Raw genomic sequence first — 57,671 nt, 5'->3', positions numbered from 1 at the left:
TCTACCCGGCGTTCACCGACCACGACAAGACCTCCGCCCTCACCCACTTCAAGGACATGCCGGTGCTCGTGCTCGCCGGGATCGGCGATCTCGTCACGCCCAGCGAGCACAGCGAGGCCATCGCCGACCTGCTGCCGGACGCCGAGCTGGTGCTCGTGCCGGACGCCGGGCACCTGGTCATGCTGGAACACCCGGAAGTGGTAACGGACCGCCTCGCCGACCTGCTCACCCGCGCGGGTGCCGTGCCCGCAGGGGCTACCGTAAGTGGCTATGGAAGCACCAGCAGCACCGCACAACGCGGCTGAGCCCCTCTCCGTAGCGATCACCGTCAACTCCCCCGAGCAGATGCGGGAGTTGGGACGCCGCCTCGCCAAGCTGCTGCGCGCGGGCGACCTCGTGATGCTCACGGGTGAGCTGGGCGCCGGCAAGACGACACTGACCCGGGGACTGGGTGAGGGGCTCGGGGTCCGCGGGGCGGTCACCTCGCCGACCTTCGTGATCGCCCGGGTGCATCCGTCGCTGGGGGGCGGGCCGCCGCTCGTGCACGTCGACGCGTATCGCCTGGGCGGCGGGCTCGACGACATGGAGGATCTCGACCTCGACGTCTCGCTGCCCGAGTCCGTGATCGTCGTGGAGTGGGGCGAGGGCAAGGTCGAGGAGCTGACGGATGACCGGTTGGCGGTTGTGATCCACCGGGCCGTCGGAGACACCACGGATGAAGTACGGCACGTCACCGTCACCGGGCTCGGTGCGCGGTGGGCCGCCGTCGAACTGGGTGTGCTCGGGGCCTGACCGGGCGGTGCGGGTCGTGCGAGTGGTGTGGGTTCCGACAAGGTGTCGGCAAGATGTTGCGTTCGGGGACTCGCGCGTGGTCACATGGTATCCAGTTCGTAGTTAGGTCTACCTAACTACGTCTGCCCCCGGCTCCCAGGAGGCGTCCATGTCGGCTTCAGAGAACCAGCGCGAGCAGGCGCGGCCGTATGCCTTTGCCGGGGTGTCCATGCGGGAGTTGCTGGCGGCGGGGGTTGCGGCGAGGGCTGTTTCTACGCCCCCTCCGGCGCCGGAGGCTCCGCCGGTTGAGTCGCGTAAAGCTGCGTAGTCGTTCGGCTGCGGGTCGGTGGGGGCTGGGCGCGCAGTTCCCCGCGCCCCTTTGGGGGCGCGCTGCCCTACCCCAGTTGACTGCTCAGCGGATCACCACGATCGACTGGCCGATCGTCGCGAACTCCCACATTGCCGCGCCGTCCTCGATCGACTCGCGGATGCCGCCCGACTTCGTCGTGGGGTCGGGTTTGTTCGTCGCCCCGCTGACCGCCGCGCTGAAGCCGATGGCGACTCCGTTCGCGTTGGTGAAGCGGACGACGTGCTGGATGGGGGTGCCGTCGGTGCCGGTGATCGCGTTCGAGCGGGAGGTGACCGGAAAGGTGCCCGTGGGCGGGTCCACCGTGCCGGGGGTGACCTTGAACGTGCGGTTGACCTTGTTGTTCTCGGCGACCAGCCACACCCGGTCGTCGTCCACCGAGTACACGACCCGCTCACCCCTGCCGGACCCGGCGGGCAGCGCGGCGGGGTTCTTCTTGTCGCGCGGTGCCTTCGAGGCGGCGACCGCCGCGGGTGAGGCGCTCGCGCGGGCCGTGTTCCCCAGCCCGGCCGGGACGCTCGCCGACGCCTGATAGGCGAGGAAACCGACCGTGGCGACGGCCGCCACGGTGAGCCCGGCCACGATTCCCGAGCTGCTGCCGGCCATCAGCGCCCACCTCCGCGTCTCATACGTCTACGTCCTGTGACGGTGCCCCGTACGGTCCCGTACGTCCGGTAAGTCCGGTGACCCTAGGTGACCGTAGCAGCCGGGACCGGGCCGACCGGGGCGGCCGTGCTCGCGGCGCCGGAGCCGTAGGCTGTTTGCGTGCTCTTGCTCGCTCTGGATACCGCCACCCCCGCTGTCACCGTCGCCCTGCACGACGGCGAGGCCGTCATCGCCTCGTCGAGTCAGGTGGACGCGCGACGCCACGGTGAGCTGCTGCTCCCGGCCGTCGACCATGTGCTCGCCGACGCGGGGCTCACGCTCGACGCCGTCACGGGAATCGTCGTGGGCATCGGCCCCGGCCCCTACACCGGGCTGCGCGTCGGGCTGATGACCGCCGACACCTTCGGGCTCGCGCTCGGCGTGCCCGTGCACGGTGTGTGCACCCTGGACGGCCTCGCCTACACCGCCGACCTCGACGGCCCCTTCGTCGTGGCCACCGACGCGCGGCGCAAGGAGGTCTACTGGGCGCGCTACGCCGACTCCCGTACGAGGGTGACCGACCCGGCGGTCGACCGGCCCGCCGACATCGCCGACCAGGTGGCCGGGCTGCCCGCCGTCGGCGCGGGCGCGCTGCTCTACCCCGACACCTTCCCCAGCGCGCACGAGCCGGAGCACGTGTCCGCCGCCGCGCTCGCCTCGCTGGCCGCGGAGAGACTCGCGGCGGGCGTCGAACTCCCCGCGCCCCGGCCGCTGTACCTGCGCCGCCCCGACGCCCAGGTGCCCAAGAACTACAAGGTGGTCACCCCCAAGTGACCGAATCCCTGAGCCCTCGGCTGCGCGAGATGCGCTGGTGGGACATCGATCCCGTGCTGGAACTGGAGAAGGACCTCTTCCCCGAGGACGCCTGGTCCCGGGGCATGTTCTGGTCCGAACTGGCGCATGCGCGGGGGGCGGAGGCGACCCGGCGGTACCTCGTGGCCGAGGTGGACGGTGAGGAGACCGACAGCGGCGTCCGGGTCATCGGCTACGCGGGCCTCGCCACCACCGGCGACCAAGCCGACATCCAGACCATCGCCGTCGCCCGCGACCACTGGGGCACCGGACTCGGCTCCACCCTGCTGACCGAACTCCTCACCGCGGCAAGCGAGTTCGAGTGCGCCGAGGTCATGCTCGAATGCCGCGTCGACAACGTTCGCGCGCAGAAGCTGTACGAGCGCTTCGGCTTCGCCCCGATCGGTTTCCGGCGCGGTTACTACCAGCCGGGCAACGTCGACGCCCTGGTGATGCGCCTGACCGACCCGTCAACTTCCGTACAAGGAACCGAGATCAATGGCTGACTCACGCGACGAGCCTCTCGTCCTGGGCATCGAGACCTCCTGCGACGAGACCGGCGTCGGCATCGTCCGCGGCACCACCCTCCTGGCGGACGCGGTCGCGTCCAGCGTCGACGAGCACGCCCGCTTCGGCGGGGTCGTACCGGAAGTGGCGTCCCGCGCCCACCTGGAGGCGATGGTCCCGACGATCCAGCGCGCGCTGAAGGACGCGGGGGTGAGCGCGCGGGACCTCGACGGCATCGCGGTCACGGCCGGGCCCGGCCTCGCCGGCGCGCTGTTGGTCGGTGTCTCGGCGGCGAAGGCGTACGCCTACGCGCTCGGCAAGCCGCTCTACGGCGTGAACCACCTCGCCTCCCACATCTGTGTGGACCAGCTGGAACACGGCCCGCTGCCGGAACCGACGATGGCGCTGCTCGTGTCCGGCGGTCACTCCTCCCTCCTCCTCTCCTCGGACATCACCTCGGACGTACGGCCGCTGGGCGCGACGATCGACGACGCGGCGGGCGAGGCCTTCGACAAGATCGCCCGCGTCCTGAACCTCGGCTTCCCGGGCGGGCCGGTCATCGACCGGTACGCGAAGGAGGGCGACCCCACCGCGATCACCTTCCCGCGCGGACTGACCGGGCCGCGCGACCCGGCGTACGACTTCTCCTTCTCCGGGCTGAAGACGTCCGTGGCCCGCTGGATCGAGGCGAAGCGGGCGGCGGGGGAGGACGTGCCGGTGCGCGATGTGTCGGCGTCCTTCCAGGAGGCCGTCGTCGACGTCCTGACCCGCAAGGCCGTGCGGGCCTGCAAGGACGAGGGCGTCGACCATCTGATGATCGGCGGCGGTGTCGCCGCGAACTCCCGCCTGCGGGCCCTGGCGGCGGAGCGTTGCGAGGCGGCCGGTATCCGCCTCCGCGTCCCGCGCCCGAAGCTGTGCACGGACAACGGCGCGATGGTCGCCGCCCTGGGCGCGGAGATGGTGGCGCGGAACCGGGTCCCCTCGGACTGGGATCTCTCGGCGGACTCGTCCCTGCCGGTGACGGACCCGCATGTGCCAGGTCACTCCCACGATCACGTGCACGAGGTCAGCAAGGAGAACCTGTACTCGTGACGACGGTCGTGTTGATGTGGGAGGCGCGGGCGGTCCCGGGGCGGGGGGCCGAACTCCTCGCCTGGGCGCGGGCCCAGACCCTCCCGGCCGAGCCGTTGCGCCGGGAGTTCCTGCGCGCGCCTCAGGACCGGGTTCTCGTCATCACGTGGTGGGACGCGGAGTACGATGCCGAACTGCCTGAACTTCCTGAGCCTGGTGGGGAGTTGGTGGCTCGGGCGGTGCATCGGTGGCGGTTCGAGTCGGTGGACGAGTAGCAGCGGCTCTGCTGAAGTAGGGTCACGGCCACAGACCCTCGGGAGGCTCTTCTTGAAGCGTGTGGTCCTGTCCTTCGGTCTCATGGCCGTGGCCATGACGATCACGTCCCTCCTCACCGATCACGCGTTGCCGCCGCTGCTGGAGGTCGTGACGTTCCTGGTCATGGCGTTCGCGCTGCTCGGCGTGGGGACACTGATACAGGCGAGTCGGCGTAAGGCCAGGAGGTAGCGCCTGAGGACGGCTGGGGGCGTCACTCACCGAGGCCGACCTCGCACCGCAACCGCCGCTCCGCCCCCACCGCCCGCACGGGACCCGTCAGCGTCAGCCGCGTCGTGTGCCGCACGTCCGCGCTCGAAGCCCCCAACCTCAGTTCCAGTACGCCCGGTTCGACCACCCGGCGTCCCGAGCGGTTCGTGAACGCCGACAGGTCCGCGTGGAAGTGGAAGGTCACGCGGGACGCCTCGCCGGGGGTCAACTCCAGTCGCTGGTAAGCGATCAGGCGGACGTCCGGGCGGGTCACCGAGGCCACCGGGTCGTGCAGGTACAGCTGGACGACCTCCGTGCCGGTGCGGTCGCCGGTGTTGCGGACGGTGAGGGTCAGGTCGTAGGAGCCGTCCGTGGTGATCTCCGGGTCCGGCCGCGACTCCGCCGCCTCCCACGCGAAGCTCGTGTACGAGCGGCCGTGGCCGAAGGGGTACAGCGGGGTCGGGTCCAGGCTGCTGACCTCGTCGGCCAGGCCCAGCGGGGGTTGGAGGTAGGTCCACGGTTGGCCGCCGGGGGCGTGCGGGACGCTCACCGGGAGGCGGCCGGACGGGTTCACTCGGCCGGAGAGGACTCCCGTCACCGCCGGGCCGCCCTCCTCGCCCGGGAAGAACGCCTGGACCACCGCGCCCAGTCGGCCGTGCCAACGGCCCAGCGCGTAAGGGCGGCCGGTCAGCAGGACCAGGACCACCGGGACGCCCGTCGAGACCAGTGCGTCCAGCAAGTCGGCTTGTACGCCGGGCAGTTGGAGGTCAGCCACATCGCAGCCCTCGCCCGACGTGCCGCGTCCGAACAGGCCCGCCCGGTCACCGAGTACCGCCACGCACACGTCCGCCTCCGCCGCCCGCGCCACCGCCTCCTCGAAACCGGAGGTGTCCGGGTCCGAGACGTCGCACCCCTCCGCGAACGTCACCTTGGCGTCCGGGAGTTCGGCCCGCAGGGACTCCAACAGCGTGGGGATCTCGATGCCCATCGGCACCTCGGGGTGGTGCGTGCCCACGTGGGACGGGAAGGAGTAGCAGCCGAGCATCGCCAGCGCGTCCGCCGCCCTCGGGCCCACCACCGCGATCCGCGCGTCCGGCGTCAGCGGCAGCAGTCCGTCCGGGTTGTCCAGCAACACCACTGATTTCTCGGCCAGTTGGCGGGCCAGGGCTCGGTTCGCCGTCGAGTCCAGGTCGATCCGCCCGGTCGGCTCCGGAGACCAGTCCTCGTCCAGGAGTCCCAACTCGGCCTTCTGCAACAGCACTCGACGCGCCGCCCGGTCGACCAGCGACTCCGGGATCTCACCCGCCCGCACCGCCTCCACCAGCGGTTTGCCGTAGCACTTCAGCGTCGGAAGCTCTACGTCGATGCCCGCCTCCAGCGCCGCCTGCGCAGCCTGTGCCGGGCTGCCCGCCACCCGGTGGAGCGTCTCCAGGAAGCCGATGCCGAAGTAGTCGGCGACGACTGTTCCCGTGAACCCCCAGTCCTCGCGCAGGAGTTGGGTCAGCAGCGCGGGGTCCGCCGACGCCGGGACGCCGTCCGTCTCGTTGTACGCCGCCATCACCGAGCGTGCGCCGCCCTCCCGCAGCGCCATCTCGAACGGCGGCAGGGTCACGTCCGCGAACTCCCGTACCCCGGCCCGCACCGGGGCCAGGTTCCGCGCGCCCACCGAGGACGCGTACCCGGCGAAGTGCTTCAGCGTCGCGATGATCCCGGCCGACTCCAGGCCCCGGACATAGGCCGTACCGATCGTGCCGACCAGGTACGGGTCCTCGCCGATCGTCTCCTCCACCCGGCCCCAGCGCGGATCACGTACGACGTCCAGGACCGGGGCGAGGCCCTGGTGGACGCCGGCCGCGCGCAGGTCGGCGCCGATGTGCCGGGCCATCTCCTCGACCAGCTCCGGGTCGAAGCTGGCGCCCCAGGCCAGCGGCACCGGGTACGCCGTCGCACCCCACGCCGTGAAGCCCGCCAGGCACTCCTCGTGGGCGACCGCCGGGATGCCGAAGCGGCCCGCCGCCGCGATCCTGCGCTGCGCGCGGGACAGCGCCTGCGCGCCCAACTCCGGGTCCACCGGCGCCGTACCGAAGGAACGGGTGAGCTGGCCCAGCCCCCGGGTGATCAGCTCGTCCCAGTCGTAGTCGGAGGTCATCTCGCGCTGGAGCGGGGCGACTCCGTCGCCGTCCGTCGCGGCGCCCACCCAGACGCCGTAGAGCTGGGCGGTCTTCTCCTCCAGGGTCATCCGGGCGAGCAGGTCGTCGACGCGGGCGGCGGCGGGCAGGGCGGGGTCGCGCCAGGGGGCGGTGGTCATGAAACTCCTGTCGGAAAAGGTGAGTTGACGGAGCAGCTCACTTGCCGCCCACGCCCATCAGGCCGCCGACCAGGGCGCGCCGGGCCACCAGGTAGACGGCGAAGATCGGGATGCCGGAGAGGACGACCGAGGCGAGCAGGGCCGGGATGTTCACGCCGAACTGGCTGACGTAGTTGAAGAGTCCGAGGGTGAGGACCCTCGGTCCGTCGGACTGGGTGAAGATCAGCGGGAAGAGGAAGCCGTTCCAGGCCTGGAGCGCCGCGTAGACCACGACCGTGCTGATACCGCCCTTGGTCATCGGGATGACCAGCTGGAACAGCATCCGTGTCGCCGACGCGCCGTCGAGCGCCATCGCCTCGTACAGGTCCTCCGAGATGTCCCGCAGCGTGCCGGTCAGGATCAGCACGGAGACCGGCATCGCGAACGCCGCCGTCGGGAGGATGACCGCCAACAGGCTGTCGTACAGGTCGAGTTTGGCGATCATCAGGTAGAGGGGGACCACTACCGCTTGCGCCGGGATCGCCACCCCGAGCAGGAACAGGCGGAAGGCCGCGCTCGACCAGACCGTGCGGGTGCGTACGGCCACGTAGGCCAGTGGGACGCACAGGACCAGGACGATTCCTACGACCGCCGCCGCCACCAGTGCCGTGTTGGCGAGGAAGTGGCCGAAGCCGTTGTGCAGGACGGTGTTGTAGTTGGCGAAGGTCGGATCGGTGGGCGGCTTCAGGGCGTTGTTGCCCAGGGCCTTGTCCTGGCGGGTGAGTGAGGCCGAGATCATCGCGTAGATCGGGACGATGACGACCGCGAGCCAGAGGAGGGAGCCGAGGCCTGCTACGGGGTTGGGGCGCCTGCTCCAGTGGCGGCGCCTGCGGATGCGCGGGGGTTCCACCGGCTCCTCCGCCGCCTGCGCCGGACGCGGCAACGTGTCGTGTGACACTCCGTCACATCCCTTCGCGGGTACTGCGCATGGCGCCGAAACCGGTGAGCCTGACGAGAACGAGGGAGAGCGCGGTGGCGATGACGACCAGGAAGGTCGCTATCGCGCTCGCGTAGCCGAAGTCGTAGCTCTTGAAGCCGGCTTCGTACATCAGGTACGGCAGGATCGCCGTGTCCGTGCCGGGGCCGCCCTGGGTGAGGATCAGGACGGTCTCGAAGTAGGTGAGCGAGCCGACGATCATCAGCACGCTGGAGGTCGTCGCCGTGTTGCGGAGTTGAGGCAACGTGATCGAGAAGAACTGCCGGTAGCGGCCGGCGCCGTCAATTGCCGCCGCCTGGTAGAGCACTTCGGGGATCTGACGTGCCCCGCCCTGGTAGATCAGCGTGTGGAAGGGGATGAACTGCCAGCCCCCGACGAACACGATCGCGAGGAACGCCCCGCTCGTCGAGCCCAGCGTGTCCTGGTGGATGACGCCGAAGTTCGGGTCGAGGAGTGCGTAGAAGAGCAATGCGATGGCGGTCGAGGAGAGCAGGAACGGCACGAAGAAGATCGCGGAGAGGACGGCCCGGTTGCGCTGGCGCCCGGCCGCCCAAACGCCGAGCAGGAGAGACACGACCGTCTGGAACGCCCAGCTGGTCACTGTCAACAGGACGGTGACGGTGAGGGATTGGGTGAGTCGATCGTCGTGCAGCAACTTCTGCCAGTTGGCGAGGCCGACCGGTTTCGGATCACCGAGCCCGTTCCACTTGGTGAAGGAGAGGTACACGGCCAGCACCATGGGGGCGACGGCGAAGAAGACGAAGAAGAGAACCCCGGGCACAGCCCACACGACGTGAGGCGAATTCCGGTTCACTGATGACTTCCGCTGAACTGGAGCGCCCCGAAAGGGGCGCGGGGAACTGCGCGACCAGCCACTACGAACCGGCACCCGACGAACCACCCCACCCGCGGAGCGCTCGCTCACTTCAACCCCTTGAGCGCCGACACGAACTGCGCCGGCGAACTCTTCCCCACGAACAGCTTGTTGATCTCGGTCAGCATCGGCGTAGACACATCCGGGTCCACCGCCTGATCCCAGCTCAACGTGAACGCGGGTGCCTGCTGCACGAGTTGGTACTGGAATTTGGCGAACTCCGGGTTGGGCGAGGAGTTCAGCAACTTCTCCGCGTTCGACGTAGTCGGAATGTCCCCGTTGGCCACCAGATCCTTCGCGTACGCCTCCGACGCACAGTCCCGGAGGAACGCGATCGCCGCGTCCTTGTTACCCGTACGGGCGTTCACGGACCAGTAGTTGGTGGGGTTCCCGACCACGTTACGGATATCGCCGGCGCCACCTTCGTACTTCGGAAACGCGAACCACCCGAGGTTCTTCTTGGCGAAGTCGGGAAACTTCCCGAGCTGCGTCGAGTACTCCCACGAGCCCATCAGATGCATCGCCGCCTTGCCCTTGGCGAAGACCGCGGGCGCCCCACCGTTGACGTACGACACAGAGCTGAACCCCTTGCCGAACGCGCCGTCGTCGATGAGCTGCTTGACCGTCTCGGCGGCCTTGAGGACGGCCGGGTCGCCCCAGCCGGACGCGTCGCCGTTCTTGATCTTGTCGAAGACCCCGGGACCGCCGATGCGGTCGACCAGGTACTCCAGCCACATCAGCTCGGGCCAGATGTCGGCGCCGCCGAGCGCGAACGGGGTGATGTTCGCGGCCTTCAGCTTCTTGTTGAGGTCGAGCAACCCGGCCCAGGTGGTGGGCGGTTGGAGCTTGTGCGCGGCGAAGACCGACTTGTTGTAGAAGAGGATCACCGGCTGCATGCCGCGCATCGGTATGCCGTAGTTCTTGCCCTTGAGCGCGCCCGCCGCGAGCACCGAGGGCAGGAAGCCGTCCTTGAGGACCGGGTCGCTCTTGATGGTGTCGGTGAGGTCGACCAGTTGGTCCGCCTCCTGGTACGCCTTGATCGAGCCGCCGCCCCAGTTGAAGAAGACGTCCGGCGCGTTCGGGGAGCCCATCGCCGTGCGCAGCTTGGCCGGGTAGTCCGTGCCGGGCACCTTCTCCAGCTTGATCTTGCCCTTGGCCTTCTTGGCCGCCGCCGACGCGTTGAACCGGGTGACGGCCTTGACCTGCACCTTCGTCGCGTCGTCGCCGTAGACGAAGGCGGTGACCGTGCTGCTGCCGCCGGTGTTGTCACTGGAGCCGCAGGCCGTGAGCCCGGTGGTGAGCAGGGTGGTGGCACCGGCGCCGAGCACCCAGCGCCTGCTGAACGTACGCCCGCCGTTGGACGTGTTGGGCTCCATGGACAGCACCTCTCGTGCGAATGTTTCGAGCCGTTCTACGAATGTTCCGGGAACCTAAGACGCGCGAGGGGGTTCGTCAAGAGGTCGCGCAGGGATACGATCGCCGCCATGACAGCCCCGGATTCCGCCGAAACCCAGACAGCGGGTCGGCCGACCCAGACCGCCACGCTCGCCGAGATCGCCCGCGAGGCCGGAGTGTCGGCTCCGACTGTTTCGAAGGTCCTCAACGGCCGCGCCGACGTCGCCCCCGCGACCCGCACCCGCGTCGAGGACCTGCTGCGCGTCTACGGCTACCGGCGCCGCCGCGCCGAGGCGACCCGCTCCCCGCTGATCGACCTGGTCTTCCACGAGCTGGAGAGCGCCTGGGCGATGGAGGTCATCCGGGGCGTGGAGAACGTGGCGCGCGACTCCGGGCTGAGCGTGGTGCTCAGCGAGAGCGCGGGGCGGCTGACACCGGGCCGGACCTGGGCCGACCAGGTCGCCGCCCGCCGCCCGCACGGCGTGATCCTCGTCCTCTCCGGGCTCGACGAGTCCCAGCGGGCGCTGCTCACCAGCCGTTCCATCCCGTTCGTGGTGATGGACCCGGCCGGCGACCCGGGCGCCGACGTGCCCTCCATCGGCGCCACCAACTGGCAGGGCGGGCTCGCCGCCACCCGGCACCTGGTCGAGCTGGGCCACACCCGGATCGGCGCCATCAGCGGACCGTCCCGAATGATGTGCAGCCGCGCCCGCGTCGACGGATACCGGGCCGCGCTGGAGACGGCCGGGGTACCGGTCGACCCCTCGCTGATCACCACCGGCGACTTCCACCACGAGGCCGGTTACCGGCTCGGGCTCGAACTGCTGCGCCGCCCGGACCGGCCCACCGCCGTCTTCGCCGGCAACGACCTCCAGGCACTCGGTCTGTACGAGGCCGCGCGTGAACTCGGGCTGCGCATCCCGGAGGACCTGAGCGTGGTCGGCTTCGACGATCTGCCGGTGGCGCGCTGGGTGGGCCCGCCGCTGACGACCGTACGACAGCCCCTGACCGAGATGGCCGAGGCGGCGGCGAAGCTGGTGCTCGACCTCGGGCGCGAGCAGGAGTCCTCGGCGGCACGGCGGGTGGAGCTGGCGACGAGCCTCGTGGTGCGGAGCAGTACGGCACCGCCGGCTTCGGGGAAGTGACGTGCGCGGTACGGCGGCGCCGACATCCCTGGTTCCGTGATGTGCGCGGCCGGAAGGCGACGCGGCGGTGACGTGCGTGGCCGGAAGATGACGTATTGACGAGTGGGGTGAGTCGCCCCACACTCCTCCGAAGCCAATCGGTTGCACAACCGAAACTTTCGGAGGCACCCGCATGAGATCTCTGAGAACCGGCTTGTCCCTGGCGGCTCTGTTCACCGGCGCCGTCATGCTCTTCGCGGCACCCGCCGCGCACGCCGCCGACACCCCGCTGCGCGACCTCGCCGCCGCGAAGGGCAAAGTCATCGGCACCGCGGTCACCGGCTCCAAACTCACCGGCACGTACGGCGACATCGCCGGCGCCCAGTTCAGCTCGCTCACCCCCGGCAACGCCATGAAGTGGGGGACCGTCGAGCCGACCCAGGGCAGCTTCAACTGGTCGGAGGCGGACCAGATCGTCGCCTTCGCGCAGGCCCACAACCAGCAGGTGCGCGGCCACACCCTGGTCTGGCACAGCCAGAACCCGAGCTGGCTGACGAACGGCACGTGGACGTCGGCCCAGCTGAGCAGCCTGCTGCAGAACCACATCAGTACCGAAGTCGGCCGCTACAAGGGCGAGATCACCGCCTGGGACGTGGTGAACGAGCCCTTCAACGAGGACGGCACCTACCGCTCGACGCTCTGGTACAACGGCCTCGGCGCCAACTACATGGCGCAGGCGCTGACTTGGGCGCACGCGGCCGACCCGGCCGCCAAGCTGTACATCAACGACTACAACGTCGAGGGTGTCAACGCGAAGTCCACCGCCCTCTACAACCTGGTCAAGTCCCTGAAGGCGGCGGGCGTCCCGATCGACGGGGTCGGCCTCCAGGCCCACCTCATCCTCGGCCAGGTCCCGGCCACCCTCCAGCAGAACATCCAGCGCTTCGCCGACCTGGGCGTGGACGTGGCGATCACCGAACTCGACGTACGGATGGCACTCCCGGCGGACAGCACGAAACTCGCCCAGCAGAAGGCCGACTTCAAGAGCGTCATGGCCGCCTGCGTAGCGGTGACACGCTGCGTGAACGTCACCGTCTGGGGCTTCACCGACTCCGACTCGTGGGTGCCGAGCACCTTCCCGGGCTACGGGGTGGCGACGCCGTACGACGAGAACTACGCGCCGAAACCGGCGTACTACGGCATCTCGGAGGCGCTCGGCGGCACGACCACGACCCCGCCGCCGACGAACGGGGCGTGCTCGGCGGCGTACGGCGTGACGAGCCAGTGGAACGCCGGGTTCACGGGGCAGGTGACGATCGCCTGTTCCGGGGCCTCGCTGTCGTCCTGGAAGGCGAGTTGGACGTACGGCGCCGGCCAGCAGCTCACCCAGGCCTGGAACGCGACCTGCACCCAGTCGGGCACGGCCGTGAGTTGTGCGAACGCGACCTACAACGGGACTGTCCCGGACGGGGGTTCGGTGACGTTCGGGTTCAACGCGTCCTGGAGCGGAAGCAACCCCGTGCCGGTGGTGACTCTGGGATGAGGGAGGCGCTGGGAGGGGCGAGGGGAGCGCGGGGGAGTGAAGCGGGGCTGAGAAGCGTGAAATTTTCCATAGAAAACCGTCTCAGGACGCCTCCCCTAACTTTCTCCTAATAATTCGGACTTACGTTCCTCCCCGTGACGGACAAAGAGAACGTTGACGAGGACAGACGCGTGGGCCGGCGATCACGAGTGCTGAAGATCGCCGGCCTCACTCTGGCCGGCGCCCTCGTCCTGGGCGTCGCCACGGCCGGCTGGGCCTACTGGCACCTCAACAGCAACATCAAGAGCGTCGACATCGACAGCGCGCTCGGCGCCAACCGCCCCGCGAAGGCGGTGACCACACCGTCCGCCGCCGCGTCCGCGTCCGCCGCCCCCGTGCCGACCGGCTCCCTGAACATCCTGGTCCTCGGCTCGGACTCGCGCAGCGGCAAGGAGAACCAGGCACTCGGCGGCGGCAGCAGCTCCGGCGCCCGCTCCGACACGGCGATGGTCGTCCACCTCGACGCGGGCCGTACGAAGGCCACGATCGTCAGCATCCCGCGCGACACCCTCGTCACGCGCCCGTCCTGCCCGCTGTCGTCGGGGGGTTCGACGTCGGTGGCGTACAGCGCGATGTTCAACACCGCGTACTCGGTGGGCGGGCCGGTCTGCGCGGTCAAGACGGTCGAGTCGATCACGGACGTCCGCATGGACCACTACATAGAGATCGACTTCGCGGGCTTCGCGAAGCTGGTCAACGCGCTCGGCGGCGTCACGGTCACCACGACCCAGGACATCAACGACGACGACAGCCACCTGCACCTCAAGAAGGGCACCCACCACCTCAACGGCACGCAGGCCCTGGCCCTCGCCCGCACCCGCCACGGCATAGGCGACGGCAGCGACCTCGGCCGAATAGGCCTCCAACAGATGCTGGTGAAGGCCCTGTTGACCCAGATCGCCTCCCACGACCTCCTCACCGACCCCACCAAGCTCTACGAGGTCACCGACGCGGTCACCGACAGCCTCACCACCGACACCGGCCTCGACTCCCTGAGCGAACTCATCAGCCTCGGCCAGAGCCTGAAGGGCCTGTCGGCGGACGCGGTGACGACGGTGACGATGCCGAACGTCACGGCACCGTCCGATCCGAACCGGGTGGTGGCGAAGGAGCCGGCGGCGAGTGATCTGTGGGAGTCGCTGCGCTGACCTACGGGATCGCTGCGCTGACCTGCGGAAACAGGCGGGCAAAAGAATCTTCGGGGAATTCCGGCGAGTGTGTCGATCCGGGCGCCCGTCGTTCGACGCATGGTTGAAAGGCCGGGAAGGACCCGGCCCGAGTCCCACCCGAGGAGTCACCATGCCCCGCTACCTCTCCCTCGTACAGATCGACGAGAAGACCGCCCCCTCCGAGGGCCCCAGCCCCGAGCTGATGCAGCGCATGGGCGAGCTGATCGAGGAGATCACCAAGGCCGGCGTGATGCTCGACACCGCGGGCCTCACCCCGACCGCGCAGGGCGCCCGCGTGCACTGGGAGGGCGGCAAGATCTCCGTGACCGACGGCCCCTTCACCGAGTCCAAGGAGGTCGTCGGCGGCTACGCGCTCATGCAGTGCAAGGACATGGCCGAGGCGATCGAGTGGACGAAGCGGTTCCTGAAGGTGCACGAGGAGTTCTGGACCGTGACGTGCGAGGTGCGGGAGATCGCGGAGGGCTGAGGGTTCCCCGGCCTGCCGACCTTCCTTGGCCTCCCGGCCTTCCTTGGTCTGAGGCCGTCAGGGGTGTTGCATGGTGGGCTGTGACCTCGGAATCGCAGCCCACCCCCGACCCGCACGGCAGCGCCACGGACCCGCGCGGCACCATCGAGACCGTCTTCCGCATCGAGTCCCCCCGCATCATCGCCGCCGTGGCACGCACAGTCCGCGACGTCGGTATCGCCGAGGAACTCGCGCAGGACGCGCTGGTCGCCGCGTTGGAGCAGTGGCCGAGGGACGGTGTGCCCGACAACCCGGGCGCCTGGCTCATGGCCACCGCCAGGCACCGCGCCGTCGACCTGATCCGGCGCCGGGAGAACTACGCCCGCAAGCTCCAGGAGATCGGCCGCACCCTGGAGACGACGGCCCCGCCCGAGGAACCCTCCGCCCCCGACGACATCGACGACGACCTCCTGCGCCTGGTCTTCACCACCTGCCACCCGGTCCTCTCCGCCGAGGCCCGCACCGCCCTCACCCTGCGCCTCCTCGGTGGCCTGACCACCCCCGAGATCGCCCGCGCCTTCCTCGCCCCCGAGCCGACGATCGCCCAGCGCATCGTCCGCGCCAAACGCACCCTGGCCACCAAGAACGTCGCCTTCGAGGTCCCCTACGGCCCCGACCGCGAGGCCCGCCTCGGCTCCGTCCTGGACGTCATCTACCTCATCTTCAACGAGGGTTACGCGGCGACGGCGGGCGACGACTGGCTCCGCCCGAGCCTCTGCGAGGACGCGCTCCGCCTGGCCCGTCTCCTGGCCGGCCTGATGCCGAAGGAACCCGAAGTGCACGCCCTGGCCTCCCTGTTGGAGTTCCAGGCCTCGCGCTCGGCCGCCCGCACCGCCCCGAACGGCGACCCCGTCCTCCTCAAGGACCAGAACCGCCGCCGCTGGAACCGCCTGCTCATCGCCCGCGGCATCACCGCCCTGGGCCGCGCGGACACCACGTCCACCGGCGCCCCCGGCCCCTACGCCCTCCAGGCCGCCATCGCCGCCTGCCACGCCCACGCGTACACCTACGACGAGACCGACTGGCGGACGATCGCGACCCTGTACGGCCTCCTCGCCGTCCGATCCCCTTCTCCAGTGGTCGAGTTGAACCGCGCGGTGGCCGTCTCGATGGCGGAGGGCCCGGCCCCGGCACTGGCCATCGTCGACACCCTCGCCACCGAACCCGCCCTGCGCGACTACCACTTGCTCCCGAGTGTCCGCGGCGACCTGCTCCTCCGCCTGGGCCGTACGACGGAGGCGAAGGCTGAGTTCGTACGAGCGGCTTCGCTGGCCCGCAACGAACGCGAACGCCAACTCCTGCTGCACCGGGCGGCGGAGGCGTCGTAGCCCGGTCATGGCGCGGTCGTAGCGCAAAGGGGGTCCATGGACAGGTGCCTGGTGCCGGAATTCGACGGGGCGTCACATGGCCGGGGAACTCGGGGGAGAAGATCCGGCTCCAGTTCGACGCGGACCTGCGGTTGAGGGAGCAGGAGTGGACGGATGATCTCCTACGCCTACGGCCTCGCCTATGCGGCAAGCCTTCGCGCCCGAGTCCATGTCCTCCCCGACCACACCATCGAGCCCCTCCCCTGGCGGAGAGTTCAGACAGGCCGCCCGATCAACATAGTTGGCGCCCCCGCCACCCGAGTGAGGAACACCGTCGCCGAGTTGGGCCCCTGAGGCTTCACCTTCCGCCGCAGCTCCTCCGGTTCGACGGCCGACCCCCGTTTCTTCACGGTGAGTACGCCCACCTCCCGCTCCCGCAACAGCGCCTTCAACTTCTTGACGCCGAAGGGGAGTTGATCAGTGATCTCATAGGCGGAGGCGTACGGAGTCGGCCGTAGCTCGTCCGCTGTCACATAGGCGATGGTCTCGTCGACGAGTCCGCCCCCGACCTCCTCCGCCACCTCGGCGACGAGATGGGCGCGGATGACGGCGCCGTCGGGTTCGTACAAGTACCGCCCCACGGGACGGACTTCAGGGTCCGGCAGCCCGCGCCCGTGCAGAACTCGCGGACCCGGCAGGAGAGTTGCCCGCACCGCCCCCGGCCGCACTCCTGTCCCGAACCACAGCACAGCCTCCTTCACGTCACCCCCGTCCGAGATCCACTCCGCCTCGGCCGCCGCCGGGATCGCCTCGTGCGGTACCCCGGGTGCGATCTTCAGCGCGGCGAGCGGGGCCGTCGTAGCGGCGCCGACGGCCCAGGACAACGGCGGCGAGTACGCCTCGGGATCGAAGATGCGCCCCCGCCCGCCCCGCCGCGCGGGATCGACGAACACGGCGTCGTACGCGGACGTGTCCACCTCCGTCACATCCGCTTCCCGTACCTCGATCAGGTCGGTCAGTCCCAGCGCCTCCGCGTTGGCCCGTGCGACAGCGACCGTCAGCGGATCGCGGTCCACGGCCAGTACCCGCACCCCCGCCCGCGCCAGCGCGATCGCGTCGCCGCCGATTCCGCAGCAGAGGTCGGCGACGGAGGTCACGCCCAGGTCCAGCAGCCGGCCGGCGCGGTACGTGGCGACGCTCGCCCGGGTCGACTGTTCGAAGCCGTTCGGGGTGAAGAACATCCGGTCGGCGTCCTCGGGCGTGAATTTCGCCGCCGCCGCACGTTGCCGCAGCCGGGTCTGGCCGAGGGCCGCCGAGACGAGGTCGGCGGGGTGTTCGCGGCGCAGGCGGGTGGCGACGGCGAGTTCCTTGGCCGGGTCGGTGCCGCGGACCTCGTCGAGGAGGGCGCGGCCCTCGGGGGTGAGCAGGGCGGCGAAGGCGAGTACGGGGTCGTTCACCGGGTCATTGTGGGCCAGTCGGTGGACGGTGTGCCTCCGGTGGCGGTGTCTTGGAGGTGTCGGCACGGGATCGTGGCCGGGGCCTGAAAGGATCCGACCCCATGCGAGTAGTCGTACAAAATGACATCAATCGGGCGTACGGGAATCGGGGGATCCGGGGTCGGAGGACGGGCGCCCGTGGCGCGCTCGCCGCCCTGGCCCTCGCCGCCCTCGTCTCCGGCTGCACCCAGCCCGGCTCGGGCGCGGCCGTCCACCCGGCGCAGGGCGCGCAGCCGCTGCACGCGCCCCCGGCCCGCGCGCTGGACTCCTACGCGACCAAGTTGCGCGCCGCGTACGCCGCCCGGGTCGCCGCCGCGAAGCGCTGGGGGCTGGCGAAGGTGCCGCTCACGGCGCCGCCGGCCCCGGCGCCCAAGCCGGAGATCACCGCGCGCAAGGGCTTCGAGGTGGACGACCAGGAGGAGCTGAACCTCCCGCCGGTCTTCACGACGATCCCCACGAAACAGAAGATCGTCTTCCTCACCATCGACGACGGCGAGAACAAGGACCCTGCGTTCCTGCGGATGATGAGCGACCTGAAGCTCCCGTACACGGCCTTCCTCAGCAACTACCTGGTGAAGGACGACTACGGCTACTTCCGGAAGATGCAGGCCCAGGGGCACACGGTCAACAACCACACCCTCACGCACCCGTACCTGCCGGGGCTGTCCTACGCCGAGCAGAAGCGCGAGATCTGCGGCATGCAGGACATCATGAAGAAGCAGTTCGGCAAGGCCCCGACGGTCTTCCGGCCGCCGTACGGGAACTACAACCACGACACCCTCGTCGCCGCGAAGTCCTGTGGCATCAAGTACGCCCCGATCTGGGACGAGGAGGTGTACGTCGACCACTGGGAGTACCGCGAGGACGACCGGTCCCTGCACCCCGGCGACATCGTCCTGACGCACTTCCGGGGCCGTGCGGACTGGAAGGGCACGATGGTCGACGACATGCGCCGCTTCCTGGGCAAGGTCACGGCCGAGGGCTATGCGGTGGCCCGCCTGGAGGACTACCTGTGAGGCGGGCGGGCCGTCTGCGGGTACCGGTGGCCGTCGCCCTGGCGGCCGCCCTCCTCACCGGTTGCGCCCAGTCCGTCGACCCCATCGAACGGCTCGGCAAGAAGGCCGCCCAACGCGTCCACTCGCACGGCCCGTCCCACGAACAGCCGTACCGCCACTGGGGTTTGACGGCCCCGCTGGCCCCCGCCCCGAAACCGGCCCCCCGTCCCGCCGCCCGCTCGGCGGGTCCGGGCCTCCCACCCGTCGTGGACCACGTCCGCACCCGCGACAAGGTCGTCTTCCTGACCTACGACGACGCGGGTGCGCGCCGCGACCCCAGGTTCGCCGACATGGTCCGCGAACTACGGCTCCCGGTCACCATGTTCCGAACGGCACCGGAGCACGGCCACTTCACCGGCCTGCCCTACGCCGCCCAGCGCACCGAGATCTGCGGCCACCGGCCCCGCCCCAGGTCCCGTCTGCTCCGGCCCCCCTACGGCACGTACGACACGACGACCCTCCGGGCCGCCGCCGACTGCGGAGTCTCCGCCCTGGTCCTGTGGCGAGCCTCCACGACGACCGGCCCGCTGACCTATGCCCACGGCGACCACCACCTCGCCCCGGGCGACATCGTCCGCGTCGGTCCGACCCCGGCCGACAGCACGGCACGGCTGCTGCGCGGCATCCAGGGGCGGGGCCTGACGGTGGGCCGCTTGGAGGACTACCTCTAGCCCAACGCCTTCGGGGTGACTTCAAAATTCTGGTTCAGCGCCGCGGGCATTGGCACTCCGCTTGACCGAGTGCTAATCGCAGTCATAGTCTCAGACCTGGCACTCCCCCCTGGAGAGTGCCAATAGCGACGGGCAGGTCCGGCACCCGCGACGACGGATCGACCTGGTCGCCACCTCAGACAGTTAACCCCGTGAGATCTCCGAAGGGGGAGGTCGGATCGTGACGACCACCAGCTCCAAGGTTGCCATCAAGCCGCTTGAGGACCGCATTGTGGTCCAGCCGCTCGACGCCGAGCAGACCACGGCCTCTGGCCTGGTCATCCCGGACACGGCCAAGGAGAAGCCCCAGGAGGGCGTCGTCCTGGCCGTGGGCCCGGGTCGCTTCGAGAACGGCGAGCGCCTGCCGCTCGACGTCAAGACCGGCGACATCGTGCTGTACAGCAAGTACGGCGGCACCGAAGTGAAGTACAGCGGCGAGGAATACCTCGTCCTCTCGGCCCGCGACGTGCTCGCGATCATCGAGAAGTAATTCGCTTCAAGCACCATCTGAAGCACATTCTGTTTTGAGCTGCGCCCCTGGCCCCCGCGACCTTATGAAGCCGGGCGTCAGGGGCGTAGTTCGTTTCACCCACGTTTTCCGAGAGGGCTGAACCGCTCCCATGGCGAAGATCCTGAAGTTCGACGAGGACGCCCGTCGCGCCCTCGAGCGCGGCGTCAACAAGCTTGCCGACACGGTCAAGGTGACGATCGGCCCCAAGGGCCGCAACGTCGTCATCGACAAGAAGTTCGGCGCCCCCACCATCACCAACGACGGCGTCACCATCGCCCGCGAGGTCGAGCTCGACGACCCGTACGAGAACCTCGGTGCCCAGCTGGTGAAGGAGGTGGCGACCAAGACCAACGACATCGCGGGTGACGGCACCACCACCGCCACCGTGCTCGCCCAGGCGCTCGTACGCGAGGGCCTGCGCAACGTTGCCGCGGGTGCCTCCCCGGCCGCCCTGAAGAAGGGCATCGACGCCGCCGTCAAGGCCATCTCCGACGAGCTGCTCGCCACCGCGCGGCCGATCGACGACAAGGCCGACATCGCCGCCGTGGCCGGTCTGTCCGCGCAGGACAGCCAGGTCGGCGAGCTCATCGCCGAGGCGATGGACAAGGTCGGCAAGGACGGTGTCATCACCGTCGAGGAGTCCAACACCTTCGGTCTGGAGCTGGACTTCACCGAGGGCATGGCCTTCGACAAGGGCTACCTGTCGCCGTACTTCGTGACGGACCAGGAGCGGATGGAAGCGGTCCTCGAGGACCCGTACATCCTCATCCACCAGGGCAAGATCAGCTCCATCCAGGACATGCTGCCGCTGCTGGAGAAGGTCATCCAGGCCAACGCCTCCAAGCCGCTGCTGATCATCGCCGAGGACGTCGAGGGCGAGGCCCTGTCGACCCTGGTCGTGAACAAGATCCGCGGCACGTTCAACGCGGTCGCGGTCAAGGCCCCCGGCTTCGGCGACCGCCGCAAGGCGATGCTCGGCGACCTCGCCACCCTCACCGGTGCTCAGGTCATCGCCGAGGAGGTCGGCCTCAAGCTCGACCAGGTCGGCCTGGACGTGCTCGGCTCCGCCCGCCGCGTGACGGTCACCAAGGACGACACGACCGTCGTCGACGGTGCCGGCGACTCCTCCGAGGTCGCGGGCCGCGTCAACCAGATCAAGGCCGAGATCGAGAACACCGACTCCGACTGGGACCGCGAGAAGCTCCAGGAGCGCCTCGCGAAGCTGGCCGGCGGCGTGTGCGTGATCAAGGTCGGCGCCGCCACCGAGGTGGAGCTGAAGGAGAAGAAGCACCGTCTGGAGGACGCCATCTCCGCGACCCGCGCCGCGGTCGAGGAGGGCATCGTCTCCGGTGGTGGCTCCGCTCTGGTGCACGCCGCCAAGGTCCTTGAGGGCAACCTCGACAAGACCGGCGACGAGGCCACCGGTGTCGCGGTCGTGCGCCGCGCGGTCGTCGAGCCGCTGCGCTGGATCGCGGAGAACGCCGGCCTGGAGGGCTACGTCATCACCGCCAAGGTCGCCGAGCTCGAGCAGGGCCAGGGCTTCAACGCCGCGACCGGCGAGTACGGCGACCTGGTCAAGGCCGGCGTCATCGACCCGGTCAAGGTCACCCGCTCCGCCCTGGAGAACGCCGCCTCCATCGCCTCCCTGCTCCTCACGACCGAGACCCTGGTCGTCGAGAAGAAGGAAGAGGAGGAGCCGGCCGCCGGTGGTCACGGCCACGGGCACTCCCACTGACGCAGGTCGGTGAACCACCCGTAGTACACCGAAGGCCCGGCATCCCTCAGGGGGCGCCGGGCCTTCGCGTCGCCGTCTCTTCCGTCACCGAGGCGGCTGCCGTCACCTTCGTCACCGGGGCCGCCGTCATCGAGGCGGCTGCCGTCACTGCGGCCCGTACTTCCGCCCGGTCTTCGAGGTGACCCCGCCCAGCACCGCCTGCGGAGTGATCTTCACCAGACCCATCAGCGCCTTGTAGCGCGGGTCCGGGATCGACAGCGTCTTGCCGCGCGCCAGATCCGCGAGCGCCGCCGCGACCAGCTTGTCCGCGTCGAGCCACATCCAGTTCGGGATGTTGTCCGTGCCCATCCCGGCCCGCTCGTGGAACTCGGTCCGCACGAACCCGGGCGCCAGCGCCATCAGCCGTACGCCACTGCCGGCCAGGTCCTTGGCCGCGCCCTGCGTGAACTGCACCACCCACGCCTTCGACGCGCCGTACGTCCCGCGCGGCACGAAGGCCGCCACCGACGCCACGTTGACCACACCGCCGCGCCCGCGCTCCCGCATCGCCTCGGCCGCCGCGCTGGTCAGCCGCAGCACCGCCTCGCAGTGCACCTTGAGCATCTTCAGCTCGTCGGCCATCGACACGTCGAGGTAGCGGCCCTTGTTGCCGAAGCCCGCGTTGTTGACCAGCAGGTCGACGGGGTTCTTGCGGTCGGCGACGCGGGCGGCCACCGCCTCGATGCCCTCGTCCGTGGCCAGGTCGGCGGTCAGCACCTCCGCCTCGATACCGTGCCGGTCGTGCAGTTCGGTCGCCTGCTCCCCGAGCCGCTCGGTGTTCCGCGCCACCAGCACGAGGTTGTGTCCGTCCGCCGCGAGCCGCCGCGCGAACGCGGCACCGATCCCCGCGGTCGATCCCGTAATCAATGCCGTTGTCATGGCGCAAGATTAGTGACCCGGAGCGAGCCGGTCCGATCTCTGCACAGGCCCTCCCGATCCGTGACGAACACGTGTCGAACAACGTGTCGAACGGCCCGTGACGGCGGGTCAGCCCGGGTACTCCGCGACATATTTCCGGGCCTGCGCCAGCGCCTCCGGATGCAGTGCCTCACCCGCCGGAAGCAGCCGCGGCAGCAGCTCCCGCTCGGTCGTCACCGCCCGGAACTGCAGGGCCACCGTCACGTCGTGGTCGGGCCGGTGCACGATCTCGATCGCGTCGCCCGCCCGGATCTCGCCGGGCTCTATGACCCGCAGATAGGCCCCCGGCGCACCCTTCACGGTGAACCGCTTCACCCACCCCCGCTCGCCCAGATGGTCCTGGAAAGTGCGACACGGAATACGCCCGCAGGTGACCTCCAGCACCACCTCGGAACCGATCCGCCAGCGCTCGCCGATCCGCGCGCCGGACACGTCGAGCCCCAGGGTCGTCAGGTTCTCCCCGAAGGAGCCGCTGGCCAGCGGGCGCCCCAACTCCCGCTCCCAGCCGTCGAGATCCTCGCGCGCGACCGCGTACACCGCCTGGTCGTCGCCGCCGTGGTGCCGCCGATGACACACCGCGTCCCCGGCGAGCCCGCTCCCGGCGACCCCCTTCGGCCCGGGCGCGCTCACCCGCACCGGCGTGTCGGTCGGCCGCTTGTCGATGCCCGTCACACCCTCGGGCTGCTCCGTGTACGGCACGGCCGTGGCCCGGCCCAGATTCAGCGACAGAAGCTTCATGACGGCACGGTAGACGAGAGCGCCCCAAAGGCGTGGCGCATTATTCGTCGCCGTACCCAAGAAGCGCTTATGCTCGCCGCATGATCGAGGCCCGACATCTCCGTGTGCTGCGCGCCGTCGCCGCCACCGGCTCCTTTTCGGCGGCCGGGCGTGAACTGGGCTGCACCCAGCCCGCGGTCAGCCAGCAGATGAAGGCCCTGGAGACCTCGGTAGGCACCCCGCTCCTCATCCGCACCGGCCGCGAGATGCGCCTGACCCAGGCGGGCGAGGCTCTGGTCCGGCACGGCGCCGGCATCCTCGCCGGCCTGACGGCGGCGGAGGAGGAGGTCGCCGCGATCGCGGGCCTGCGCGCCGGCCGGGTCCGCCTGGTCTCCTTCCCCAGCGGCAGCTCGACGCTCGTCCCCACCGCACTGGCCGCCCTGCGCGCCGCCCACCCCGGCACCCGCGTCTTTCTGGAGGAGGCCGAGCCGCCGAACTCCGTAGAACTGCTCCGCGAGGGCGACTGCGACGTGGCGCTCGCCTTCCGCTACGAGGCCGCGACGGGCGCCGAGGACTGGTCCGACCTGGTGGTACGCCCTCTGCTCAGCGACCGCCTGGTCGCCCTGGTCCCGGAAAAACACCGCCTCGCGCGCGCGGAGTCCGTGGCCATCGGCGAACTCGCCGGGGACCCCTGGATCGCCGGCTGCCCGCGCTGCCGAGGCCAGTTGGTCGAGGTGTGCGAGAGCGCCGGCTTCACCCCGCGCATCGACTTCGCGACCGACGACTATCCGGCGGTCGTCGGCCTGGTGAGTGCGGGGCTGGGCGTCGCCGTCCTGCCCCAGCTCGCCATCGAGTCCGTACGGCCCAGGGGTGCGCGGACGGTGGCGCTGGAGCCGGCGGTGCGGCGGGAGATCGTCGCGCTCACCCTGCCCGACCTGGCGCAGGTGCCGGCTGTGGCGGCGACCCTCGGCCAGTTGGAGCGCGCTGCCACGGCGGGACGCTCGGGGCGCGAAAAGTAAGGGGCACGCGTGCGCGTGCCCGTCCTTGCAGAAACGTTCCTTCAGTTGTTCGAAACGGAGTCCCCGCCGGCCGCCGAGGCCGACACGAGCCGATTGCGGGCCCGCCCCATCAGTTCTTCGCGCTCGTCCTCGGTCAGGCCGCCCCAGACGCCGTACGGCTCGCGCACCGCCAGCGCGTGCGCCGCGCACTGTGCGCGGACCGGGCACCTCATGCAGACCTCTTTGGCCGAGTTCTCACGAGCGCTTCGTGCCGCACCGCGCTCGCCCTCGGGATGAAAGAAGAGCGAGCTGTCGACCCCTCGGCAGGCAGCCAGGAGCTGCCAGTCCCACAGGTCCGCGTTCGGTCCGGGAAGGCGGGAGAAATCTGCCATTGCGTGACCCCTTGTAGCCGTTATGGGCGGATACGGTGTCCACGACCGTACAACTACGATCTAAGGAGATGAAAATATGACTCATTGCGAATCTAGCCTCAGACACCAGCAAAAGGGAAGAAATAGGGCTGAATGGGGCACCGGTTGTGATGAAAGCTTGTGGGTCGGTCGCGCACGCCTCCTCCGTGTCCGCACCCTCACGTAGAGTGCCGAAGATGGCACACGGCCCCGTAACTCTTTCGAGTGACCGTCGTTGAGAGTGCGAGGCGGTTGAAAACACAAGTGCTCGGGCAAGCGTCCGAGACGGTCGACCGCACAGGTGACGATTTCGTACCAGCCTGGAGGCTCAAGGTGACGCGCATCAGTTGCGGAGGGCGGCCATGACATCCGTCCTCGTCTGTGACGACTCCCCGCTTGCCCGAGAGGCGCTCCGCCGCGCGGTCGCGACCGTGCCCGGTGTCGAGCGCGTGACGACGGCGGCCAACGGCGAGGAAGTCCTCCGCCGCTGGGGTGCCGACCGCTCGGACCTCATCCTGATGGACGTACGCATGCCCGGACTCGGCGGTGTCGAGACCGTGCGGCGGCTGCTGTCCGCCGACCCGGGCGCACGCATCATCATGCTCACCGTCGCCGAAGACCTGGACGGCGTGGCCCTCGCGGTCGCGGCCGGCGCCCGCGGCTATCTGCACAAGGACGCCTCGCGCGCCGAACTGCGGGCCACGGTCACCCAGGCCCTCGCCGACCCGACCTGGCGACTGGCCCCGCGCCGGCTGCGGTCCGCCGAGATGGGCGCCGCACCGACGCTCACCGCGCGCGAGATCCAGGTCCTCGAAGGAATGAGTCACGGCCGCTCCAACGCGGAGATCGGCCGTGAGCTGTTCCTCTCCGAGGACACCGTCAAAACGCACGCACGGCGCCTCTTCAAGAAACTCGGCGCCTCGGACCGGGCACACGCCGTGGCGCTCGGTTTCCGGTGGGGTCTGGTCCGTTAGGACCAGGTCAGTGGGTCGTAGCGGGGATACGAGAATCCCCGCCCGCCTCCGGGTGGGCGGGGACGGTGAAGGGGCCCGCCGGGTGCCCGCTGCTCGTTTCGCCGCGGATGCCGCATCCTTGAGATGTGGAGTTCCTCGGGGACGAGTCGGTCGAGCGGGAGGGGAGGGCGCAGGAGATGAGTTCCGGCGCACCTGCTCATAACGCTTCGGTGCACAACAACGGACGCGGTGCCACGGACCCTTCGGCCGCAAGGCACCATGGACCGATGCGTGACGACGAGGCGGCCAGGGCCCCAGGGGCGATTGGTGGACTCGTCCTTCGCGCGGTCGACGGAGACGAGCAGGCCACCCACGATCTGCTCGCCCACGTCCACCCACTGGCCCTGCGCTACTGCCGCACCCGGCTGTCCCGACTCCCGGGCGACGCACGGCACTTCGTCGAGGACCTCGCCCAGGAGGTCTGCGTCGCCGTCCTCCTCGCACTGCCGCGCTACAAGGACACCGGCCGTCCCTTCGAGGCCTTCGTCTTCGCCATCGCCGCCCACAAGGTCGCCGACCTCCAGCGGGCCGCGATGCGCCACCCCGGTTCCACGGCGGTCCCCTCCGACGAGATGCCGGAGCGCCCGGACGACTCCCTTGGCCCCGAAGAGCGCGCCCTGCTCAGCAGCGACGCCGAATGGGCCAAGAAACTCCTGGCCAACCTGCCGGAGAACCAGCGCGAACTGCTCCTGCTGCGCATCGCCGTCGGCCTCACCGCCGAGGAGACCGGTCAGATGTTGGGAATGTCACCCGGCGCGGTCCGGGTCGCCCAGCACCGGGCGCTGAGCCGACTGCGGGCACTGGCCGAGCAGTAGGGCAGGGCTCTCGGGGGCGGCCAACAACGCCTTCGGTGGCGGCGGCCGGCGCAATGAGCGACGGCGCCTTCCTTGAACAGTCGGCCGACCGATCACGTACGAACATACGAAGCCCGGAGCCGGTCACAGCCGTGGAATCGTGGAATTCGGGACCCCTGCTTCCCGTTAGCATGGACATCCGCACCGATCAAGGCCATTTGGGGAAGGTGTCATGACTGCCAACGTCGACGGAGTGCCCGCCAAATTCGCGACACTAGGGCTGACCTACGACGACGTGCTGCTGCTGCCGGGCGCGTCCGACGTGCTCCCGAACGCGGTCGACACCTCGTCCCGCATCTCGCGCAACGTCCGGGTCAACATCCCGCTGCTCTCCGCGGCGATGGACAAGGTGACCGAGTCCCGGATGGCGATCGCGATGGCCCGCCAGGGCGGTGTCGGTGTGCTGCACCGCAACCTCTCGGTCGAGGACCAGGTCAACCAGGTCGACCTCGTGAAGCGTTCCGAGTCCGGCATGGTCACCGACCCGATCACCGTGCACCCGGACGCCACGCTCGGCGAGGCCGACGCGCTGTGCGCCAAGTTCCGCATCAGCGGCGTCCCGGTGACCGACGGCAACAAGAAGCTGCTCGGCATCGTCACGAACCGCGACATGGCCTTCGAGACCGACCGCTCCCGTCAGGTGCGCGAGGTCATGACCCCGATGCCCCTGGTCACCGGCAAGGTCGGCATCTCCGGCGCCGACGCCATGCAGCTGCTGCGCCGCCACAAGATCGAGAAGCTGCCCCTCGTGGACGAGGCGGGCATCCTCAAGGGCCTCATCACGGTCAAGGACTTCGTCAAGGCCGAGCAGTACCCGAACGCCGCCAAGGACGCGGAGGGCCGCCTCATCGTCGGCGCCGCCGTGGGCGCCAGCCCCGAGGCGCTGGAGCGCGCCCAGGCCCTCGCCGAGGCCGGTGTGGACTTCCTGGTCGTCGACACCTCGCACGGCCACAACAGCAACGCCCTCAACTGGATGGCGAAGATCAAGTCGAGCGTCGGCGTCGACGTGATCGGCGGCAACGTCGCCACCCGCGACGGCGCCCAGGCCCTGGTCGACGCCGGTGTCGACGGCATCAAGGTCGGGGTGGGCCCCGGTTCGATCTGTACGACGCGTGTCGTCGCCGGCATCGGCGTCCCGCAGGTCACCGCGATCTACGAGGCTTCCCTCGCCGCCCGCGCGGCCGGCGTCCCGCTCATCGGCGACGGCGGCCTGCAGTACTCCGGCGACATCGGCAAGGCGCTCGCCGCCGGCGCCGACACGGTGATGCTGGGCAGCCTCCTCGCGGGCTGCGAGGAGTCGCCGGGCGAGCTGCAGTTCATCAACGGCAAGCAGTTCAAGTCGTACCGCGGCATGGGCTCGCTCGGCGCGATGCAGTCCCGCGGACAGGGCCGGTCGTACTCGAAGGACCGCTACTTCCAGGCCGAGGTCGCCTCCGACGACAAGCTCGTGCCCGAGGGCATCGAGGGCCAGGTGCCCTACCGCGGCCCGCTGGCCAACGTCCTGCACCAGCTCGTCGGCGGGCTCCGCCAGACCATGGGCTATGTGGGCGCGGCCACCATCGAGGAGATGGAGACCAAGGGCCGCTTCGTCCGGATCACGTCGGCGGGCCTCAAGGAGAGCCACCCGCACGACATCCAGATGACGGTCGAAGCGCCGAACTACAGCCGCAGCAAGTGATCTCCACGCGCGCGTGAACGGGTCGAGGGCGGCTCCGGAGCATCCGGGGCCGCCCTTGTCGTACCCGTCGGCGATACTGGAAGACGCTGAAACGCAGAGGAAAGGCCACAGACGTGACTGAGATCGAGATCGGGCGCGGCAAGCGCGGCCGCCGGGCGTACGCCTTCGACGACATCGCCGTCGTCCCCAGCCGCCGTACGCGGGACCCGAAGGAGGTCTCGATCGCCTGGCAGATCGACGCCTACCGCTTCGAGCTGCCCTTCCTGGCCGCCCCCATGGACTCGGTCGTCTCGCCGGCCACCGCGATCCGCATCGGCGAGCTCGGCGGCCTCGGCGTGCTGAACCTCGAAGGCCTCTGGACGCGGTACGAGGACCCGCAGCCGCTGCTCGACGAGATCACCGGGCTGGACGTGGACGCCGCGACCCGCCGGCTCCAGGAGATCTACGCGGCTCCCATCAAGGAGGAGCTGATCGGGCAGCGCATCAAGGAGGTGCGCGACTCGGGCGTGGTCACCGCCGCCGCGCTCTCCCCGCAGCGCACGGCCCAGTTCTCCAAGGCCGTCGTCGACGCGGGCGTGGACATCTTCGTCATCCGCGGTACGACGGTCTCGGCGGAGCACGTGTCGGGTTCGCACGAGCCGCTGAACCTGAAGCAGTTCATCTACGAGTTGGACGTCCCGGTGATCGTCGGCGGCTGCGCCACGTACACCGCGGCCCTGCACCTGATGCGCACCGGCGCCGCGGGCGTGCTCGTCGGCTTCGGCGGCGGCGCGGCGCACACCACACGCAACGTGCTGGGCATCCAGGTCCCGATGGCCACGGCGGTGGCCGATGTCGCCGCCGCCCGCCGCGACTACATGGACGAGTCCGGCGGCCGGTACGTCCACGTCATCGCCGACGGCGGCGTCGGCTGGTCCGGCGACCTCCCCAAGGCGATCGCCTGCGGCGCGGATGCGGTCATGATGGGCTCCCCGCTGGCCCGCGCGACGGACGCACCGGGCAAGGGCCACCACTGGGGCATGGAGGCGGTGAACGAGGAACTCCCGCGCGGCAAGAAGGTCGACCTCGGCACGGTCGGCACGATCGAGGAGATCCTCACGGGTCCGTCCCACATCCCCGACGGCTCGATGAACATCTTCGGGGCGCTGCGGCGCGCGATGGCGACGACCGGGTACAGCGAGCTGAAGGAGTTCCAGCGGGTCGAGGTCACGGTGGCCGACTCGCAGCACAAGCGGTAGGCGTGGTCAGTTCTACGACGCGGTAGCCGTACGGCGCTTTTAGGGGCCCGGACCTTGGTGGTCCGGGCCCTTTTGTGTGCCCAAGTGGGGCTGGTGGGGCGCGTGTTGGGACCAGGGGGCGCACGGTTGCGTTCGGGGCGAAAGTTCGCTGGTGGGGCGTGTCGGGGCGGTAACGTCCGTGATCGGCGCCCCAGTTGTGGGGGTGCCCCCTTCCACGGAAATCGTTCCGGACCCGGGCTCTCGGGGCCCGGCCCGAATTCCAGACGAACCGCCTACCGGGCTAATGGGCGGCCTCGTGGAAGGGGGCGCCCATGGGTCGCCACCGCAAGCCCACCCGCTGGGACCGGATCCGTCTTCGGATGGTGAAGCAACGGAGGAGGTGGATCTTGTGGATTCACGGCGGAAAGTGAGCGGCCACCCCCAACACAAATAGGGGTGGACACTCCGTTCACTTTTCAGGAGCTCACCGCAGCAGCCACTGCGGTGGGCTCCACCTCGTTGGCGGAAGGTAGGCGGCCACCCCCATCACAAGTAGGGGTGGACACTCCGTTCACTTTTCAAGAGCCAACCGCAGTACCCGCTACGGCCGGTTCCACCTGTTTCTTACGGTACCGGCGCCGCGAGTCGCACGCCACCAGCCCCCGACGCACACCCCGCCTCAAGCGCCCCCCTGCGCAACCCGCGCGCCGGGGTCAGAGCGCGGCTTTCTTCGTGCCGGAGAACGCGGCGAACGCGGCGATGGCGAAGAAGACGAAGGTGAGCGGGTCGGAGTCGGCCTTCCAGGCGTCCTGGACCACGTCGAAGTGGTCGAAGAACACCTTGCTGAAGCTCACGCCGAGCTCGTCCGCGCCGATCATCGCCTCGCCGACCAGCTGGCCGAGGTAGACCGCGCCCAGGGCCAGGACGGCGCTGACCACGGGGAGGACGGGGTTGCGGCCGCCGAGCCGGCCCGCCGCGAGGCCGATGACGAAGCCGACGCCGACCGCCGCCCAGCCGATCTCGTGCTTGGTGGTGCCGATGACGACGCCGTAGATCCCGGCGGCGACCAGCGCCGCGGCGACGGCGGTCAGCAGGCCGAGCACGATGTTGTTCTTCGGGGGCGGGGGCGGCGCGTACGGAGCCGCGGGCGGCGGCGGTACGGCGCCGGGCTGTTGGGCGTACGGGTTGCCGTCGACCGGCTGCGGCTGGACCTGTGCCTGCGGCTGGGCCGGGAACTGTGGCTGCGGCTGTGGCTGCTGTGGTGGCGTGGCTGACTGGCTCATGACAGAGATCCCCCCACGGGATGTGAAGACAGGAAAGGTGAAGCGGAGATGCGTGCGCACGGATATGCGACACCTGTGCGACGAGTGTGGGGAGATTAGCAGGTCGACGTAACCCTGTGACCAGTCGTTTTCGTGCTCAGAGCCGGTGTGCAGCCCCCGTGGGCGTCGCTCCCCGCGTGTCCAGGAGCAACTGGGCCTTCACGGACAGGCCCTGGAGGTCGTACGTCCGGTGCTGCTGGAGCAGGATCGTCAGGTCGGCGTCGGCGGCGGCCTCGTAGAGGGAGTCCGCGCGGGGGACCGGGCGGTCGAGGACGCTCCAGGACGGGATGTGCGGGTCGTGGTAGCTGACGGAGGCGCCGAGTTCCATCAGGCGGATCGCGATCTCCTGGGCGGGGGTGGCCTGTTGGTCGGCGAGGTCCGCCTTGTAGGTGACGCCGAGGAGGAGGACACGGGCCCCGCGCGCGGACTTGCCGTGCTCGTTGAGGAGCGTGGCGGCGCGCTGGATGACGTAGCGGGGCATCTGGTTGTTGACCTGCTGGGCGAGTTCGACCATGCGGAGGGGGCGCGCGCCGTGCCCGGTCAGGTCCTGGGGGACGGCGTGGCCGCCGACGCCGGGGCCGGGGCGGAAGGCCTGGAAGCCGAACGGCTTGGTCTCGGCGCAGCGGATGACGTCCCAGAGGTCGACGCCCAAGTCGTGGCACAGGACGGCCATTTCGTTGACGAGGGCGATGTTGACGTGCCGGAAGTTGGTCTCCAGGAGCTGCACGGTCTCCGCTTCGCGCAGGCCACGCGCGCGTACCACCTTGTCGGTGAGACGGCCGTAGAACGCGGCGGCCGACTCCGTGCAGGCCGGGGTGAGGCCGCCGATCACCTTGGGGGTGTTGGCCGGGGTGAAGTCGCGGTTGCCGGGGTCGATGCGGCTGGGGGAGTAGGCGAGGTGGAAGTCGCGGCCCGCGCGGAGGCCCGAGACCTCTTCGAGGAGCGGGCGCAGGAATTTCTCGGTGGTGCCGGGGTGCACCGGTGACTCCAGGATCACCGTGGTGTGCGGGCGCAGGTGGGCCGCGAGGGCGCGGGCGGCAGTCTCCACCTGGCTGAGGTCGAGGCCGCCGTCGGCGTCCCTGGGGGTCGGCGCGCAGATCACGGCGGTGCGTACGCGGCCGAGCTCGGCGGGGTTGGTGGCCGGCCGGAAGCCCCCCGAGAGCATCCGGCGCAGTTCGGCGGGGCTGAGGGAGCCGGCCTCAGGACCGGTCTTGAAGCCGACCGTGGCGATGCCGGCGGCGACAGCGGCCTGGGCCAGGGGCAGGCCGAGAGGACCGAGTCCGATGACGGCGAGATCTGCGGGCATGGCGTGGGCCGTCCTTCCCAGTAACCGAAGCGGGACAGGTGCGCAAGCCCTGTGGACAGAACGAGCGAGCGCAATGTCAGACTAGGAGTAAATATGACCGTTATGCGGGATTGGACGGCTGTGTTTTTCGGCAGTCCTGTGATTGTTGTCCACAGGCTGGGGGCGAGTGGTGGCTGAAGTCGGGCAACCCGGTCAGAATTTGGGCAGGGGGGATACGAACCGGGCTTCGCCGAACAGGTGCGGCCGGCGCTACCGATAGCGGGAGGCAGCGGTGAGGACAGCGACACTGGGTCCGGCGCAGCGAGCCGAGGCACTGGCGGGAATGGCCGAGCGCGAACTGGATGTGCTCGTGGTGGGCGCGGGTGTGGTCGGCGCGGGCACCGCCCTGGACGCCGTGACACGAGGCCTGTCCACGGGACTGGTCGAGGCGCGCGACTGGGCGTCCGGCACATCGAGCAGGTCGAGCAAGCTCATCCACGGAGGTCTGCGCTATCTGGAGATGCTCGACTTCGCCCTCGTCCGCGAGGCGCTGAAGGAACGCGGACTGCTGCTGGAGCGCCTGGCCCCGCACCTGGTGAAGCCGGTGCCGTTCCTGTACCCGCTCCAGCACAAGGGCTGGGAGCGCCTCTACGCCGGCTCGGGCGTCGCGCTGTACGACGCGATGTCCATGGCCCGCGCCCACGGCCGGGGCCTGCCCACGCACCGCCACCTGAGCCGCCGCCACGCCCTGCGCGTGGCACCCGCCTTGAAGAAGGACGCCCTGGTCGGGGCCCTGCAGTACTACGACGCGCAGATGGACGACGCCCGCTATGTGGCCACCCTGGTGCGCACGGCCTCGTCCTACGGCGCGAAAGTCGCCAACCGCGCGCGCGTGACCGGCTTCCTGCGCGAGGGCGAGCGCGTGGTCGGCGCCCGGGTGCAGGACGTCGAGGCGGGCGGCGAGTACGAGATCCGCGCCAAGCAGATCGTGAACGCCACGGGCGTGTGGACCGACGACACCCAGGCGATGGTCGGGGAGCGCGGGCAGTTCCACGTCCGGGCCTCCAAGGGCATCCACCTCGTCGTCCCGAAGGACCGCATCAACTCCTCCAGCGGGCTGATCCTGCGTACCGAGAAGTCCGTGCTGTTCGTCATCCCGTGGGGCCGGCACTGGATCGTCGGGACCACCGACACCGACTGGGACCTCGACAAGGCCCACCCGGCCGCGTCCAGCGCCGACATCGACTACCTCCTTGAGCATGTGAACTCGGTGCTCGCCGTGCCGCTGACCAGAGACGACGTCCAGGGCGTGTACGCGGGACTGCGACCCCTGCTCGCGGGTGAGTCCGACGCCACCAGCAAGCTGTCGCGCGAGCACACCGTCGCGCATCCGGTGCCGGGGCTCGTCGTCGTGGCGGGCGGCAAGTACACGACGTACCGCGTGATGGCCAAGGACGCCGTGGACGAGGCGGTGCACGGGCTCGACATGCGGGTCGCCGAGTGCGTCACCGAGGACGTGCCGCTGCTCGGCGCGGAGGGCTACCGGGCGCTGTGGAACGCGCGGGCGCGGATCGCCTCCAAGACCGGCATCCATGTGGTGCGCGTGGAGCACCTGTTGAACCGCTTCGGGTCGATGGCGGAGGAGATCCTCGACCTCATCGCCAAGGACCCCACCCTCGGCGAACCCCTCCAGGCCGCCGACGACTATCTGCGCGCCGAGATCGTCTACGCCGCCTCGCACGAGGGCGCACGGCACCTGGACGACGTCCTCACCCGCCGCACCCGCATCTCGATCGAGACCTTCGACCGGGGCACGCGCAGCGCCCGTGAGGCCGCCGAGTTGATGGCACCGGTGCTCGGCTGGGACAAGGACCAGATCGAGCGCGAGGTCGAGCACTACGAGAAGCGGGTGGAGGCCGAGCGGGAGTCCCAGCGCCAGCCCGACGACCTGACGGCGGACGCGGCGCGGTTGGGGGCGCCGGACATCGCGCCGCTGTAGCGACGCCGGGTGCGGTTGGCCCAGCCCGGGGCCGCCTTCACTCGAACGAGTGTCGCGAACTGGGATCTTTGTCCGGAACCCGGCCGTTCTACGAGGTGCGGGGGCAGAACTCGGCGGCGAGCAGGGCCGGTTCGAGTCCGGGGTCCGCGATCTCGCTCGTGTTCACCCGGAAGGTGAGGACATGACGGCCGTCGACGGTGGCTGCGGTGCGCACGTAGCTGCCGGAGATCCGGCCGTTGTGCCCCCACACCGTGGTGCCGCACGGGAGCTTCACCGGAAACAGACCCATGCCGTACGAGCCGTGTGCGGTGCGGGTGTCGAGCATCTCGCGCAGCCAGCGCGGGGACAGCAGTTCGCCGCCGAGCAGGGCCGAGTAGAAGCGGTCCAGGTCGGTGAGCGTGGTCACCAGCTCGCCCGCGGCGCCGGCCACCCGCGGGTCGAGATCGGTGACGTCGGAGCCGTCGGTGGCGTAGGCGCGGCCGTGCGGCGAGGGAAGTGTGGTGCGGGAGCCCGGGAAGGAGGTGCCCGTCAGACGCAGCGGAGCGAGGATGCGGCGCTCGGCCTCGGTGGCGTACGAGTTGCCGGTGACCTGCTCGATCACCAGGCCGAGCAGCACGTAGTTGGTGTTCGAGTAGGAGTAGCGGCCTCGATCGGCCGGAGGGTGGGTGATTGCCATACGGACGGCCTCGGTTGGGGAGACGGGAATCGTGCCCCCGGTGAGCGCGGTGAAGTCGTACAGGCCGCTGGTGTGGGTGAGCAGGGAACGGAGGGTCAGCGCGCGCCCGTCGTTGCCCGCTCCGTGTACCAGACCGGGCAGATGCTGCTCCACCGTGTCGGACAGGGACAGCCGGTGTTCGGCGGCGAGTTGGAGGATCACCGTCGCGATGAAGGTCTTCGTGATGCTGCCGGCGCGGAAGTGGTCCGCGCGGCTGATGCCTGTTCCGGCCTGTGCGTACTCCGTCGTGCCGGGCCCGTAGTCCGACTCGGCCCGCGCGTGGTCCGTCCCGGTCGGTGTGCTGCCGGAGCCCGTGCTGTCATGGGCCAGTAGGGCCGCGGCGGGGGCCTTGCCGCGGGTGGTCAGGAGTGTGACCAGGGCGTTTGTGGCCGTTGCCGGGTGGGCCTGGGAGACGGCAGTGGACAGGCCGAGGAGGGCCAGGGACACCGGAATGGCCAGCAGTGTCCAAGGTGTGGGCATCGCGATCCTCCGTTCTCCGGGGTCATCCTGTCGGACTTGGCTGTGTGACCTGCGGCGGATATCCGACGGGATGTGCCGCAGGTGCGCGAGGAGAGGCCCCCTGGGCGTTGGGCACTTGTTCGGTAGGGGACAATGGAGGCTCTGTCAGGGCGGGTTGCATGAGGGGACGCATGTCGGAGGCGGAGCGGGCGGGGACATCCCGTCAGGACAAGAGCGAACGTCTCCTCGCCGGGCGGTACCGGTTGGGAGCAGTGCTCGGCCGCGGAGGCATGGGCACGGTGTGGCGTGCCGAGGACGAAACTCTGGGCCGGACGGTCGCCGTCAAGGAGTTGCGGTTCCCGACCAGCATCGACGAGGACGAGAAGCGGCGGCTGATCACGCGGACGTTGCGCGAGGCCAAGGCCATCGCGCGGATCCGCAACACCAGCGCGGTGACGGTCTTCGACGTGGTCGAGGAGGACGACCGTCCGTGGATCGTCATGGAGTTGGTCGAGGGCAAGTCGCTCGCCGAGGCCATCCGCGAGGACGGCCTGCTCGAACCGAAGCGCGCCGCGGAGGTCGGGCTCGCGATACTCGACGTCCTGCGGTCCGCGCACCGCGAGGGCATCCTGCATCGCGACGTGAAGCCGTCGAACGTGCTGATCGCCGAGGACGGCCGGGTCGTGCTCACCGACTTCGGCATCGCGCAGGTCGAGGGCGACCCGTCGATCACCTCCACCGGCATGCTCGTCGGCGCGCCCTCCTACATCTCCCCGGAGCGGGCCCGCGGGCACAAGCCGGGTCCGGCGGCCGACCTGTGGTCGCTCGGCGGGTTGCTGTACGCGGCGGTCGAGGGCGCACCGCCGTACGACAAGGGTTCGGCGATCGCCACGCTCACCGCGGTGATGACCGAGCCGTTGGAGGAGCCGAAGAACGCCGGGCCGTTGAGGGACGTCATCTACGGCCTGCTGAACAAGGACCCCGCCCAGCGTCTCGACGACGCGGGTGCCCGGGCGATGCTCAACGCGGTGATCCACGCGCCCGAGCCGAAGGCGGCCGAGCCGGAACCGCCGGCGGACGCGACCCGGGTCGTGCCGTTGCCCGCGCAGCCGGGGCCCGCGGAGTCCGGCGGCAAGAAGAGCGGTGGCGGTAGCGGGAGTTCGGCGGGGGCCGAGCGGTTGCGTGGGGCGTTGCGGTCCATGCGGAAGGCCGCGGGGGGTTCTGCGGCGGCCGGGGCGGCTACTTCGGCGGCTGCGGGTTCTGGTGCGGCTGCGGGATCGGCTACGGGTTCGGGTTCTGGGGCGGCTTCAACTCCCGTTACTGGTAAGTCGGGTGGCTCGGGTGCGGGCGCGGGTTCTGGTGCGTCGGCTGCTGGGACCGGTGCGCCTGGCCCTGTCGGTGCTTCGGGTAAGAGTGGCTCCGGTGCTGCTGGGGCCGCTGGCTCCGGTGGTGCGAAGAGCCCGGCTGCGAGTGGGAGTTCAGGGCCTGTTGCTGGCGGACCTCGTACGCCGGGGGTGCCTTCGGCTCGGGCGGGGGGCGCTTCTGGTTCGGCGGCCCGTTCCGGGACGTCGGCCGGTGCGGGAACTGCGGCCGGTGCCGGAACTGCGGCCGGTACGGGAACTGCGGCCAGTTCCGGAGCTGCGGCTGGCTCGGCGGCGAAGACCGGTGCGTCGGACTCGGGTACGCGTGACTCGGGTACGCGTGACCCGGGTACGCGTGATCTGGGTGTGCAGGCGTCGGGTCTGCGGGAGTCGGGATTGGGGGACTCCGGTACCCGGGGCCTGGGCGCGACGCACGAGGTGGGTGCGCGGGGGGCCAACTCGGGTTCGGGTGAGCGGAGTTCGGGGTGGCCCGTGATGACGCCGCCGGATCTGCCGCCGCGGCCGGTACCGAGGGCGCCGCTCACCGATGTGGTGCCGAAGCGGACGTTGGTGATCATCGCGCTCGTCATCGTGCTCGCGGTGATCGGCGTCGTGCTGGCGTTCACGCTCGGTGGCGACGGCGACGGCGACGGCTCGAAGGGGTCGAAGCACAACAGCGGTGCCAAGGCGGGCAGCGGTGTCAGTGCGAGCGCGAGTGCGAGTACCGAAACCAAGAAGGACGACGGCGACACCGGGAGCACGGGCGGTGCGCAGACCGACTCCACGGCGACGGCGGGCGCGGGGAGCAAGGCGAGTTCGGGCACGGGCGCGTCCGACGGGACCGGTGACGAGGCGAACGGTTCCTCGGACGGGGCCGCGGTCGCGAAGACGTACAAGGGGAGCCAGGGGTTCTCGATCGGGCTGCCCGCCGGGTGGTCGTACCAGTCGACCGACTCCGCGGGTGCCCGGTTCACCGGGCCCGACGGGCAGAAGCTGCTCGTCGCCTGGACCAGTACGCCGAAGGGCGATCCGGTGGCGGACTGGAAGAACCAGGAGCAGTACATGACGCGCTCCGGTTACACACGGATCCGAATAGAGAAGGTGGACTACCGGAGCTGGAACACGGCCGACTGGGAGTTCACCTATGACGACGGCGGGACGAAGTACCGCACGATCGACCGCGGGTTCGTCGTCGACAGTCATCTCGGATATGCGCTCATGTACACCGCGAAAGATGCCAATTGGGGCAGCCAGCTCCGCAAGGACACCTGGACGACCCTGACAAAGACGTTCGAACCGAAGTCGTGAGGCGGGTGGGTCCGGGTTTGGCGCGCCAGATCCGTCAACCCCTCTTTGCGGGTTGCCTCCGGCACGTATCGTGAGTGGTTGCGGACCGTACGCATCCAGGTATGTAGGCGGAACGGGGCGCAAGGCGAACGGATTTGACCAACCGGGCGGCCGGGGGAGGCAACGTGGACGACTATGCGGGTCGGGTGCTCGCCGACCGCTACCGCCTGCCGCTGCCGCCCTCCGACGAGTACGAACTCACCGAGACCCGGGCCTTCGACACCTACAGCGGGCAGGAAGTCCTGGTACGCCAGGTGCCGTTGCCGGAGGTCGTCGAGGCGGAGGTGCTCGGCGAGGACGGGTTGCCCGACGGGTTCACGGCGCGTGACCGCGGGGCGCGGCGGCCGGCCGCGGCGCGGACCGCCACGCGGCGGCCCACCGATCCGGCGGTACGGCGCGCGGTCGAGGCCGCGCAGGCCGCGGCGCGGATCCCCGACCATCCCCGGCTGGACCAGGTCTTCGACGTGTTCGCCGAGGGCGGTTCGCTGTGGATAGTGAGCGAACTGGTGTCCGCCCAGCCGTTGTCCGCGCTGCTCGTCGAGAAGCCGTTGTCGCCGTACCGGGCGGCCGAGGTCGCCTCCGACGTGCTGATGGCGCTGAGCGTGCTGCACGCGCACGGCTGGGTCCACCGGAACATCACCGCGCGCACGGTGCTCGTCTGCGACGACGGCCGCGTGATGCTGACCGGCCTCGCGGTCGGCGCGGCGGAGGAGGCACTGTGCGGCTACGACCCGGTGCCGGCCCAGGACGGCGAGGACGAAGCCGGGGCGCAAGGGCGGCACGGTGGCGGAGCGGGGCCGGGACCTGGCGGCGGGCCGGCGGTACCCGCGACGTTCAGGGCTCCGGGTGGCTCTGTGCCGCGCGCAGGTTCCACGGCTCCGGGCGGCTCCATGTCTCCCGCGGGCTCGACGACTCCGGCCGGTTCCATGGCTCCCGGCGGCTCTACGGTTCCTGCGGTCCCCGGTAACTCCCGTGGCAGCGGCGCCGGTGGTGGCGGGGCGATCGGCTTCGGGGGTGCGGGTGGTGGAACGGGCACCGGTGCCGCCGTCGTAGGCCCCGGTGGTGTGGACCCCGAGGCCGCTCGGCGGGCCGCGATCGAGGCGCGGGCCGCCGGAGGGCTGCCCGGAGTCGGTGTGGAGGGCGGTGGCGGGAGCGGGTCCTCCGCCGCGTTGGCCCGCAGGGAAGCGGACGTCGGCGGCGGTGACGCCCGGGCCGCGCGGGCCGGAGCGATCGCCGCGTACCGCGCGGGCGCGCGAGCCGCGGCCCGGGTCCAGGAGACCCAGCAGCCGGGACGCCCCGAACTGCCCGGTGCCCGGCCCCCAGTTGAGGGCGAGCGCGGTGCAGCCCAGGCCAACGGTTCGGCCCAACTGCCGTACACCGGCGGCAACGGCGTGGAGCAGCACACGACCGGCACCACGCCCCCGGGCCAGATAGCCGACCCCTACGGCGTCCGCAACACGGCCTGGCACGGCGCCGCACCACGCCCCGGCGCCGGTGGCACGCTCCCGGCCGTACAGGGCGACCGCCCGTTCCCTCCGCAAGAGGGCGCCGCCGCCGGTACACCGTCCCCAGGCGGAACAGGTACGTTCCCCGGCGCGGACGCCCCGACCCAGGGCGGAGAGCCCCGCGCCTACGGCGCGGACACCTCGGCCCACGGCCGCGACGCTCTTTCCCACGGCGAGGACGCGTCGGCCTATGGTGCGGAGGCCCCGGCCTATGGCGGCGACGCTCTTTCCCACGGCGAGGACGCGTCGGCCTATGGTGCGGAGGGCCCGGCCTATGGCGGCGACGCTCGTCCGCACGGTGCGGACACCTCGGCCCACGGCCGCGATGCTCGTCTCCACGGCGAGGACGCGTCAGCCTACGGTGCGGAGGTCCCGGCCTATGGCGGCGACGCCCCTTCCTATGGCGCGATTGCCCCGGCCTACGGTGCGGAATCCTCGGTCTACGGCGGAGAAGCCCGCCCCTACGGCGCGGGCGCCCCGACCCACGGCGCCGACACCCGACCCCATGGCGCGGACACCTCGGCCCACGGCGCCCTCACCCCCGCCTCCGGTCAGTCCGCCGTACCCCTTACCGGCAACCCCCGCCTCCCCGGCCTCGACGGCCCCGTTCCTCCCGGCACGGCCTCCACTCATGCCCCCGCCCCCAGTAACTCCCCTCAACCCCCCGCCCGTTGGGACGAACTGGCCGCCGCCGGGGCCCCCGTTCGCCGTGGTCCCGCCACCGCGTTGGCCGCCGAGCGGGCGCGGCAGGTTCGGATGACGGTCGTGGGGCCGGTCACCGAGCGGTGGGCGCCGGAGCAGGCCGTGCCGGTGCATGAGAACTGGCAGTTGGCCGCGCCGATCGGGCCCGCGACCGACCTGTGGGCGCTGGGCGCGCTGCTCTTCCGGGCCGTACAGGGGCATGCGCCCTATCCGGAGGAGGCGACCGCCGAGCTGGTGCAGCTGGTGTGTGCGGAGCCGCCCGCCTTCGCGGAGGAGTGCGGGCCGCTCAGGCCGGTCGTGGAGTCGTTGCTGCGGCAGGACCCGACCGAGCGGCTCGACTTCGAGGAACTGCGGGGCTGGCTGCGGTCGTTGGTGCGTTCGGCGCCCGAGCCCGAGGCCGGTACCCATGTCGTCGCCACCCCGCCGACCGACCCGCGGCGGCTGCCGATCGTGCGGCGGCGCGGCGAGTTGGTGCGCAGGCGGCGGGCCGGGCTGCCCGCGACCAGTCCGCACGGCCGGCACAAGCGGGCCAAGGAGGAGGTGAACGGGTCGCCGCGACGGTTGGGGCGGACCCTGTTGATCCTCATCTTCCTGCTGCTGGCCGGCGCCGTCGCGTACGCCATGCTCTTCCTGCCCAAGTCCGGGGAGAACACCGGGGCCGGGGAAGGGGACAGGACCGGGGCCGCCGGAGAAGTCAGTCCAGCGCCCACTCAGTCGTCGGCCGGGGCCAGTAGTCAGCCGCAGCCCGATCAGACTTCGCCCAGTACTCACAACACCCCGTCCAAGTCCGCCAGTTCGACCCAGACGCAGACCGACCCGAACGTCGCCGACGGGTTCGTGCTGCGCAAGGACACCGCCGGGTTCCAGGTCGCCGTCGCCAAGGGCTGGACCCGTACGCCGAAGAACGGGAGCGGCCAAATCATCTACTCCCACGGCGACTTCGAGCTGATCGTCGTAGCGGGGCGGGACAGTGCCGCGACGGACGGCAGCGATCCGATGGTCTATCAGCGGGACAAGGAAGCCGAGTTGGCGCCCTACCGCGCGTCCAGTTGGGCCACGGCGACCGGGCTGCGGACCATCACGGTGGGCGGACGGACCATGGCCGAGGGGCAGTTCACCTGGACGGACAGTCAGGGGGGCGCCCTGTTCGTGCGCAACATGGCGTTCCTCATCAACGGCCGGTACCACATCGTGCAGATACGCGGCCCGGAGGCTCAACGCGACGAGGTGACACGGCTGTACGAGCAGGCGTCCTCGACCTACCAGTACACCGGGTGACCCGCGGAGGCGGCGCGCCGAGGCCCGATGGTTCCCGTTCGGGCGCAGAAGCGACAACCGTCACAGTGCGGTCTCCTTGGTACCCCGCTGGTTCCCTGTCAGAGGGCCGGTCCTTACGCTGAGCCTGTCAAGAGCATTGCGGGGAAACGTGAATCAGATGCAGGGCCTGCTCCTCGCGGGGCGCTATCGGCTGGCCGAATCGATCGGCAGCGGCGGTATGGGCCGGGTGTGGCGGGCGCACGACGAGGTGTTGCACCGGGCCGTCGCCATCAAGGAGTTGACGGCCGCGCTCTATGTGTCCGAGAGCGACCAGCCGAGACTGCTGGCGCGCACCCGCGCCGAGGCGCGCGCCGCCGCGCGGATCAACCACTCCGCCGTCGTCACCGTGCACGACGTACTCGAACACGACGGCCGCCCATGGATCGTCATGGAGCTGGTCGAGGGCAACTCCCTTGCCGACGAGGTCAAGGAGCGGGGCCGGATCGAGCCGGCCGAGGCCGCGCGCATCGGTGTGTGGGTGCTGCGCGCCCTGCGCGCCGCGCACGCCGCCGGCGTGCTGCACCGTGACGTCAAGCCCGGCAACGTGCTGCTCGGGCAGGACGGGCGGGTGCTGCTCACCGACTTCGGCATCGCGCAGATCGAGGGCGACTCGACCATCACGCGTACGGGAGAGGTCGTGGGCTCCGTCGACTACCTCGCCCCCGAGCGCGTCCGCGGCGCCGACCCGGGACCGTCCTCCGACCTGTGGGCGCTGGGCGCCACGCTCTACACGGCAGTTGAGGGCCGCTCGCCCTTCCGTCGCACCTCGCCGCTGTCCACCATGCAGGCCGTGGTCGAGGAGGACGCTGGCGAACTGCGGTACGCCGGTGCGCTCGGGCCCGTCATCGTCGCGCTGCTGAACAAGGACCCCGCGCTGCGGCCCGACGCGGACCAGGCCGAGCAGATGCTCGCGGAGGCGGCCGAGGGGCGCCGCCCGCGGGCGGCGGAGGAATGGCTGCCGACGCAGCAAGTGGGCTCGCGGCAGGGTGGGTTCGCGGAGGGCTTCGGTTCGGGTTCGGGTGCGAATCCGTACCCGTCGGCGACCGGGGGTGCGAATCCGTATCCGTCGGCGACCGGAGGTGCGACGCCGTACCCGTCGGCGACCGGGCCGACCCACCACACACCGCTCGTCGCCAGTACGGCCGTCCCGCCCGCCGCCCCTCCGAAGCGGCGCCGGCTCCGCTCGGTCGCCCTGGTCGTCGTCGTCGCCGCGCTCGTCGGCGGCGGTACGGCGCTGGGGCTGCAGAAGTGGAACCAGGACCGGGACCAGGGCGGCAGCCCGTCCGCGTCCGCCTCAACGTCCGCGTCGCAGAGTCCCACGGGGGCCGACGCGTCGCCGTCCTCGCAGCCGAACTCGCTTCCCGCCAACTGGACGACCTACACCGACCCCTTGGGCTTCGCCATATCGCTCCCCAAGGGCTGGGTACGGAAGGTGTACGTCTCTGACAGCGAGAGCGGTAAGACCAGTGACATCCAGCAGGTCGACTACACGCCCGACAACGGCGAGCACTTCGTCCGCATCGCCATCGACCCCTCACCTGACTTCCCGACCGGGAACGCCCACCAGCTGGACCTGGAAGTGCAGCTCCAACGGCTGGTCGACTACAACCGGGTGACCCTGGAGGCGAACACCTACCGCGACCGTCCGGGCTCCCTGTGGGACTACACCTGGACCGCGCAGGCGAAGGACACGCCCTACCCGGGGCCGCGGCGCGCCATCGAGGAGACGTACATGTCCCGTGACGGGATCGAGTACGCGATCTACATGTCCACGCCGGCCGCGGACTGGGCGACGACGAGCACACAGTTCAAGTCGGTCCTGCAGAGCTGGAGTCCCAACTCGGGCTGACGGCTTCCGGTTGCGTCATGATGGTGCGCATGGGGACCGAGGGGGACAACGCCCGGGTGATCGCCGGGCGTTACCGACTGGAGAAGCGGCTCGGGCGCGGTGGCATGGGCGTCGTGTGGCGCGCGACCGACCAACTGCTGGGCCGGCAGGTCGCGGTGAAGGAGATCGCCCAGGACGACTCCCTCTCCGAGGAGGAGGCCCGCCAGTACCGCGACCGCACCCTGCGTGAGGCACGGGCGGTCGCGCAGCTGCGGCACCCGCACATCATCGTCGTGCACGACGTCGTCGAGCAGGACGAACGGCCGTACATTGTCATGGAGTTGATCGACGGCGGTTCGCTCGCCGAGCGGATCTCCACCCGCGGTCCGGTCGACGCCGCCGAGGCCGCGCGGATCGGCATCGCCCTTCTCGGCGCGCTGCGCACGGCGCACGCGGCGGGCGTCCTGCACCGGGACGTCAAACCGGCGAACGTCCTGCTGCAGACAGCCACCGACGAGGCCGACTCCGAGCGGGTCGTGCTGACCGACTTCGGTATCGCGCAGGTCGCGGGTGCTACGACCCTCACTGAGAGCGGCGCGTTCGTCGGCTCGCCCGAGTACACCGCGCCGGAGCGGATGTCCGGCGCGCGGACCGGTCCCGCGTCCGACCTGTGGTCGTTGGGCGCGCTGCTGTGCACGGTGCTGAGCGGTGAATCGCCGTTCCGGCGCGACTCGTTGGGCGGCATCCTGCACGCGGTCGTCGTCGACGAGATCCGCCCGCCCGAACAGGCCCGGCCGCTGCTGCCCGTCGTACGAGGACTGCTCGAACGCGATCCGGAACGGCGGCTGGAGGCGGCCGAGGCGGAACGGATGCTGCGGGCCTTCCTGGACACCGGACGGACGCCGAAGGCGACATCCGGCCATACGGGTCACCAGGTGCCCGGGTACACACCGACCCAACGAGACGTTCCGCGACGGGAGTTGGTGCCGCCGCCGGCTCCCGTACCCTCACCGCCCTCCTCCGCTACGGCCGAGCAGTCCCCTCGGCGTTCCACACGAGGTGTGCTTATGGCCGCGTTGCTGGTCGCGGCGATGGCGGGGGCCGGGGTGTCGGCGGCGGCGCTGTTGATGCGGGGGGACGACGGGGACGGGGGTGCCGGAGGTGCCCTGCCGGTGAGTTCGGCGCCGTTGACCTCCACGAGTGCCGGTACGCCGTCACCGTCGCCCACACCGTCGGCGCCCGCCAAGACGTCCACCACACCCAACACGCCCACCGCGCCCTCCGGTTACCGTGTCGCCCACGACCCCGACGGCTTCTCCCTCGCCGTACCGGAGGACTTCGTGCGCGTGCCGCAGGGCGAGCGCATCTTCTACATGTCGCCGGGGGAGACCTTCCGCCTCGGCATCAAGATGTCCGACCCCGAACAGGGCGGCCCGCTCGCGGTGATGAGGAGTGCGGCGGCCAACGGGGCGGACACGAACCCGGGTTACCACGACGGCAAGGTCAACGACACCACGCACTACGGACACCCCGCCGCGCTCTGGGAGTTCAGCTGGAACGGCTTCAGCACGGCGGAGGGACCCCGGCACACGTACGACATGTGCTGGGAGGAGGGCGGCCGGATGTACGACGTGTGGGTGTCGGCGCCGGTCGGGAAGGTGCGGGAGGCGAAGGAGTACTTCGACGTCGCGCTGGACACCTTCGCCCGCACCTGAAGCCGTACGCGCATAAACGGGAGATAAGCCGCAACCTCGGTCACGGGTCTGTGACCGGAAAGCACCAGAGGTGGATACGGCGGCGGTTGGCGCGATATGGATGGACGCATGAGCAGCAACGGGGGAGCCCGACACGGAGCCGACGAGCCGACGAGTTTCGCTCTGCAACCGCCGAACCCGCGCATGGCCGTGCCGGCGCAGGTGCCGCACCCGAACAACCCGTACGCGACGCCCGGTTCGGCGCCCGCCCCGGCGCCCGACTCACCGCCGGACCCCGGCACCGGACGCCTCATAGCCGGGCGGTACCGGCTGCTCGGCAAACTCGGGCACGGCGGTATGGGCACGGTGTGGCGGGCCAAGGACGAGACGGTGGACCGCGAGGTCGCCGTGAAGGAACCGCGCGTTCCGGACCACCTTCCCGAACGCGAACGGGCCAACGCCTTCGAGCGGATGCGCCGCGAGGCACGTGCGGCGGCACGGCTCGACCACCCGGCCGTCGTGAACGTGCACGACGTGGCCGTGGTCGACGGTCAGCCGTGGATCGTGATGGAGCTGGTGACCGGCCGCTCGCTGGGCGACGCGTTGCAGGAGGGCACCCTCGACGCGCGCGACGCGGCCCGCATCGGCCTCCAGGTGCTCGGCGCCCTCGAAGCCGCACACGCGGCGGGCGTCCTGCACCGTGATGTGAAGCCGGACAACGTGCTGTTGGGCCGCTACGACCGGGTCGTCCTGACCGACTTCGGCATCGCGCAGATCGAGGGCGAGACGAACCTGACCGACACCGGCGGCTTCGTCGGCTCGCCCGAATACATCGCGCCGGAACGGGTGTTGGGCCAGCGCCCCGGCCCCGCCTCCGATCTGTGGTCCCTCGGCGTGGTCCTGTACGCGGCGACGGAGGGCGTCTCCCCGTTCCGCCGCAGCAACACCCCCGCCACTCTCCAGTCGGTCCTCAACGCCGCGCCCGCTCCGCCGACTTTGGCCCCGGGCCCGCTCGCCGACCTCATCACCGCCCTCCTCGCCAAGGACGCGGCGAGCCGCCCGAACGCGGCCCAGGTACGCGCCGTACTGGAATCGGTGGCCAGCCCGCCGGCGCCGGTGCCCACGCAGGAGGTGCGGTACGTCGAACGCCCCGGAGCCGGAAGAGGATTCCGCCCGGGCCGCAAGACGTGGTCCGGGCTCGGTGCGGTGGTCGTCGCGGCGGCGGTGGCGGCGTATCTGCTGATCGGGAACCCGTTCGCCGGATCGCAGACGCTCCCGCACGGCTGGCGGAAACACCACGTGCAGGACGTCGCGGCGACGCTCGCGGTCCCCGCCAAGTACCAGCCCGGCCTGCCCGACCGCCGGACGGACAAGGGCCACTGGATCACGTACACCGACCTGAGCGGGAGCATCTCGGTCGGCCTGGCCCTCGTCAAGAAGTCCGAGGACACCCTCGGCGAGATCAAGGACTCGGCCGCGGCCCAAATGTACGACGACAACGGCGAGTTCAAGCAGAGCGGCAGCAGCAGCCTCGACATGCCGGAGAACCCGGGGACGGACACGAAGCCCACCGGCACCTACCGGGGCAAGCCCGCCGCCATGAACACGGTCATCTACGACACCGACGACAGCCAGGACTCCCGCCCCCGCGAGGTGCAGATCTTCTACTACAAGACCACCTCCGGCGACATGTACCGCCTCACGATCGGCTACCCGGGCAAGGGCGACTTCACGGCTCGCGGCCGCGAGGTGGCGAAGGCGGCGATCGCGAACCTGGACGTCGACACGCTGTGAGCGGCGGTACGGACGCCGACCTCGCGGTCCTGAGCGTGCGCGCGCTCGGCGACCGCGGTCTGCCGGGCGATGTGGTCGATGTGTACGCGGCCCGCCGCCACTACTCCGCCATCGAACTGGAGCAGTTGGGCCTCCGGGACGACGGCACGGACTTCGACCTCTTCGGGCTGCGGGACCGGCTGGAGAGCGTCGTCTGGGTGAGCGACGAGGAGTTCGCGGCGCACGGACTCGGCGCGGAGGAGATCGCGGACCTGCGGCAGTGGGCTCTGGAGTGGGAGTCCGACCTGGGGCTGCGGCTCGCGGAGGAGTACGACGACGATCCCGATCCGGATCCCGTTCCCGAGGGCGAATGACTACGAACTGCTCGCCGATACCCGGTACTTCCCCGGCGTCACCCCGAACTCCCGGCTGAACGCGTGCGACAGGGCATACGGGCTGCCGTACCCCGCCTCGCGCGCCACCGCCGCCAGCGAGGCGTCCGTGTCGCGCAGCCGCGTTGCCGCCAACGTCAGCCGCCACCACGTCAGATACGCCATCGGCGCCCGCCCCACCAGCGCGGTGAACCGGCGGGCCAGCGTCGCCCGGGACACGCCCGCCGCGGCGGCCAGCCGGTCGTTGGTCCAGGGGGCGGCCGGGTCCGAGTGCAAGGCCCGTAGCGCGGCCGTGGTCACCGGATCGCTCAGCACCGACGGCCAACTGCCCGTCTCCGCCTCGGACATCCACGCCCGCACCATGTAGATCAGCAGCAGATCGAGCAGACTCGGCAACGCCAGGCAGGCGCCCGGCCGCCGTTCGTCCAACTCGTTCGCCAACAGGTCCACGGCCGACCGCAGTTCGGGATGGCGGCCGACCCGGTTCGGCAGATGGACCACCTCCGGCAGCTCCGCCATCAGCGGATGCGTCCGGCTCCGGTCGAGCCGGTACTTCCCGCACAGCAACTCGACCTCACGCCCGTCTGCGCCCCCTGCCGGCCGCCGCATCTCCTCGAACGGCACCGCACGCGTCGTGTCCCCGGGCGAGTCCGCCAGCACGTGCCCCGCTCCATGCGGAAGCAGTACGACGTCCCCCGCGCCCAGCGTCACCGGCTCACCGCCCGTGTCGGGCACCAGCCAGCAGTGGCCCGCCAGCACGACGTGGAACCCGGCGCCCTCGTACGGCGCGAGCCGTGTGCACCAACTGCCGCCCACACGAAGGCGGTTGGAGGAGGGCCGCCCGGTCCGTACGGCGGAGATCGCGTCGCTCACCACATCCATGCGGCTACGTTACGCCAGGGGTAGCCGCAGTGAGCCGTCCACGCATCCAAGTGAGACATTCGAGCATTGAGGCGCTCACACCACCCACCCTAAGCTCGTTTCCATGACCGAGGACAACGCGCAGACCCAGATGAACAAGGCACAGTCGAACAAGGCGCAGACCCTGATGATCGGTGACGTCGAAGTCGTCCGAGTCGTCGAGTGGGCGCGGCCCTACGCCCCCGCCCGTACCCTCGTCCCGGACCTGCCGCCCGAGGTGTGGCAGGACCACCGTGAGACGCTCGCCCCCGACCACTGGGACCCCGAGACCGACCGCGCGGTGGTGGCGCTCCAGACGTGGGTGGTGCGCAGCGCCGGACGGACCGTGCTCGTGGACACCGGGGTCGGCAACGGGCGGGAGCGGCCCGGCAATCCGCTGTTCCACATGAGTCAGGGCGACCTCCCGGGGCGACTGGCACGGGCCGGCGTACTGCCGGAGGAGGTCGACGTCGTCGTCAACACGCACATCCACGGCGACCATGTCGGCTGGAACACCCATGACGTGGACGGGAGTTGGGTGCCGATGTTCCCCAACGCGCGGTATCTCCTCCCGGCCGCCGACGACTTCCACTTCGGGCCCGAGAACAACTACGGCGGTGCGGTACGGCCCGACGACCGCCTGACCTACGAGGACAGCGTCGCGCCCGTGCACCGCGCCGGGTTGGCGACCCTGTGGGACGGCACGTACCGCGTCGACGAGCACCTGACGTTGGAGTCCGCGCCCGGGCACACCCCGGGTTCGTCCGTCCTGAGGGTCGCCTCCCGCGGTGAACGGGCCGTGTTCGTCGGGGACTTGCTGCACAGCCCCGTCCAGATTCCGCACCCCGAGTGCAGCAGCTGCTTCTGCCTCGATCCCCGGCAGGCCGCGATGAGCCGACGGCGCGTGCTCGAACGGGCCGCCGACGAAAGGGAGTTGGTGATTCCGGCACACTTCGGCGGTACCGGTGTCGCCGAGGTGCGGCGGGAGGGCGACACGCTCGTGCTCGGGAAGTAGGACGCGCGTCGACAAGGCCGTATCCGGCACGGTACTGATGGGGCATGAGCGAAGTCGGCGAACAGGTGCGCGACGGACGTCTGGTCGGCAGTCGCTACCGGCTGCTCGAACGGATCGGCTCCGGCGGCATGGGCACCGTATGGCGGGCCTTCGACGAACTCGTGGACCGCGAAGTCGCCGTGAAACAGCCGCGGTTGCCCGGCGACCCGGAGGACGAGGAGTTCCAGCGCGCCGCGCACCGGCTCTACCGCGAGGCCCGGGCCGCCGCCCGGGTCGACCATCCCTCCGCCGTCGCCATCCACGATGTCGTCATCGAGGACGAACTCCCGTGGATCGTCATGGAGTTGGTGCGCGGCGAGTCCCTGCACGAACTGCTCAGGCGCGGCCCCCTCGCCCCCGCCGAGGCCGCGCGCATCGGCCGCGCCGTCCTCGGCGCCCTGCGCGCCGCCCACGCCGTGGGGATCGTGCACCGGGACGTCAAACCGGCCAACGTGCTGCTCGGCCCACACGACCGTGTCGTCCTCACCGACTTCGGCATCGCACACATCCAGGGCGAGGAATCCCTCACCGCCAGCGGGGAGTTCGTAGGCTCACTCGAATTCATCGCCCCCGAGCGCATGTCGGGCACGGGCGCGGGACCGGCCTCCGACCTCTGGTCCCTGGGCGTCCTTCTCTACGCGGCCGTCGAAGGGGCGTCCCCTTTCCGTCGTACGACCGTGGAGTCCACCCTCGGCGCGATCCTCGCCGGTGAACCACCCGAGCCGACCCGGGCGGGGCCTCTCGGGCCGCTGATCCTGCGGCTGTTGGAGCGGGAACCGGAGGCGCGGCCGGGGGCGGAGGAGGTCGGTGCGGTACTGGACGCGGTGGCCGAGGAGAGGGACGTACCGGAGCCGACGACCACCCTCCAGGACGCGCCGCCCGACGAGGAGCCCGAGGCTGCCGCCACCGTCTCCGACGCCGCACCACAGCCCGAACCCCAACCCGAACCAAAGCTCCAGCCCGAACCCGAACCCGAACCCGAACCCAATCCCCAACCCAAGCCCCGCCTCCTGCGCCCCCGCCGCGCCCTTCTCCTCTCGCTCGGCGTACTTCTCCTGGCCGGCCTGGTCTTCGGCACCGTCGTGGACACCCTCCTGGACACGGCCGACACCACCGACCGCCCGTGGACCGCTCACCGGGAGAAGGGCCTGTCCGCCGTACTCTCCCTCCCACCCCAGTACAAGCGTCTCGACGCGCAGGCGGAATCCGCGCCGACGGGATCCGGCAGCCGCACCGTCACCTACGCCACCGCCTCCACGGGCAACACCGGCACCCTCCGCGTGAGCCTCACCGAACGGGACGGGGCCACCGCCTCCCCCCTCACCGAGGCGCACGCCCTCGCGCAGGGCACGTCGAACCCGCAGTACACCCGCACCAGCTTCCGCGGAAACAAGGACGCGGTCCTCGCCGACACCGTCTACGACGACTCCGGCATCCCCACCCGCGTCATGGCCCTGGTCATCCGCACCGCGGACGGCCGTATGTACGAGCTGCGCGTGGACATGCCCAAGGGCACCCCGGACGAGAAGAAGGGCACCGCGCTCTTCAAGGGCGCCCGTGACCGGCTGGCCCTCACGGAAAAGTGATCCGGTGACGATCCGGCACCGACCCGGCGGTGATCATCCCCGCACAACGCCCTGATCAGCGCGTTCGTTGCCAGTGATCGCTGGCGCCGTGTGAGCACTCGGTGAATCCCGATTACCGACGGGTACCCAAACCCTCCGCTCCGGCATACCCTGCGGCACATGACGGACTCGCAGGCCCCGGAAAAGACCGGTACGGAAACGACGACCGGCACGAACCCCCTCGCGCCGGCCCCCACAGGCGCCCGTACCGCCGCCGATGTGGTCACCCCGGAACTGGTCGCCCAGCTCACGAAGGGTGTGGTCGGCTCCGGCCGGACCGCCAACCACTCGCCGTTCACCGGTGAGAAGCTGGCGGATCTGCCCGAGTCCACACCCGAGGACGTGGCGAAGGCCTTCGACGCGGCCCGCGCCGCGCAGGCGCTGTGGGCACAGACGCCGGTACGGCAGCGCGCGGCCGTCCTGCTCCGCTTCCACGACCTGGTGCTCGCCCGGCAGGCCGAGGTCCTCGACCTGATCCAGCTGGAGACCGGCAAGGCGCGGCTGCACGCGCACGAGGAGGTGCAGGCCGTCGCCGTCGCGGCCCGCCACTACGGCCGCAAGGCCCCGGCCTACCTCAAGCCGAAGCGGCACACCGGCGCCGTCCCGACCCTCACCAAGGTCACCGAACTGCGCCACCCCCGCGGGGTAGTTGGCCAGATCGCCCCCTGGAACTACCCGTTCGAGCTCTCCGTCGGCGACGCGCTCCCGGCCTTCGCGGCGGGCAACGCGGTCGTGATGAAGCCGGACACGGAGACCTGCCTGACCGCCCTGTGGGCCCGTGACCTCCTCATCGAGGCGGGTCTGCCGGCCGAGGTGTTCCAGGTCGTCCTCGGCGAGGGCCCGGTCGTCGGCCCCGAGGTCGTCAAGCACGCCGACTACGTCTCCTTCACCGGCTCCACCCGCACCGGCCGCGAGGTCGCGCAGAGCGCCGCCGCCCGCCTGATCGGCGTCTCCCTCGAACTCGGCGGCAAGAACGCCATGGTGGTCCTGGAGGACGCCGACATCGAGAAGGCGGCGGCGGGCGCGGTCCGCGCCTGCTTCTCCTCCGCCGGTCAACTCTGCGTCTCCATCGAGCGGTTGTACGTCCACGAGTCGATCGCCGACACCTTCCTGGAGCGCTTCGCCGCCCGCACCAAGGCGATGCGCCTCGGCACGTCCCTCGCGTACGGCGCGGACATGGGATCGCTGGCGGGGGAGCGGCAGTTGGAGTCGGTCACCCGGCACGTGGACGAGGCGGTCGCCAAGGGCGCCAAGCTCGTGGCGGGTGGTATCGCCCGCCCGGACATCGGCCCGTACTTCTTCGAGCCCACCATCCTCGACGGCGTCGAGGCACCCATGTCCGTCTGCGCCGAGGAGACCTTCGGCCCGGTCGTCTCCGTCTACCGCTTCACGACGGAGGACGAGGTGGTGGAGGAGGCCAACTCCACCCCGTACGGCCTCAATTCCTCGGTCTGGACGAAGGACGGCCGCCGCGGCCGCGCGATCGCCGCCCGCCTCCGCACCGGCACGGTCAACGTCAACGAGGGCTACGCCTCCGCCTACGGCAGCGTCCAGTCCCCGATGGGCGGCATGAAGGACTCCGGCCTCGGCCGCCGCCACGGCTCCGAGGGCATCCTCAAGTACACCGAGGCCCAAACGATCGCCCAGCAGCGGTTGTTGCCGATGGCTCCGTCACTGGGGATGGACGATGAGGGCTACGCGCAGTTCATGAGCAGGAGCCTCCGCGCGATGAAGGCATTCCGGCTCAGGTAGTCACCCCAGGGGCGCGGGGCTGTATCGATATGCGGCTTCGCCGCGTGAGCCCGACCAGCCACACACGACCCGCAGCGAATCTCAATGAGGAGAACACGTTGTCGCAAGATGCCTACGACTATGACGTCCTCGTCGTCGGTTCCGGCTTCGGCGGTTCAGTAACCGCCCTCCGCCTGACCGAAAAGGGCTACAGCGTCGGCGTGTTGGAAGCCGGCCGCCGCTTCACCCCCTCCACGCTCCCCAAGAACTCCTGGGACCTCAAGAACTACCTCTGGGCCCCCAAGCTCAACCTGTACGGCATCCAGCGCATCCACCTGCTGGGCAACGTCATGGTCCTCGCCGGCGCGGGCGTCGGCGGCGGCTCCCTGAACTACGCCAACACCCTGTACGTCCCGCCGAAGCCGTTCTTCGAGGACCCCCAGTGGCGCGAAATAACGGACTGGCAGGAGGAGTTGGGCCCGTACTACGACCAGGCCCGCCGCATGCTCGGCGTACGGCTCAACCCGACGATGACCCCGTCCGACGTCCATCTGAAGGCGGCGGCGCAGCGGATGGGCGTGGGCGACACCTTCCACATGGCCCCCGTCGGCGTCTTCTTCGGCGACGGCGAGGACGCCGAGGGAACCGCGAAGGCGAAGCCCGGCGAGCAGGTGGCCGACCCGTACTTCGGCGGCGCGGGCCCGGACCGCAAGGCGTGCACCGAGTGCGGCGAGTGCATGACGGGCTGTCGGCACGGTGCGAAGAACACCCTCAACGAGAACTACCTCTACCTCGCCGAGAAGGCGGGCGCGGTGGTCCACCCGATGACGACGGTCGTGTCGGTCACCGACGACTCGCAGGGCGGCTACGCGATAGCCACTCTGCCGACGGACGCGCGCCGCACGTCGGAAGGCCGTACCTTCAAGGCCCGCCGCGTCGTCCTCGCCGCCGGCACCTACGGCACCCAGACCCTGCTGCACCGCATGAAGACGGGCGGGCAACTGCCGTACCTCTCCGAGAAGTTGGGCGAGCTGACCCGCACCAACTCCGAGGCGCTGGTCGGCGCGCAGACGAACAACCGCCGCTACCGCAAAGCGACCGGCGCCCCGCAGGTCGACTTCACACGCGGAGTCGCCATCACGTCCTCGATCCACCCCGACGAGAACACCCACATCGAACCGGTCCGCTACGGCAAGGGGTCCAACTCGATGGGCGGCCTGTCGATCCTCCAAGTCCCGTACGCGGAGGGTTCGTCGAGGGCACTGGCCTGGCTGGCGAACGCGGCCAGGCACCCCGTCCTGGTCCTCCGTTCGCTCTCCAACCGCCGTTGGTCGGAGCGGACCATCATCGGCCTGGTGATGCAGTCGCTGGACAACTCCCTGACGACGTACCTGAAACCGGATGGCGTGGGGAAAGGGCTGCTGACGGCGCGTCAGGGGCACGGCGCCCCCAACCCCAAGCAGATCAGGGCGGCTTCGGAGGGCGCTGCGGCGATAGCCGCCGAGATCAACGGCTTCGCGGGCTCGAACGTCGGCGAACTGATGGGCACCCCGCTCACCGCGCACTTCCTCGGCGGCTGCCCCATCGGCGCCTCCCGCGAGACCGGCGTGATCGACCCGTACCACCGCCTCTACGGCCACGCCGGCATCTCGGTCGTCGACGGCTCGGCGGTCTCGGCGAACCTCGGCGTCAACCCGTCCCTCACCATCACCGCGCAGGCCGAGCGCGCGATGGCGTACTGGCCCAACAAGGGCGAGCCGGACCCGCGCCCGGAGCAGGGGCTGTCGTACGAACGCCTGAAGCCGGTGGAGCCGCGTCAACCGGCGGTCCCGGAGGACGCGTTCGGCGCGCTGAAGCTGCCGTTCCTGGGGATACCGACGGTGCCACCGAAGCCGTAGAAACCCACTCGGTACAAGAAGCCGTAGCAGCCACTCAGTACAAGCAGAAGGACCTGCGCCCCCCTCCGAGCGCAGGTCCTTCCTTGTGCGGCGAGCCGCGTGTTACGCGCTCGCCCCGCTCTTGCGCCGGCGCACCATGACCACCGCGGCGGCACCCGCGACGACCGCCGCGCCGCCCACGAGCCCGATCACCGGGAGCGCGGAACTGGAGCCGGTCGCGGCGAGGTTGCCGGTCGGGAGGTCGGAGACCGAGCCCTGCGGCTTCTTCACCGAGGTGTCCTTGTCACCGGTGCTCGGGGTGGCGGTGCCCGGGTCGGTGTTGCTGGAGCCGGCCTTCAGGACCTCGAAGTCGTACTGGGCCCAGCCCTCGGCGATGCAGTCCTGGCCCTTGACGTTGTCGAGGTAGGCGCCGGAACCGAAGGAGTAGGCGTCGCCGGCCGGGGCCTTCGCGCTGATGCTGACGCGCAGGTCGACGGTCTCGCTCTTCCCGGACTTCAGGGCGTTGACGTAGAAGAAGTAGTCGCCGGCCCACTCGTCGTTGCCGATGCGGTCCCAGGTGCCGGACTCGGGGTTCTTGAACTCCAGGTCCACGTACGGGCTCAGGAACTTCGACTGGTCGAGCTCGTAGTTCTCGACCTCGGCGTAGAAGGCGACGCCCTCGACCGTGGTCTTCGAGTCGTTGGTGACGGTCAGCTTGAAGCTGTGGAAGCCGTCGCCCGCGACGATCTTGCCCGGCAGGCCCTTGATGTCCGCGGACACCTTGGCGTCGGAGAAGTCCTTGTCCAGGTCCTCGCAGAACGGCACGTCCGGGTCGGTCGGCTCCTCGCTCGGCTCGGCCGAGGTGGAGGGCGTGGCCGACGTGGACGTGCTGGTGCTCGCCGAAGGGGTGGCCGAGTCGCTCGGCAGGGTGCTGCTGGACGGCGACGTGGAATCGGACGGCGTCGCGGAGGCCGTGTCCGACGGCGTCTCGGACGGCGCCTCGCTCACGCTCTCGGTCGGGCTCGCCGACGGCGACTCCTCCGCGAACGCGGCCGGCGCGGACAGCAGGGCGAGGGGAGCGATGACGGCCGTCGCGGCCGCCGCGGCCATGGCACGGCGAAGCTTCATGAAGTCCTCAAGAAGGCCGGTGTGCTGCGACAACGCAGCACGCTGGGCGGAGGGCTCCGCGTGTGGGGCGCGGGTGTGACCCTTGGTTACGCAGGTGAGACCCGGGAAACCTGTGAACGGTTGTACCCACTCTCACCGGATTCTTATGTGGGCTGTGTCACACCCAAGTTCTCCTTGTGAACAGGCTTTCGGACCGTCTAGAACTTGGGGACGTGTCTGACAAGCCTGCCGAGGAACCGCCCTCGACCCCGGAGATCCCCGACGATGTCTGGGAACAGTTCGCCCGCGACACGGAACACGAGATCCGCGTGTCCGCCCCGAAGGAACCGTCCGCCCGCGCCCGTGAGGTGACCGAGCGGCTGAAGAAGAAGGGCGCGGAGCCCGAGGGCTGGCGGACCGGTCCCGCCTGGCAGGAGATGAACGGGCGGGCCCGGCGCAAACGCCGTCTGTGGGCCGTCCTCGGCGTCCCGCTCGCCGCAGCCGTCGCCGTGGTCGCGATGAAACCGTCGCTCATCCCCGGCGACCCCTTCGGCGGCAAGGCGGAATCGGACTCCGCCGCGGCATCCCCGCTCGCGCCGGAGACGGCCGCACCGACCGCCGCGCCCTCCGCCGCTGACTCCGAAACCCCCACCCTGGACCGGCCGTTCGCCGGTTCACCCGCCCTGAACTGGGCGGACGGCGCGGCCGGCATCGTCCTGCCGAAGGCGAAGGCCGTGGGCGTGCACTCGAAGGACCGGGTCCAACTCGCCCTGAAGCAGGCCCAGAAGTTCCTCGTCGACGCCAACCTCGACCCGAAGACGGTCGCCGGCGCCCGCCCGACCGACGCGCTCGCGGTGCTGGACCCGGAACAGCCGGGGATGATCGAGGAGTTGAACACGTCCCTGCGCACCCCGGCCAAGGCCCACGACCCACTGATGATGTTCAGCCGCTTCGACCCCAAGGACGTACGGCTCGTCGGAGACGTCGTGAAGACCCGCGGCCGTATCACCTTCAAGAAGGGCGAGCACTCCGGCGTCGAGATCCACGCCGACTACACCTTCGTCTACCCGGTCGTCCGCACCGACGGCTCCACCGAGGTCACCCGCACCATCGTCCGCCGCGTGATCGACCTCGAAGTCCTCGACCCCGCCCGCTACCAGGTCACCCCCGGCCGGCTCAGCGTCGCCCTCTACAACGCGGACTTCGGCAACAGCGCCTGCGACGTCTACGACGGCTACTTCCACCCGGACTTCCCCTCGGCGGAGCCCACGGGAGCCGCGGCGTCCGGCCCGACGACGGACCCGTACGACCGCAGCAAGGACATCGGCGAGGGCGAGGCGTGCGGGACGGTGTCGCGCACGTGATGTCCACCTGGTGCCCACGGGTCGACTCAGTCGACTCGGTTGACCCGGTTGGCAGTTGACAGCTGACGGGCAAGCGAAGGGCCCCGCGGGACGGAGCCGCGGGGCCCTTCTCCGTCAGCACCGACGTCAGGGCAGCGCCGGTGCCTGGGAGCGGCGCCGGGGGGTTGCGCCGCTTGTCTCAAGTGCCCTGGGTCGGCGCCCCGGCGCACACGGCGCGCACGCTTGGTCTCGACCTTTGGCAGGGGGACTGTGCACTGCAATGCGGTTGTCTGCTTGGGGACTTGGGGCTCGGGGGAGCCTCAGGGCTTTCTACGCATCGTGCTGGATGGACGCGGCCTCCGCAACCGTTCGATCCGGCTTTGTGCATTTTTGCAGTTTCCGCCGGGCGGCCCCGGGCGTCCCCGGAGCCGACCGTTCTCTTGGGTGACCGGGCTGCTGTCCCCTGCCGTCCGGTCACGACCCTGGAGCGAGGTCCCACGACGCACGGCACGATCCGTACGTCTCATCGCCCCAGCCGAGCCACGCGTGGTTCTTTCGGGCCGCCCCTGGCTGGCGCGGACACCACCCCCAACGAAGCGGTTCGCGAGGCGGTCACGCGCCGTACGGGTGAGAGCGGGCCCGAACTCAGATACGACCCCGGGACAGTTCGAGCAGCGTCATGGCAAGGGAGGTACCGGGCTTGCCGAGCGCCGCACTGTAATGGCTGAGGATCTCGTTCTCCCGGGTAAGGCTCACCCGCCGCCCGCCGGAGGCGATCCGCGCCTCCTGGACGACGGCGGACACGGCGACCCGTTCCTGGATCAGCCCGATGATCCGGTCGTCCAGAGCGTCGATGCGCTCCCGGGCGTCGGCGATGGTCTGCTCGGGCGTAGTGGCGGTCATAAGGAGCTCCTCGTCGGGAACGGCCACCCCGGAGCGACAGGACCCGGAGAACGACAGGCGCCCCGGGCCTTGTCTGCACGTGGCACCGGGAAATTAGCTTATAAGTAACTAAATAATCTAGACCATTGCATCCGGCATGACAGTA

Annotated in this window: 48 protein-coding genes (1 of these 48 running past the window's edge); 33 read left to right on the top strand and 15 right to left on the bottom strand. The window is 70.4% G+C overall.

Annotated elements, in window-relative coordinates; genetic code table 11:
- Window positions 1–305: the 3' portion of an alpha/beta fold hydrolase gene (locus ACFWP5_RS14755; RefSeq protein WP_384155095.1), read on the top strand. The gene continues 934 nt to the left of window position 1, outside the view; 305 of the gene's 1,239 nt are visible here — the last part of the coding sequence; its start codon lies beyond the left edge, outside the window; its stop codon occupies window positions 303–305.
- A complete protein-coding gene (gene tsaE / locus ACFWP5_RS14750; protein WP_384155093.1) occupies window positions 271–792 on the top strand; it encodes a tRNA (adenosine(37)-N6)-threonylcarbamoyltransferase complex ATPase subunit type 1 TsaE in 522 nt (173 codons plus the stop codon). The genes ACFWP5_RS14755 and tsaE overlap by 35 nt, the downstream gene beginning before the upstream one ends.
- Window positions 793–1,183: 391 nt before the next feature.
- Here the strand turns inward: tsaE and ACFWP5_RS14745 are convergent, their stop codons facing one another.
- The gene (locus ACFWP5_RS14745; RefSeq protein ID WP_384155091.1) at window positions 1,184–1,744 is read right to left on the bottom strand and encodes a hypothetical protein; all 561 of its coding nucleotides are present in this window, start codon (window positions 1,742–1,744) and stop codon (window positions 1,184–1,186) included.
- Between the two features lie 159 nt (window positions 1,745–1,903).
- Between ACFWP5_RS14745 and tsaB the strand changes: the two genes are divergently transcribed.
- Genes tsaB through ACFWP5_RS14720 form a run of 5 tightly spaced genes read left to right on the top strand, consistent with a single transcriptional unit; the run spans window position 1,904 to window position 4,657 of the window.
- Window positions 1,904–2,557: a tRNA (adenosine(37)-N6)-threonylcarbamoyltransferase complex dimerization subunit type 1 TsaB gene (gene tsaB, locus ACFWP5_RS14740; RefSeq protein WP_384155089.1), complete on the top strand. Its 654-nt coding sequence runs from the start codon at window positions 1,904–1,906 to the stop codon at window positions 2,555–2,557.
- Between the two features lie 29 nt (window positions 2,558–2,586).
- Window positions 2,587–3,081 (top strand): ribosomal protein S18-alanine N-acetyltransferase, encoded by a 495-nt coding sequence (gene rimI, locus ACFWP5_RS14735; protein ID WP_384155135.1) that lies wholly within the window; start codon window positions 2,587–2,589, stop codon window positions 3,079–3,081.
- Entirely contained in the window at window positions 3,074–4,174 is a 1,101-nt protein-coding gene (gene tsaD / locus ACFWP5_RS14730; RefSeq protein WP_384155087.1) for a tRNA (adenosine(37)-N6)-threonylcarbamoyltransferase complex transferase subunit TsaD, read from the top strand. The genes rimI and tsaD overlap by 8 nt, the downstream gene beginning before the upstream one ends.
- 14 nt (window positions 4,175–4,188) lie before the next feature.
- The gene (locus ACFWP5_RS14725; protein WP_384155133.1) at window positions 4,189–4,428 is read left to right on the top strand and encodes a hypothetical protein; all 240 of its coding nucleotides are present in this window, start codon (window positions 4,189–4,191) and stop codon (window positions 4,426–4,428) included.
- Window positions 4,429–4,480: 52 nt separating this feature from the next.
- Window positions 4,481–4,657 carry a hypothetical protein gene (locus ACFWP5_RS14720; protein WP_384155085.1) on the top strand — a complete coding sequence of 59 codons (177 nt, stop codon included), beginning with the start codon at window positions 4,481–4,483 and terminating at the stop codon, window positions 4,655–4,657.
- 22 nt (window positions 4,658–4,679) lie between these two features.
- On the opposite strand, the gene ACFWP5_RS14715 is transcribed toward ACFWP5_RS14720, so the two are convergent.
- From ACFWP5_RS14715 to ACFWP5_RS14700, 4 genes are all read right to left on the bottom strand, one after another.
- On the bottom strand, window positions 4,680–6,983 hold the full coding sequence (locus ACFWP5_RS14715) for a glycoside hydrolase family 3 N-terminal domain-containing protein (RefSeq protein ID WP_384155083.1): 2,304 nt from the start codon (window positions 6,981–6,983) through the stop codon (window positions 4,680–4,682).
- Between the two features lie 37 nt (window positions 6,984–7,020).
- On the bottom strand, window positions 7,021–7,920 hold the full coding sequence (locus ACFWP5_RS14710) for a carbohydrate ABC transporter permease (RefSeq protein WP_384155081.1): 900 nt from the start codon (window positions 7,918–7,920) through the stop codon (window positions 7,021–7,023).
- 4 nt (window positions 7,921–7,924) lie between these two features.
- Window positions 7,925–8,773 carry a carbohydrate ABC transporter permease gene (locus ACFWP5_RS14705; RefSeq protein ID WP_384155079.1) on the bottom strand — a complete coding sequence of 283 codons (849 nt, stop codon included), beginning with the start codon at window positions 8,771–8,773 and terminating at the stop codon, window positions 7,925–7,927.
- 107 nt (window positions 8,774–8,880) lie between these two features.
- Window positions 8,881–10,209 (bottom strand): ABC transporter substrate-binding protein, encoded by a 1,329-nt coding sequence (locus tag ACFWP5_RS14700; protein WP_384155077.1) that lies wholly within the window; start codon window positions 10,207–10,209, stop codon window positions 8,881–8,883.
- Window positions 10,210–10,317: 108 nt separating this feature from the next.
- Between ACFWP5_RS14700 and ACFWP5_RS14695 the strand changes: the two genes are divergently transcribed.
- From ACFWP5_RS14695 to ACFWP5_RS14675, 5 genes are all read left to right on the top strand, one after another.
- A complete protein-coding gene (locus ACFWP5_RS14695; RefSeq protein ID WP_384155075.1) occupies window positions 10,318–11,373 on the top strand; it encodes a LacI family DNA-binding transcriptional regulator in 1,056 nt (351 codons plus the stop codon).
- 172 nt (window positions 11,374–11,545) lie between these two features.
- Window positions 11,546–12,895 (top strand): endo-1,4-beta-xylanase, encoded by a 1,350-nt coding sequence (locus tag ACFWP5_RS14690; protein ID WP_384155073.1) that lies wholly within the window; start codon window positions 11,546–11,548, stop codon window positions 12,893–12,895.
- A 134-nt stretch (window positions 12,896–13,029) separates the two neighbouring features.
- Window positions 13,030–14,082, top strand: coding sequence for an LCP family protein (locus tag ACFWP5_RS14685; RefSeq protein WP_384155071.1), 1,053 nt, complete (start codon window positions 13,030–13,032; stop codon window positions 14,080–14,082).
- A gap of 151 nt (window positions 14,083–14,233) precedes the next feature.
- Complete coding sequence (locus ACFWP5_RS14680; protein WP_384155069.1) at window positions 14,234–14,590, top strand: YciI family protein; 357 nt, start codon at window positions 14,234–14,236, stop codon at window positions 14,588–14,590.
- Between the two features lie 80 nt (window positions 14,591–14,670).
- Complete coding sequence (locus ACFWP5_RS14675; protein WP_384155067.1) at window positions 14,671–15,957, top strand: RNA polymerase sigma factor; 1,287 nt, start codon at window positions 14,671–14,673, stop codon at window positions 15,955–15,957.
- A gap of 254 nt (window positions 15,958–16,211) precedes the next feature.
- Here the strand turns inward: ACFWP5_RS14675 and ACFWP5_RS14670 are convergent, their stop codons facing one another.
- Window positions 16,212–17,393, bottom strand: coding sequence for a methyltransferase domain-containing protein (locus ACFWP5_RS14670; protein ID WP_384155065.1), 1,182 nt, complete (start codon window positions 17,391–17,393; stop codon window positions 16,212–16,214).
- 101 nt (window positions 17,394–17,494) lie between these two features.
- Here ACFWP5_RS14670 and ACFWP5_RS14665 point away from each other — a divergent pair, with 101 nt between their 5' ends.
- The 4 genes from ACFWP5_RS14665 to groL all read left to right on the top strand — a co-directional run bounded on the left by ACFWP5_RS14665 (window position 17,495) and on the right by groL (window position 21,443).
- The gene (locus ACFWP5_RS14665) at window positions 17,495–18,448 is read left to right on the top strand and encodes a polysaccharide deacetylase family protein (protein WP_384155063.1); all 954 of its coding nucleotides are present in this window, start codon (window positions 17,495–17,497) and stop codon (window positions 18,446–18,448) included.
- On the top strand, window positions 18,445–19,158 hold the full coding sequence (locus ACFWP5_RS14660) for a hypothetical protein (RefSeq protein ID WP_384155061.1): 714 nt from the start codon (window positions 18,445–18,447) through the stop codon (window positions 19,156–19,158). Before ACFWP5_RS14665 ends, ACFWP5_RS14660 begins: the two co-directional genes overlap by 4 nt.
- A 220-nt stretch (window positions 19,159–19,378) precedes the next feature.
- The gene (gene groES, locus ACFWP5_RS14655; RefSeq protein ID WP_019066754.1) at window positions 19,379–19,687 is read left to right on the top strand and encodes a co-chaperone GroES; all 309 of its coding nucleotides are present in this window, start codon (window positions 19,379–19,381) and stop codon (window positions 19,685–19,687) included.
- A 130-nt stretch (window positions 19,688–19,817) separates the two neighbouring features.
- The gene (groL, locus tag ACFWP5_RS14650; protein ID WP_384155059.1) at window positions 19,818–21,443 is read left to right on the top strand and encodes a chaperonin GroEL; all 1,626 of its coding nucleotides are present in this window, start codon (window positions 19,818–19,820) and stop codon (window positions 21,441–21,443) included.
- Window positions 21,444–21,587: 144 nt separating this feature from the next.
- Here groL and ACFWP5_RS14645 read toward each other — a convergent pair whose 3' ends face one another.
- Both ACFWP5_RS14645 and ACFWP5_RS14640 read right to left on the bottom strand, forming a co-directional pair.
- On the bottom strand, window positions 21,588–22,361 hold the full coding sequence (locus ACFWP5_RS14645) for an SDR family NAD(P)-dependent oxidoreductase (protein WP_384155057.1): 774 nt from the start codon (window positions 22,359–22,361) through the stop codon (window positions 21,588–21,590).
- A gap of 108 nt (window positions 22,362–22,469) precedes the next feature.
- Window positions 22,470–23,138, bottom strand: a complete 669-nt coding sequence (locus ACFWP5_RS14640; protein WP_384155055.1) for an MOSC domain-containing protein — start codon at window positions 23,136–23,138, stop codon at window positions 22,470–22,472.
- Between the two features lie 80 nt (window positions 23,139–23,218).
- Here ACFWP5_RS14640 and ACFWP5_RS14635 point away from each other — a divergent pair, with 80 nt between their 5' ends.
- On the top strand, window positions 23,219–24,136 hold the full coding sequence (locus ACFWP5_RS14635; RefSeq protein ID WP_384155053.1) for a LysR family transcriptional regulator: 918 nt from the start codon (window positions 23,219–23,221) through the stop codon (window positions 24,134–24,136).
- 41 nt (window positions 24,137–24,177) lie between these two features.
- Here ACFWP5_RS14635 and ACFWP5_RS14630 read toward each other — a convergent pair whose 3' ends face one another.
- The gene (locus tag ACFWP5_RS14630; RefSeq protein ID WP_324789113.1) at window positions 24,178–24,507 is read right to left on the bottom strand and encodes a WhiB family transcriptional regulator; all 330 of its coding nucleotides are present in this window, start codon (window positions 24,505–24,507) and stop codon (window positions 24,178–24,180) included.
- A gap of 380 nt (window positions 24,508–24,887) precedes the next feature.
- Here ACFWP5_RS14630 and ACFWP5_RS14625 point away from each other — a divergent pair, with 380 nt between their 5' ends.
- From ACFWP5_RS14625 to ACFWP5_RS14610, 4 genes are all read left to right on the top strand, one after another.
- Complete coding sequence (locus ACFWP5_RS14625; RefSeq protein WP_003948568.1) at window positions 24,888–25,499, top strand: response regulator transcription factor; 612 nt, start codon at window positions 24,888–24,890, stop codon at window positions 25,497–25,499.
- Window positions 25,500–25,765: 266 nt separating this feature from the next.
- On the top strand, window positions 25,766–26,353 hold the full coding sequence (locus tag ACFWP5_RS14620; protein WP_328680015.1) for a sigma-70 family RNA polymerase sigma factor: 588 nt from the start codon (window positions 25,766–25,768) through the stop codon (window positions 26,351–26,353).
- A gap of 211 nt (window positions 26,354–26,564) precedes the next feature.
- The gene (gene guaB / locus ACFWP5_RS14615) at window positions 26,565–28,070 is read left to right on the top strand and encodes an IMP dehydrogenase (protein ID WP_384155050.1); all 1,506 of its coding nucleotides are present in this window, start codon (window positions 26,565–26,567) and stop codon (window positions 28,068–28,070) included.
- A gap of 113 nt (window positions 28,071–28,183) precedes the next feature.
- A complete protein-coding gene (locus ACFWP5_RS14610) occupies window positions 28,184–29,308 on the top strand; it encodes a GuaB3 family IMP dehydrogenase-related protein (protein ID WP_384155048.1) in 1,125 nt (374 codons plus the stop codon).
- Window positions 29,309–30,000: 692 nt separating this feature from the next.
- Here the strand turns inward: ACFWP5_RS14610 and ACFWP5_RS14605 are convergent.
- Together ACFWP5_RS14605 and ACFWP5_RS14600 are read right to left on the bottom strand one after the other, a co-directional pair.
- The gene (locus ACFWP5_RS14605) at window positions 30,001–30,570 is read right to left on the bottom strand and encodes a hypothetical protein (RefSeq protein WP_384155046.1); all 570 of its coding nucleotides are present in this window, start codon (window positions 30,568–30,570) and stop codon (window positions 30,001–30,003) included.
- Window positions 30,571–30,706: 136 nt separating this feature from the next.
- Entirely contained in the window at window positions 30,707–31,915 is a 1,209-nt protein-coding gene (locus ACFWP5_RS14600; RefSeq protein WP_384155044.1) for a nucleotide sugar dehydrogenase, read from the bottom strand.
- A 271-nt stretch (window positions 31,916–32,186) separates the two neighbouring features.
- On the opposite strand from ACFWP5_RS14600, the gene ACFWP5_RS14595 reads away from it, so the two are divergent.
- Window positions 32,187–33,893, top strand: coding sequence for a glycerol-3-phosphate dehydrogenase/oxidase (locus tag ACFWP5_RS14595; protein ID WP_384155042.1), 1,707 nt, complete (start codon window positions 32,187–32,189; stop codon window positions 33,891–33,893).
- An 88-nt stretch (window positions 33,894–33,981) separates the two neighbouring features.
- On the opposite strand, the gene ACFWP5_RS14590 is transcribed toward ACFWP5_RS14595, so the two are convergent.
- Window positions 33,982–35,088 carry a serine hydrolase domain-containing protein gene (locus ACFWP5_RS14590; RefSeq protein ID WP_384155040.1) on the bottom strand — a complete coding sequence of 369 codons (1,107 nt, stop codon included), beginning with the start codon at window positions 35,086–35,088 and terminating at the stop codon, window positions 33,982–33,984.
- A 170-nt stretch (window positions 35,089–35,258) separates the two neighbouring features.
- Between ACFWP5_RS14590 and ACFWP5_RS14585 the strand changes: the two genes are divergently transcribed.
- From ACFWP5_RS14585 to ACFWP5_RS14560, 6 genes are all read left to right on the top strand, one after another.
- Window positions 35,259–37,736, top strand: a complete 2,478-nt coding sequence (locus ACFWP5_RS14585) for a serine/threonine-protein kinase (RefSeq protein WP_384155131.1) — start codon at window positions 35,259–35,261, stop codon at window positions 37,734–37,736.
- 164 nt (window positions 37,737–37,900) lie between these two features.
- Window positions 37,901–41,260 (top strand): protein kinase, encoded by a 3,360-nt coding sequence (locus tag ACFWP5_RS14580; RefSeq protein ID WP_384155038.1) that lies wholly within the window; start codon window positions 37,901–37,903, stop codon window positions 41,258–41,260.
- 157 nt (window positions 41,261–41,417) lie between these two features.
- Window positions 41,418–43,148, top strand: a complete 1,731-nt coding sequence (locus tag ACFWP5_RS14575; RefSeq protein WP_384155129.1) for a serine/threonine-protein kinase — start codon at window positions 41,418–41,420, stop codon at window positions 43,146–43,148.
- A gap of 29 nt (window positions 43,149–43,177) precedes the next feature.
- Complete coding sequence (locus tag ACFWP5_RS14570; RefSeq protein ID WP_384155036.1) at window positions 43,178–44,842, top strand: serine/threonine-protein kinase; 1,665 nt, start codon at window positions 43,178–43,180, stop codon at window positions 44,840–44,842.
- A 108-nt stretch (window positions 44,843–44,950) separates the two neighbouring features.
- Entirely contained in the window at window positions 44,951–46,615 is a 1,665-nt protein-coding gene (locus ACFWP5_RS14565; protein ID WP_384155034.1) for a serine/threonine-protein kinase, read from the top strand.
- Window positions 46,612–46,968, top strand: a complete 357-nt coding sequence (locus tag ACFWP5_RS14560) for a hypothetical protein (RefSeq protein ID WP_384155032.1) — start codon at window positions 46,612–46,614, stop codon at window positions 46,966–46,968. Before ACFWP5_RS14565 ends, ACFWP5_RS14560 begins: the two co-directional genes overlap by 4 nt.
- Here the strand turns inward: ACFWP5_RS14560 and ACFWP5_RS14555 are convergent, their stop codons facing one another.
- A complete protein-coding gene (locus tag ACFWP5_RS14555) occupies window positions 46,969–47,868 on the bottom strand; it encodes an AraC family transcriptional regulator (RefSeq protein WP_384155030.1) in 900 nt (299 codons plus the stop codon).
- 103 nt (window positions 47,869–47,971) lie between these two features.
- On the opposite strand from ACFWP5_RS14555, the gene ACFWP5_RS14550 reads away from it, so the two are divergent.
- The 4 genes from ACFWP5_RS14550 (at window position 47,972) to ACFWP5_RS14535 (ending at window position 54,194) form a co-directional block, all read left to right on the top strand.
- A complete protein-coding gene (locus ACFWP5_RS14550; protein ID WP_384155028.1) occupies window positions 47,972–48,901 on the top strand; it encodes an MBL fold metallo-hydrolase in 930 nt (309 codons plus the stop codon).
- A 44-nt stretch (window positions 48,902–48,945) separates the two neighbouring features.
- Window positions 48,946–50,526: a serine/threonine-protein kinase gene (locus ACFWP5_RS14545; RefSeq protein ID WP_384155026.1), complete on the top strand. Its 1,581-nt coding sequence runs from the start codon at window positions 48,946–48,948 to the stop codon at window positions 50,524–50,526.
- A 159-nt stretch (window positions 50,527–50,685) separates the two neighbouring features.
- Complete coding sequence (locus ACFWP5_RS14540; protein WP_384155025.1) at window positions 50,686–52,317, top strand: succinic semialdehyde dehydrogenase; 1,632 nt, start codon at window positions 50,686–50,688, stop codon at window positions 52,315–52,317.
- 98 nt (window positions 52,318–52,415) lie between these two features.
- Window positions 52,416–54,194: a GMC oxidoreductase gene (locus ACFWP5_RS14535; RefSeq protein ID WP_384155024.1), complete on the top strand. Its 1,779-nt coding sequence runs from the start codon at window positions 52,416–52,418 to the stop codon at window positions 54,192–54,194.
- Between the two features lie 102 nt (window positions 54,195–54,296).
- Here the strand turns inward: ACFWP5_RS14535 and ACFWP5_RS14530 are convergent, their stop codons facing one another.
- The gene (locus ACFWP5_RS14530; RefSeq protein WP_384155023.1) at window positions 54,297–55,334 is read right to left on the bottom strand and encodes a cell wall protein; all 1,038 of its coding nucleotides are present in this window, start codon (window positions 55,332–55,334) and stop codon (window positions 54,297–54,299) included.
- A 179-nt stretch (window positions 55,335–55,513) separates the two neighbouring features.
- Between ACFWP5_RS14530 and ACFWP5_RS14525 the strand changes: the two genes are divergently transcribed.
- The gene (locus tag ACFWP5_RS14525) at window positions 55,514–56,644 is read left to right on the top strand and encodes a hypothetical protein (protein WP_384155021.1); all 1,131 of its coding nucleotides are present in this window, start codon (window positions 55,514–55,516) and stop codon (window positions 56,642–56,644) included.
- A gap of 624 nt (window positions 56,645–57,268) precedes the next feature.
- Here ACFWP5_RS14525 and ACFWP5_RS14520 read toward each other — a convergent pair.
- Entirely contained in the window at window positions 57,269–57,526 is a 258-nt protein-coding gene (locus ACFWP5_RS14520; protein WP_366489240.1) for a chorismate mutase, read from the bottom strand.
- Window positions 57,527–57,671 lie beyond the last annotated feature (145 nt).

The sequence above is a fragment of the Streptomyces sp. NPDC058469 genome (assembly GCF_042721125.1).
Taxonomy (GTDB): Bacteria; Actinomycetota; Actinomycetes; order Streptomycetales; family Streptomycetaceae; genus Streptomyces.
The sequence above is the reverse complement of the archived record's forward strand: the minus strand, read 5'-3'. Positions and strand labels throughout refer to the sequence as shown.

Bases quoted from the DNA above. Each gene is read 5' to 3' on its own strand.
- tsaE (WP_384155093.1), top strand. From the start codon at position 271: ATGGAAGCACCAGCAGCACCGCACAACGCGGCTGAGCCCCTCTCCGTA.
- ACFWP5_RS14745 (WP_384155091.1), bottom strand. From the start codon at position 1,744: ATGGCCGGCAGCAGCTCGGGAATCGTGGCCGGGCTCACCGTGGCGGCC.
- rimI (WP_384155135.1), top strand. From the start codon at position 2,587: ATGCGCTGGTGGGACATCGATCCCGTGCTGGAACTGGAGAAGGACCTC.
- tsaD (WP_384155087.1), top strand. From the start codon at position 3,074: ATGGCTGACTCACGCGACGAGCCTCTCGTCCTGGGCATCGAGACCTCC.
- ACFWP5_RS14725 (WP_384155133.1), top strand. From the start codon at position 4,189: ATGTGGGAGGCGCGGGCGGTCCCGGGGCGGGGGGCCGAACTCCTCGCC.
- ACFWP5_RS14715 (WP_384155083.1), bottom strand. From the start codon at position 6,983: ATGACCACCGCCCCCTGGCGCGACCCCGCCCTGCCCGCCGCCGCCCGC.
- ACFWP5_RS14700 (WP_384155077.1), bottom strand. From the start codon at position 10,209: ATGGAGCCCAACACGTCCAACGGCGGGCGTACGTTCAGCAGGCGCTGG.
- ACFWP5_RS14695 (WP_384155075.1), top strand. From the start codon at position 10,318: ATGACAGCCCCGGATTCCGCCGAAACCCAGACAGCGGGTCGGCCGACC.
- ACFWP5_RS14690 (WP_384155073.1), top strand. From the start codon at position 11,546: ATGAGATCTCTGAGAACCGGCTTGTCCCTGGCGGCTCTGTTCACCGGC.
- ACFWP5_RS14680 (WP_384155069.1), top strand. From the start codon at position 14,234: ATGCCCCGCTACCTCTCCCTCGTACAGATCGACGAGAAGACCGCCCCC.
- ACFWP5_RS14665 (WP_384155063.1), top strand. From the start codon at position 17,495: ATGCGAGTAGTCGTACAAAATGACATCAATCGGGCGTACGGGAATCGG.
- groL (WP_384155059.1), top strand. From the start codon at position 19,818: ATGGCGAAGATCCTGAAGTTCGACGAGGACGCCCGTCGCGCCCTCGAG.
- ACFWP5_RS14645 (WP_384155057.1), bottom strand. From the start codon at position 22,361: ATGACAACGGCATTGATTACGGGATCGACCGCGGGGATCGGTGCCGCG.
- ACFWP5_RS14640 (WP_384155055.1), bottom strand. From the start codon at position 23,138: ATGAAGCTTCTGTCGCTGAATCTGGGCCGGGCCACGGCCGTGCCGTAC.
- ACFWP5_RS14635 (WP_384155053.1), top strand. From the start codon at position 23,219: ATGATCGAGGCCCGACATCTCCGTGTGCTGCGCGCCGTCGCCGCCACC.
- ACFWP5_RS14630 (WP_324789113.1), bottom strand. From the start codon at position 24,507: ATGGCAGATTTCTCCCGCCTTCCCGGACCGAACGCGGACCTGTGGGAC.
- ACFWP5_RS14625 (WP_003948568.1), top strand. From the start codon at position 24,888: ATGACATCCGTCCTCGTCTGTGACGACTCCCCGCTTGCCCGAGAGGCG.
- ACFWP5_RS14620 (WP_328680015.1), top strand. From the start codon at position 25,766: ATGCGTGACGACGAGGCGGCCAGGGCCCCAGGGGCGATTGGTGGACTC.
- guaB (WP_384155050.1), top strand. From the start codon at position 26,565: ATGACTGCCAACGTCGACGGAGTGCCCGCCAAATTCGCGACACTAGGG.
- ACFWP5_RS14605 (WP_384155046.1), bottom strand. From the start codon at position 30,570: ATGAGCCAGTCAGCCACGCCACCACAGCAGCCACAGCCGCAGCCACAG.
- ACFWP5_RS14600 (WP_384155044.1), bottom strand. From the start codon at position 31,915: ATGCCCGCAGATCTCGCCGTCATCGGACTCGGTCCTCTCGGCCTGCCC.
- ACFWP5_RS14590 (WP_384155040.1), bottom strand. From the start codon at position 35,088: ATGCCCACACCTTGGACACTGCTGGCCATTCCGGTGTCCCTGGCCCTC.
- ACFWP5_RS14585 (WP_384155131.1), top strand. From the start codon at position 35,259: ATGTCGGAGGCGGAGCGGGCGGGGACATCCCGTCAGGACAAGAGCGAA.
- ACFWP5_RS14575 (WP_384155129.1), top strand. From the start codon at position 41,418: ATGCAGGGCCTGCTCCTCGCGGGGCGCTATCGGCTGGCCGAATCGATC.
- ACFWP5_RS14570 (WP_384155036.1), top strand. From the start codon at position 43,178: ATGGGGACCGAGGGGGACAACGCCCGGGTGATCGCCGGGCGTTACCGA.
- ACFWP5_RS14565 (WP_384155034.1), top strand. From the start codon at position 44,951: ATGAGCAGCAACGGGGGAGCCCGACACGGAGCCGACGAGCCGACGAGT.
- ACFWP5_RS14555 (WP_384155030.1), bottom strand. From the start codon at position 47,868: ATGGATGTGGTGAGCGACGCGATCTCCGCCGTACGGACCGGGCGGCCC.
- ACFWP5_RS14550 (WP_384155028.1), top strand. From the start codon at position 47,972: ATGACCGAGGACAACGCGCAGACCCAGATGAACAAGGCACAGTCGAAC.
- ACFWP5_RS14545 (WP_384155026.1), top strand. From the start codon at position 48,946: ATGAGCGAAGTCGGCGAACAGGTGCGCGACGGACGTCTGGTCGGCAGT.
- ACFWP5_RS14540 (WP_384155025.1), top strand. From the start codon at position 50,686: ATGACGGACTCGCAGGCCCCGGAAAAGACCGGTACGGAAACGACGACC.
- ACFWP5_RS14520 (WP_366489240.1), bottom strand. From the start codon at position 57,526: ATGACCGCCACTACGCCCGAGCAGACCATCGCCGACGCCCGGGAGCGC.